The sequence below is a fragment of the Streptomyces sp. NPDC014882 genome (assembly GCF_043081325.1).
In the GTDB taxonomy this organism is placed as follows: domain Bacteria; phylum Actinomycetota; class Actinomycetes; order Streptomycetales; family Streptomycetaceae; genus Streptomyces.
On record NZ_JBIBWL010000005.1, the window covers coordinates 451,944 to 508,814 of the forward strand.

General features: G+C 73.7%; 50 protein-coding genes (1 of these 50 cut by a window edge). 26 read left to right on the forward strand and 24 right to left on the reverse strand.

Annotated features, from left to right (window positions below):
- Positions 1-44 precede the first annotated feature (44 nt).
- Positions 45-1,070, reverse strand: a complete 1,026-nt coding sequence (locus tag ACF09K_RS15695; RefSeq protein ID WP_392243831.1) for an SGNH/GDSL hydrolase family protein — start codon at positions 1,068-1,070, stop codon at positions 45-47.
- 149 nt (positions 1,071-1,219) lie between these two features.
- Between ACF09K_RS15695 and ACF09K_RS15700 the strand changes: the two genes are divergently transcribed.
- Positions 1,220-2,608: a cystathionine beta-synthase gene (locus tag ACF09K_RS15700; RefSeq protein ID WP_392243833.1), complete on the forward strand. Its 1,389-nt coding sequence runs from the start codon at positions 1,220-1,222 to the stop codon at positions 2,606-2,608.
- 561 nt (positions 2,609-3,169) lie between these two features.
- Here ACF09K_RS15700 and ACF09K_RS15705 read toward each other — a convergent pair.
- Positions 3,170-3,595 (reverse strand): hypothetical protein, encoded by a 426-nt coding sequence (locus ACF09K_RS15705; protein WP_392243950.1) that lies wholly within the window; start codon positions 3,593-3,595, stop codon positions 3,170-3,172.
- Between the two features lie 199 nt (positions 3,596-3,794).
- On the opposite strand from ACF09K_RS15705, the gene ACF09K_RS15710 reads away from it, so the two are divergent.
- Both ACF09K_RS15710 and ACF09K_RS15715 read left to right on the forward strand, forming a co-directional pair.
- Positions 3,795-4,778: a MurR/RpiR family transcriptional regulator gene (locus ACF09K_RS15710; RefSeq protein WP_392243835.1), complete on the forward strand. Its 984-nt coding sequence runs from the start codon at positions 3,795-3,797 to the stop codon at positions 4,776-4,778.
- A gap of 204 nt (positions 4,779-4,982) precedes the next feature.
- Complete coding sequence (locus ACF09K_RS15715) at positions 4,983-5,567, forward strand: hypothetical protein (protein WP_392243837.1); 585 nt, start codon at positions 4,983-4,985, stop codon at positions 5,565-5,567.
- A 186-nt stretch (positions 5,568-5,753) separates the two neighbouring features.
- Here the strand turns inward: ACF09K_RS15715 and ACF09K_RS15720 are convergent, their stop codons facing one another.
- The 4 genes from ACF09K_RS15720 to ACF09K_RS15735 are packed head-to-tail and all read right to left on the reverse strand — an operon-like array spanning position 5,754 to position 7,899.
- Entirely contained in the window at positions 5,754-6,128 is a 375-nt protein-coding gene (locus ACF09K_RS15720; RefSeq protein ID WP_392243839.1) for a hypothetical protein, read from the reverse strand.
- A gap of 19 nt (positions 6,129-6,147) precedes the next feature.
- Positions 6,148-6,651: a roadblock/LC7 domain-containing protein gene (locus tag ACF09K_RS15725; protein ID WP_392243841.1), complete on the reverse strand. Its 504-nt coding sequence runs from the start codon at positions 6,649-6,651 to the stop codon at positions 6,148-6,150.
- 34 nt (positions 6,652-6,685) lie between these two features.
- Positions 6,686-7,501 carry a transcriptional regulator gene (locus ACF09K_RS15730; protein WP_392243843.1) on the reverse strand — a complete coding sequence of 272 codons (816 nt, stop codon included), beginning with the start codon at positions 7,499-7,501 and terminating at the stop codon, positions 6,686-6,688.
- A 5-nt stretch (positions 7,502-7,506) separates the two neighbouring features.
- Positions 7,507-7,899, reverse strand: a complete 393-nt coding sequence (locus ACF09K_RS15735) for a hypothetical protein (protein WP_392243845.1) — start codon at positions 7,897-7,899, stop codon at positions 7,507-7,509.
- 635 nt (positions 7,900-8,534) lie between these two features.
- Between ACF09K_RS15735 and hutU the strand changes: the two genes are divergently transcribed.
- The 4 genes from hutU to hutI all read left to right on the forward strand — a co-directional run bounded on the left by hutU (position 8,535) and on the right by hutI (position 14,312).
- On the forward strand, positions 8,535-10,253 hold the full coding sequence (gene hutU / locus ACF09K_RS15740; RefSeq protein ID WP_392243847.1) for a urocanate hydratase: 1,719 nt from the start codon (positions 8,535-8,537) through the stop codon (positions 10,251-10,253).
- A 194-nt stretch (positions 10,254-10,447) separates the two neighbouring features.
- On the forward strand, positions 10,448-11,650 hold the full coding sequence (locus ACF09K_RS15745) for an allantoate amidohydrolase (RefSeq protein ID WP_392243952.1): 1,203 nt from the start codon (positions 10,448-10,450) through the stop codon (positions 11,648-11,650).
- Complete coding sequence (locus ACF09K_RS15750) at positions 11,647-13,020, forward strand: formimidoylglutamate deiminase (RefSeq protein ID WP_392243848.1); 1,374 nt, start codon at positions 11,647-11,649, stop codon at positions 13,018-13,020. The genes ACF09K_RS15745 and ACF09K_RS15750 overlap by 4 nt, the downstream gene beginning before the upstream one ends.
- Entirely contained in the window at positions 13,017-14,312 is a 1,296-nt protein-coding gene (gene hutI, locus ACF09K_RS15755) for an imidazolonepropionase (RefSeq protein ID WP_392243849.1), read from the forward strand. Before ACF09K_RS15750 ends, hutI begins: the two co-directional genes overlap by 4 nt.
- Here hutI and ACF09K_RS15760 read toward each other — a convergent pair.
- Together ACF09K_RS15760 and ACF09K_RS15765 are read right to left on the reverse strand one after the other, a co-directional pair.
- Entirely contained in the window at positions 14,252-15,271 is a 1,020-nt protein-coding gene (locus tag ACF09K_RS15760; RefSeq protein WP_392243851.1) for a DMT family transporter, read from the reverse strand. The two genes, hutI and ACF09K_RS15760, sit on opposite strands and share 61 nt — an antisense overlap.
- Positions 15,272-15,545: 274 nt before the next feature.
- Entirely contained in the window at positions 15,546-16,463 is a 918-nt protein-coding gene (locus tag ACF09K_RS15765) for an RNA polymerase sigma factor SigF (RefSeq protein WP_392243853.1), read from the reverse strand.
- 232 nt (positions 16,464-16,695) lie between these two features.
- Between ACF09K_RS15765 and ACF09K_RS15770 the strand changes: the two genes are divergently transcribed.
- From ACF09K_RS15770 to ACF09K_RS15780, 3 genes are all read left to right on the forward strand, one after another.
- Positions 16,696-17,073: an STAS domain-containing protein gene (locus ACF09K_RS15770; RefSeq protein ID WP_392243854.1), complete on the forward strand. Its 378-nt coding sequence runs from the start codon at positions 16,696-16,698 to the stop codon at positions 17,071-17,073.
- Positions 17,074-17,249: 176 nt separating this feature from the next.
- Positions 17,250-17,441, forward strand: coding sequence for a hypothetical protein (locus tag ACF09K_RS15775; RefSeq protein WP_392243856.1), 192 nt, complete (start codon positions 17,250-17,252; stop codon positions 17,439-17,441).
- 12 nt (positions 17,442-17,453) lie between these two features.
- On the forward strand, positions 17,454-17,936 hold the full coding sequence (locus tag ACF09K_RS15780; protein WP_392243858.1) for an ATP-binding protein: 483 nt from the start codon (positions 17,454-17,456) through the stop codon (positions 17,934-17,936).
- A 231-nt stretch (positions 17,937-18,167) separates the two neighbouring features.
- Here the strand turns inward: ACF09K_RS15780 and ACF09K_RS15785 are convergent, their stop codons facing one another.
- Positions 18,168-19,664, reverse strand: coding sequence for an oligopeptide:H+ symporter (locus ACF09K_RS15785; protein WP_392243860.1), 1,497 nt, complete (start codon positions 19,662-19,664; stop codon positions 18,168-18,170).
- A 533-nt stretch (positions 19,665-20,197) separates the two neighbouring features.
- Here ACF09K_RS15785 and ACF09K_RS15790 point away from each other — a divergent pair.
- Together ACF09K_RS15790 and ACF09K_RS15795 are read left to right on the forward strand one after the other, a co-directional pair.
- The gene (locus tag ACF09K_RS15790; protein ID WP_392243861.1) at positions 20,198-20,875 is read left to right on the forward strand and encodes a response regulator transcription factor; all 678 of its coding nucleotides are present in this window, start codon (positions 20,198-20,200) and stop codon (positions 20,873-20,875) included.
- Positions 20,876-21,260: 385 nt separating this feature from the next.
- Positions 21,261-22,535: an ATP-binding protein gene (locus ACF09K_RS15795; RefSeq protein WP_392243862.1), complete on the forward strand. Its 1,275-nt coding sequence runs from the start codon at positions 21,261-21,263 to the stop codon at positions 22,533-22,535.
- A gap of 69 nt (positions 22,536-22,604) precedes the next feature.
- Here the strand turns inward: ACF09K_RS15795 and ACF09K_RS15800 are convergent, their stop codons facing one another.
- The gene (locus tag ACF09K_RS15800) at positions 22,605-23,108 is read right to left on the reverse strand and encodes a GtrA family protein (RefSeq protein WP_392243864.1); all 504 of its coding nucleotides are present in this window, start codon (positions 23,106-23,108) and stop codon (positions 22,605-22,607) included.
- A 210-nt stretch (positions 23,109-23,318) separates the two neighbouring features.
- Here ACF09K_RS15800 and ACF09K_RS15805 point away from each other — a divergent pair, with 210 nt between their 5' ends.
- From ACF09K_RS15805 to ACF09K_RS15830, 6 genes are all read left to right on the forward strand, one after another.
- Positions 23,319-24,458, forward strand: coding sequence for a 5-(carboxyamino)imidazole ribonucleotide synthase (locus ACF09K_RS15805; protein ID WP_392243865.1), 1,140 nt, complete (start codon positions 23,319-23,321; stop codon positions 24,456-24,458).
- Positions 24,455-24,982 (forward strand): 5-(carboxyamino)imidazole ribonucleotide mutase, encoded by a 528-nt coding sequence (purE, locus tag ACF09K_RS15810; protein ID WP_392243866.1) that lies wholly within the window; start codon positions 24,455-24,457, stop codon positions 24,980-24,982. The genes ACF09K_RS15805 and purE overlap by 4 nt, the downstream gene beginning before the upstream one ends.
- A 5-nt stretch (positions 24,983-24,987) precedes the next feature.
- The gene (locus ACF09K_RS15815; protein ID WP_392243953.1) at positions 24,988-26,166 is read left to right on the forward strand and encodes a dipeptidase; all 1,179 of its coding nucleotides are present in this window, start codon (positions 24,988-24,990) and stop codon (positions 26,164-26,166) included.
- Between the two features lie 80 nt (positions 26,167-26,246).
- A complete protein-coding gene (locus ACF09K_RS15820; RefSeq protein WP_392243868.1) occupies positions 26,247-26,519 on the forward strand; it encodes a type II toxin-antitoxin system Phd/YefM family antitoxin in 273 nt (90 codons plus the stop codon).
- Positions 26,516-26,773: a Txe/YoeB family addiction module toxin gene (locus tag ACF09K_RS15825; protein WP_392243869.1), complete on the forward strand. Its 258-nt coding sequence runs from the start codon at positions 26,516-26,518 to the stop codon at positions 26,771-26,773. Before ACF09K_RS15820 ends, ACF09K_RS15825 begins: the two co-directional genes overlap by 4 nt.
- 165 nt (positions 26,774-26,938) lie before the next feature.
- Positions 26,939-28,078 (forward strand): dipeptidase, encoded by a 1,140-nt coding sequence (locus ACF09K_RS15830; RefSeq protein WP_392243870.1) that lies wholly within the window; start codon positions 26,939-26,941, stop codon positions 28,076-28,078.
- A gap of 32 nt (positions 28,079-28,110) precedes the next feature.
- On the opposite strand, the gene ACF09K_RS15835 is transcribed toward ACF09K_RS15830, so the two are convergent.
- A complete protein-coding gene (locus ACF09K_RS15835; protein ID WP_392243872.1) occupies positions 28,111-28,515 on the reverse strand; it encodes a VOC family protein in 405 nt (134 codons plus the stop codon).
- A gap of 253 nt (positions 28,516-28,768) precedes the next feature.
- A complete protein-coding gene (locus tag ACF09K_RS15840; RefSeq protein ID WP_392243873.1) occupies positions 28,769-30,112 on the reverse strand; it encodes a UDP-glucose dehydrogenase family protein in 1,344 nt (447 codons plus the stop codon).
- Positions 30,113-30,318: 206 nt separating this feature from the next.
- On the opposite strand from ACF09K_RS15840, the gene ACF09K_RS15845 reads away from it, so the two are divergent.
- Positions 30,319-31,476, forward strand: coding sequence for an acyl-CoA dehydrogenase family protein (locus ACF09K_RS15845; RefSeq protein ID WP_392243875.1), 1,158 nt, complete (start codon positions 30,319-30,321; stop codon positions 31,474-31,476).
- A 104-nt stretch (positions 31,477-31,580) separates the two neighbouring features.
- On the opposite strand, the gene ACF09K_RS15850 is transcribed toward ACF09K_RS15845, so the two are convergent.
- A complete protein-coding gene (locus ACF09K_RS15850) occupies positions 31,581-32,210 on the reverse strand; it encodes an HAD-IA family hydrolase (protein WP_392243876.1) in 630 nt (209 codons plus the stop codon).
- Entirely contained in the window at positions 32,203-33,486 is a 1,284-nt protein-coding gene (locus ACF09K_RS15855; RefSeq protein WP_392243877.1) for an LCP family protein, read from the reverse strand. Before ACF09K_RS15855 ends, ACF09K_RS15850 begins: the two co-directional genes overlap by 8 nt.
- 119 nt (positions 33,487-33,605) lie before the next feature.
- On the opposite strand from ACF09K_RS15855, the gene ACF09K_RS15860 reads away from it, so the two are divergent.
- On the forward strand, positions 33,606-34,181 hold the full coding sequence (locus ACF09K_RS15860) for an acyl-CoA thioesterase (protein WP_392243879.1): 576 nt from the start codon (positions 33,606-33,608) through the stop codon (positions 34,179-34,181).
- 204 nt (positions 34,182-34,385) lie between these two features.
- Here the strand turns inward: ACF09K_RS15860 and ACF09K_RS15865 are convergent, their stop codons facing one another.
- Positions 34,386-35,756, reverse strand: coding sequence for an LCP family protein (locus ACF09K_RS15865; protein ID WP_392243881.1), 1,371 nt, complete (start codon positions 35,754-35,756; stop codon positions 34,386-34,388).
- Between the two features lie 237 nt (positions 35,757-35,993).
- Between ACF09K_RS15865 and ACF09K_RS15870 the strand changes: the two genes are divergently transcribed.
- Positions 35,994-37,037: a glycosyltransferase family 2 protein gene (locus tag ACF09K_RS15870; protein WP_392243883.1), complete on the forward strand. Its 1,044-nt coding sequence runs from the start codon at positions 35,994-35,996 to the stop codon at positions 37,035-37,037.
- A 28-nt stretch (positions 37,038-37,065) separates the two neighbouring features.
- On the opposite strand, the gene ACF09K_RS15875 is transcribed toward ACF09K_RS15870, so the two are convergent.
- The 4 genes from ACF09K_RS15875 to ACF09K_RS15890 all read right to left on the reverse strand — a co-directional run bounded on the left by ACF09K_RS15875 (position 37,066) and on the right by ACF09K_RS15890 (position 43,035).
- Entirely contained in the window at positions 37,066-38,787 is a 1,722-nt protein-coding gene (locus ACF09K_RS15875) for an LCP family protein (protein WP_392243885.1), read from the reverse strand.
- Positions 38,788-38,840: 53 nt separating this feature from the next.
- Positions 38,841-40,607, reverse strand: coding sequence for an LCP family protein (locus tag ACF09K_RS15880; RefSeq protein WP_392243887.1), 1,767 nt, complete (start codon positions 40,605-40,607; stop codon positions 38,841-38,843).
- Between the two features lie 265 nt (positions 40,608-40,872).
- Positions 40,873-42,111, reverse strand: coding sequence for an LCP family protein (locus tag ACF09K_RS15885; RefSeq protein ID WP_392243889.1), 1,239 nt, complete (start codon positions 42,109-42,111; stop codon positions 40,873-40,875).
- A 165-nt stretch (positions 42,112-42,276) separates the two neighbouring features.
- A complete protein-coding gene (locus tag ACF09K_RS15890) occupies positions 42,277-43,035 on the reverse strand; it encodes a TIGR03089 family protein (protein WP_392243891.1) in 759 nt (252 codons plus the stop codon).
- Between the two features lie 129 nt (positions 43,036-43,164).
- On the opposite strand from ACF09K_RS15890, the gene ACF09K_RS15895 reads away from it, so the two are divergent.
- Both ACF09K_RS15895 and ACF09K_RS15900 read left to right on the forward strand, forming a co-directional pair.
- On the forward strand, positions 43,165-44,634 hold the full coding sequence (locus tag ACF09K_RS15895; RefSeq protein ID WP_392243892.1) for a peptidoglycan recognition protein: 1,470 nt from the start codon (positions 43,165-43,167) through the stop codon (positions 44,632-44,634).
- Positions 44,635-44,879: 245 nt separating this feature from the next.
- On the forward strand, positions 44,880-45,962 hold the full coding sequence (locus ACF09K_RS15900; protein ID WP_392243894.1) for a sugar phosphate nucleotidyltransferase: 1,083 nt from the start codon (positions 44,880-44,882) through the stop codon (positions 45,960-45,962).
- Positions 45,963-46,209: 247 nt separating this feature from the next.
- On the opposite strand, the gene ACF09K_RS15905 is transcribed toward ACF09K_RS15900, so the two are convergent.
- From ACF09K_RS15905 to ACF09K_RS15920, 4 genes are all read right to left on the reverse strand, one after another.
- Complete coding sequence (locus ACF09K_RS15905) at positions 46,210-47,253, reverse strand: DNA-3-methyladenine glycosylase family protein (protein ID WP_392243896.1); 1,044 nt, start codon at positions 47,251-47,253, stop codon at positions 46,210-46,212.
- Positions 47,254-47,355: 102 nt separating this feature from the next.
- Positions 47,356-48,660: a coenzyme F420-0:L-glutamate ligase gene (locus ACF09K_RS15910; RefSeq protein ID WP_392243898.1), complete on the reverse strand. Its 1,305-nt coding sequence runs from the start codon at positions 48,658-48,660 to the stop codon at positions 47,356-47,358.
- Positions 48,657-49,616, reverse strand: a complete 960-nt coding sequence (gene cofD, locus ACF09K_RS15915; RefSeq protein ID WP_392243900.1) for a 2-phospho-L-lactate transferase — start codon at positions 49,614-49,616, stop codon at positions 48,657-48,659. Before cofD ends, ACF09K_RS15910 begins: the two co-directional genes overlap by 4 nt.
- A 76-nt stretch (positions 49,617-49,692) precedes the next feature.
- A complete protein-coding gene (locus tag ACF09K_RS15920; protein WP_392243902.1) occupies positions 49,693-50,187 on the reverse strand; it encodes a cysteine dioxygenase in 495 nt (164 codons plus the stop codon).
- A gap of 715 nt (positions 50,188-50,902) precedes the next feature.
- Between ACF09K_RS15920 and ACF09K_RS15925 the strand changes: the two genes are divergently transcribed.
- The 3 genes from ACF09K_RS15925 (at position 50,903) to ACF09K_RS15935 (ending at position 56,601) form a co-directional block, all read left to right on the forward strand.
- Entirely contained in the window at positions 50,903-51,172 is a 270-nt protein-coding gene (locus ACF09K_RS15925; RefSeq protein ID WP_020128551.1) for a WhiB family transcriptional regulator, read from the forward strand.
- 168 nt (positions 51,173-51,340) lie between these two features.
- Positions 51,341-55,012 (forward strand): glycosyltransferase, encoded by a 3,672-nt coding sequence (locus tag ACF09K_RS15930; RefSeq protein ID WP_392243904.1) that lies wholly within the window; start codon positions 51,341-51,343, stop codon positions 55,010-55,012.
- On the forward strand, positions 55,009-56,601 hold the full coding sequence (locus tag ACF09K_RS15935; RefSeq protein WP_392243905.1) for a DUF5719 family protein: 1,593 nt from the start codon (positions 55,009-55,011) through the stop codon (positions 56,599-56,601). The genes ACF09K_RS15930 and ACF09K_RS15935 overlap by 4 nt, the downstream gene beginning before the upstream one ends.
- Positions 56,602-56,635: 34 nt before the next feature.
- Here the strand turns inward: ACF09K_RS15935 and ACF09K_RS15940 are convergent, their stop codons facing one another.
- Positions 56,636-56,871, reverse strand: partial view of a metallopeptidase family protein gene (locus tag ACF09K_RS15940; RefSeq protein WP_392243907.1) — the 3' portion only. Its footprint extends 214 nt past the window's final position; 236 of the gene's 450 nt are visible here — the last part of the coding sequence; the start codon falls outside the window, past its right edge; its stop codon occupies positions 56,636-56,638.

Genomic DNA, 56,871 nt, shown 5'->3' on the forward strand with positions numbered 1-56,871 from the left:
TCCGCGCCCCGGTCCCTCCGTGCCCTGGTCCCTCCGCGCCCCGGTCACGGCGACACCCCGGACGCCTCCGGCTCCGGGACCCGGCGGCGGCGCCGCCGCTTGAGCAGGGCCCACGGGCCCCTCGGGCCCGTCGGCATGGCCGCCGCGACCTCGGTGCCCGCCTCCGCGGCCGCCTCCGCCGCCGCCCGGGCCACCGGGAGGAAGCCTTCGCGGCGGGAGGCGTCGGGACGCTCCTCGTCCGCGGGCCACAGGCCCAGTGCCGCGCAGACCGTGGGCAGGATCGCCATCGCCGCCGTGGCGTAACCCTCCGCCGAGGGGTGGTAGTGGTCGGGGCCGAACAGCTCGCCCGGGTTCGCCGCGAACTCGGGGCCCAGCAGGTCGCCCAGCGACACCGTGCGGCCGCCCTGCTCGACGACGCCGATCGTCTGGGCGGCCGCGAGCTGGCGGGAGGCCCGTCTGGCGAGCCACCGCAGGGGCTGCCCGACCGGCTCGATGGTGCCCAGGTCGGGGCAGGTGCCGACGATCACCTCGGCGCCGGCCGTGCGCAGCCGCCGTACCGCCGCCGCGAGGTGGCGCACCGAGCGGGTCGGGGGCATGCGCGCGGTGACGTCGTTCGCGCCGATCATGATGACGCAGACGTCGGGCACCGGACCGGAGTCGCCCACGACGAGCGCCACCTGGCGGTCGAGGTCGTCGGAGCGGGCGCCGGGCAGCGCCACGTTCCGCAGTTCCACCGGCCGCTCGGCGACCGCCGCGAGCCCCGAGGCCAGCAGCGCCCCCGGTGTCTGCCCGGCCCGGTGCACGCCCTGCCCCGCCGCCGTGGAGTCGCCCAGCAGCGTCAGGTACAGCGGCTCCACGCCGGGGCCGGGGGAGTCGTAGGCGCGGCCGTAGCGGCCGTCCGCCCGGGGGACGTTCGGGTGTGTGCCGTTGCCGACCTGCCGCCGGGCCAGCCGCATCTCGGCCAGCACCAGTCCGACGGCCGCCGCGCCGGCCAGCCCGATCCCGCCGCCGCCGTAGGCCGCTCCGGCCGCGATGCGCCGGGCCACTCTTGCCCTGGACGTGCTCGTCATGCCTCGCCGCCACCTCCTCGTGTCCGTACATCCACTCCTTGCCCCGTACGGACCGTCGGCCAATCTCCACGGGGAGTGAACGTCGCGGGCGGGGTCGTAGGCTGGCGTGACCACTACGACCACTGTTTTGCAAGCAACCGGAGACAACGGTGCAATTCCACGACTCGATGATCAGCCTCGTCGGCAACACCCCGCTGGTGAAGCTCAACAGCGTGACCAAGGGCATCCGGGCGACCGTCCTGGCCAAGGTGGAGTACTTCAACCCGGGCGGTTCCGTGAAGGACCGCATCGCCCTGCGCATGATCGAGGCGGCGGAGGAGAGCGGCGCGCTCGAGCCCGGCGGCACGATCGTCGAGCCGACCAGCGGGAACACCGGTGTCGGCCTGGCCATCGTGGCGCAGCAGAAGGGGTACAAGTGCATCTTCGTGTGCCCCGACAAGGTGAGCACCGACAAGATCAACGTGCTGCGGGCGTACGGCGCCGAGGTCGTCGTCTGCCCGACCGCCGTGGACCCCGAGCACCCGGACTCCTACTACAACGTCTCCGACCGGCTGGTCCGCGAGACGCCCGGCGCGTGGAAGCCCGACCAGTACTCCAACCCCAACAACCCCCTCTCCCACTACCACTCGACCGGCCCCGAGCTGTGGGAGCAGACGGAGGGGCGGATCACCCACTTCGTCGCGGGCGTCGGCACGGGCGGCACCATCTCCGGGACCGGCCGCTACCTCAAGGACGCCAGCGACGGCCGCGTCCAGGTCGTCGGCGCCGACCCCGAGGGGTCCGTGTACTCGGGCGGCTCCGGGCGGCCGTACCTCGTCGAGGGCGTCGGTGAGGACTTCTGGCCGACCGCCTACGACCGGACCGTCGCCGACGAGATCGTCGCCGTGTCCGACAAGGACTCCTTCCAGATGACCCGGCGCCTCGCGAAGGAGGAGGGGCTGCTCGTCGGCGGCTCCTGCGGCATGGCCGTCGTGGCCGCCCTGCGGGTCGCCGAGCGGCTCGGGCCGGACGACGTCGTCGTCGTGCTGCTGCCCGACAGCGGCCGCGGCTACCTCAGCAAGATCTTCAACGACGAGTGGATGGCCGACTACGGCTTCCTGGAGGACGAGGGACCCAGCGCCCGCGTCGCCGACGTCCTCGACGACAAGCAGCACGGCGCCATGCCCTCCCTCGTCCACATGCACCCGGAGGAGACCGTCGGCCAGGCCATCGAGGTGCTGCGCGAGTACGGCGTCTCGCAGATGCCGGTCGTCAAGCCGGGCGCCGGTCACCCCGACGTGATGGCCGCCGAGGTGGTCGGCTCCGTCGTCGAGCGCGAGCTGCTGGACGCCCTCTTCAGCAAGCGGGCCTCGCTGGAGGACCCGCTGGAGAAGCACATGTCCGCCCCGCTGCCGCAGGTCGGCTCCGGTGAGCCGGTCGGCGACCTGATGTCCGTCCTGGGCACCGCGGACGCGGCGATCGTGCTCGTCGAGGGCAAGCCGACCGGTGTCGTCAGCCGGCAGGACCTGCTGACCTTCCTCGCCCGGGGCGGGAAGTAGTTTCCGGCGCGCGGGGGCGGAACACCGGGGAGACCTGCGGTGAACCGCCCCCGGCGCCGTCGGACTTCCGTTTCCCCACCGAAAAGGCGGACTTCGGAGCGGACTTCGCGGAAGTGGTACGCGGGCGTCACGTCCGCGCAGCACACGCTTAACACGCGTCCGGCATATTCATGGGTGTCGGCAGGGGTGGTGGGGGTACCTCCCAGGCGTTGAGCACTGGGGGAGGCTCCCCGCCCCACCGGCGACAGAACGGCGTCACGGACCTCCGGAGCGGCTCCCGGACCTCCACCGACGCCACGGACGCGTACGCCTGGCCTGACCCGGCCCGCGTCCCTCGCGGGGACCGCCGTCGTCCCGCCCCCCGTAAGGGGGTGCGGCGGTCCCCGCGCATACCCCTTCCCGGCGCCCCGCGCGCCGTGCGCCGTGAGGCGGCTCGCCGCCCTCGGATCTCCGCCGTCCCGCGGCCCCGGCCGCCCCGCGGTCCTCACTGCCCTGCGGTCCTCACTGCCCCGCCGGTCCTCACCGTCCCGCGGCCCCCGCCGTCCCGGGCGCCGTCGGACGTCAGCCCTCCCAGTCGCCGTCCTGCGAGGACCCGCGCCGCCGGCCGAACAGGCCCGGGTTGGTCCGGGCCGCCTGGACGACGTTGACGCCGACGATGCCGATCCAGGACACCATCAGGCCCGGCAGGCCGGCCGCGCCCGCGCCGATCCCGGAGAGCGGGATCGCCAGCACCAGCGAGACGATCCCGAAGCCGAAGCGCTCGCCCCAGGAATCGGTCGCCCCGGACGGGCGGCCGCCCCGCGCCGACACCATCTGCTGCTCCGCGAACTGCCGGCGCACCCGGCGCTCGACCGCGCCGTCGATGCGCTGGTCGACCTTCTCCAGGAACGAGTCCACCAGCGCGGACTCGTACTCCTCGCCCAGCTCCCTGCGGGCCTGCAGGGCGGCGTCGAGTTCCTTCTTCAGCTCGGTGTCCCGCGCGTCCATGGTGGTCTCCCGTCCTGTCATGGGATCCACGGTAGGCAGCGGGCCCGGCGCGGGCACTGGGGCTAACCCCCGTGTCGGTACGGGGGTCCGCCGACGGACACCGGCCCGCCCCGCCCGCCTTGCCCGGCTGTATGACGTCATGCAGAGTTACTGACCGGTGAATAGCTCGGCCGGCGGACGGCCGGAGGGGGAACGAGGCATGGGCGCGGACAGGGACACGGGAACGGACGGGAAGACGGGGAGGGACAGGGACACGGGAACGGACGGGAAGACGGGGAGGGACGGGGACGCGGGAACGGACGGGGGGACGTCCGGCGTGGATGCGGCGGGGAGTGCCGGCTCCGGGGTCGCCGACAGTCCCGCCAACCGGCTCCAGGCCCTCTTCGAGGGGCACCGGCTGACGCCCACCCAGCGGCGCATCGCGCACAGCATGGTGCGCCGCGCCGCCGACGTGCCGTTCCTGTCCAGTGTCGAACTGGCCGAACTGGCCGGGGTCAGCCAGCCCTCCGTCACCCGCTTCGCGGTCGCCCTCGGCTTCGACGGCTACCCGGCCCTGCGCCGGCACCTGCGGGAGGTCGCGCCCGCCGAACAGCCGCCGGACTCGGCGTCGTACAACGCGTACCAGCAGGCCGTCGAGGCCGAGATCGAGAACCTCCGGCACCTCGCCGAGGTGCTCGCCGACCCGCGGCCGGTGCGGAAGGCGGGACGGCTGCTCGCGGCCTCCCGGCCGCTGCCGGTGCTCGGACTGCGGGCCGCCGCCGCCCAGGCCTACGGCTTCGCCTACTTCGCCGCCAAGGTCCACCCCGACGTCCGGCTGCTGCACGAGGGCGGCACGATGATCCACGACCGTGTCGACGCGGCCGTGCGCGCGGGCGCCTCCGCGCTGCTGTGCTTCGCGCTGCCCCGTCATCCGCGCGAGGTCGTCGACACCCTCGCCTACGCCAGGGAGGCCGGGCTGACCGTGGTGACGGTCGCCGACTCGGCGTTCGCGCCGGTCGCCAAGGTCTCCGACCTGCTGCTGCCGGCCGCCGTCGGCACCGGCCTCGCCTTCGACACCGCGTGCGCCCCGATGCTGCTCGGACGCGTGCTGCTGGAAGCCATGTGCGACGACCTGCCGGACGCCCAGGCCCGGCTGGAGGAGTTCGACGCCAGGGCGGCGGCGCGGGGCCTGTTCGTGGAATGAGCCCGACGGCCCGCCCCGTCTCGCCCCGCCCCCTCTTGCCCTGCCCCGTCTCGCTTCGCCCCGTTTCGCTTCGCCTTGTCCCGCCGCGGGACTTCCCGCGCCTCCTCGAGTTCTCGCGCGCTTCTCATGGACGTCTCACGTTCGCTCGCTAATCTGCCCCATCGGAACGGGATGTGAGTCGTCCGGGCGATGAGGAGGCGGAACATGGCACGTGGAGGTCAGGGACTGGCTCGGGTGGCCGTCGTCGTACGGGCCGGGGCCGCGCCCCTGTGGTGGTGCGGAGTGCTCGCGGCCGGTGTCGGCGTACTGCCGCCCGGGATCACGGGACGGCGGATCGGGGTGCTGGCGGGGGCCGCGCTGTTCCTCGTGGCGGCGGCCGTGGTGCTGTCGGCCCGGCGCGGGCGGTACACCGCGCTCGCCCGCGCCGCCGTCCGGGCGGGCAAGCACGACGTGCTCCAGGACCGTGCGGTGACCGTGCGCGCCTGGCGCCGCGGTCACCGCTGGTGGCTGCTGCTCGCCCTCGTCGCCGCACTGGGCAGCGCGTTCGCCGTGCCGGCCGCGGGCGGCCTGCTGCTCGCCGGGTGCGGCACGGGGCTGCGGCTCAAGGCCGCCTGGCTCGGGAGGCTGGAACGGTCCGAGGACGCGCTGCTGTGGGTGCGCGTCGACCGGCTCGCCGCGGACGGCGGCCGGCCGGCCGGCGAGGCGGTCCGCTCCTACCGCAGCACGGGCATCGCGGCGGGCGACGCGGCTCCCGGTGGAGCGCGCCGCCGCACCGCGGCACTCGTGTAGCGCGTACGGCACATGCGTCACGTGCAGCGCGTGCGGCACGTACGGCCCGGGTGGCACGGGCGGGTTCCTGCGGCGCGGGCTGTACGTGCGGCGAGGGGGCGTGCGGCACGGCCGGCACGGGTCCCGCGGGATCCGCGGCCGGTGGGGTCCGGCGGCGTCCGGTGGGACCCGGTGGGACCCGGTGGGTCAGACCTCCAGGTCCTCCTCGATCCGCTTCAACTGGTGGCGGGCCATCGCCAGGTTGGCCCGCTTGCCGTCCAGGACCAGGTAGAGGAAGAGACCGTTGCCGCCGCGCCCGCTGATCAGGCGGATCAGGTGGTACTGGTCGGACAGCGTGATCAGGATGTCCTCGATCTGGGCCTTCAGCCCCAGGTGCTCCATCGTGCGCATCTTGGCGCGCACCACGTCGGTGTTGCCCGCCGCGGCGACGTTCAGGTCGAAGGTCTTGCTGCCGCCCAGCGTGCCCAGGGCCATGCCGCTGGTGTAGTCGACGAGCGCCACGCCGGTGGCGCCCTCGATGGTGGCGAGACATTCCTTGAGCGTGGTTTCGGTGTTGGCCATGACTGGTCCTCGGTTCCCTTCAACTTTCGGTGGTGGTGCGGGGCTCGGTGGTCGTGGGGCGGGGGGTGCGCGCGCTCCTGGTCCGGGCGGAGGCCGGAGTGGGCGGGACGGCCGGGGCGGGCGGGACGGCCGGGGCGGGGGCGCGAGCCCGCTCGGCGGCGTCGACGAGTTCGCCGACGCGGGCGCCGGACCGGCGGCTCTCCAGATGCAGCCGGCCGACGTTGACGCGGTCCTGCGCGAGCACCGTCAGCACGGCGTTCTCCCCGGCCGCGTACGTCCCCACGTAGCCGTACACGCCGCGCACGAGCAGTTCGCGGAAGTCGCCCTGGCCGGTGGTGTCCGCCAGCCGCACGGCGACGGCCAGGGCGGTCGCCGTGAGCGCGGCCACCCCCTCCGCCTCCACGCCGGGCGTGTCGTGGGCGAGGACGAGGCCGTCCGCACCGGCCACGAGCGCCCCGGTCAGCTGGGGCACCCGCGCCCGCAGCCGCCGCAGCTCGGCGAGCATCTCGGGTGCCGACGCCATCAGCTCGCTCCTCTCGGCACGGGGTCGCTGCCGTTCAAAGGGCCTCCAGCGCATCCCTGAGCCTCTTCAGCAAGGTGATGTCGGGGTCGTCGACACGGGGCAGGGAGAGGGCCGGCGCCGGCTGCGGGACGGGGGGCGGGAACCGGGCGGTCACCAGCCCCGCCGCCGCCAGCCGCCGGACGTCCACGAGCGTGGGGAACGCCCGCCGGCCCAGCTCCCTGGCGATGTCCGACGCCGTGCGCACGCCGTCCACCAGCGCCAGCACCGCGCGCTGCCGGGCGGAGGGCAGCGGGCCGACGGCCGGTTCGGCCCGCAGCAGCGGCGCGCTGTCCGGCAGCGGATCGGGCCACAGCCGGTGCAGCAGCTCGCGGCGGCGCAGCGTCTCCCGCTCCACCGCGTCGACCGGCACCGGCCGCAGCGCGCCGAACCAGTGACCGGCTCCGTACCGGAAGCGGCCCGGGGAACTGCTCGGCGCGAGCGCGAAGTACGCGGCGTCGTACAGCGCCCCCAGGTGGCACAGCTCCAGCGCGCTCCGCCCGATCCGGTCGGCGTCGAGCAGCAGCCGGGCGGCGCCGTGCTCCTCGCCGGCCCGCTCCACCGCCTCCCACCAGACGCGGGGCTCCAGCGTGCCGTGGGTCAGGAGGAGCACGTCGAGGCCCGGGGCGAAGGGGCTCTCGGCGTGCACCACCCGGCCCTCGGCCAGGTAGATCGCCCCGCGTTCGCGCTCCAGGACGCCGGTGGCCCGCTCGGCGGCCAGGCGGGTCAGCATCGGCGACACCGCGCCGCCCGCGTGCGGCGGGCCGGCCGTCCTGTCCCGCACCGGCAGCCGGGGCGGCGGGGTGGTCCCCATGACGATCACCCCAGCACCAGCCGTCCGGCCATCTCGCTCAGCCGGATCCGGGCCAGCGCGAGATTGCCGTCCGACCGGGCCAGCCACACGTGCAGGAACACGCTGCTGTCGAAGGACGTGGGCACGAACCGCAGTACGTGGTAGCTGTCCCGGTTGCTGATGATCAGGTCCTCGACCGGGGGGTCGGCGTGCTCCTCGCCGTCCTCGGGCGTGAACGCCCGCTGCTCCGCCGTGAGCCGCGCGACCTCCGCGGCCTCGGCGGCCGCGGCCTCGTGGTCGCCGCCCGGGAACTCCCCGACCGTGCCGAGGGCCAGACCGCTGGTCCAGTCGACCAGCGAGGCTCCCCGGGCTCCGGGCAGCCGCATGGCCTCCAGTAGACACTCGTCGATTCCGGGCACCGTTGGCTCCCCTCCTGCCTGCGGTTCGGCTGAGTGAGGAAGAAGCTACGCAACGTGTGCGACATGAGTGAGTCTTCTGGCATTTTCCAGCGGAACATGCTCGGCGATGACTAGGGTGGGTCGACTGTCCTCGTTTTCCGGGTCCTCCGGGTCCCTGAGTCCTCAGGCTCCTCCGGGTCCTCCGGGTCCTCCGGGTCCTCCGGGTCCTCCGGGTCCTCCGAACGGTTCAACACCGCGCCGTCGGGCGCGCGTCAAGGGCGCGCGGGCGGAGGGCGGGTGTCGCGACTGCTGGTGTGCGCGTTCCGGCCGCCGCCGACCGCCGACCGCCGACCGCCGACCGCTGGTCCCCGGTCTCCGATCGCGGCTTCGCCGCCGTGCCGGTGCCCACGGGCGGCGCGCCCGGGGCCTTCGCCGGAGCCGTCCCTCCACTCCGAGGCCCCGCGTTCTTTCGGTGCCCGCTTCAGGTCCTCTGTCTCGATCACCCGCGCTCCGGCCCCCGGCCCCGGCCCCTGTCCTGCCTCGTTCGCCGCCCCCGCCGCGCGCCCTCGTGTATTGACTAGTCTTATTCATCAAGCCAGGATGTGAATATCAGCTGCAACAATCCGCCGGGACCGCCCACCTCCAGGAGGCAGACCATGTCAGGACCCCGCCCGCCCGTCTCCCTCCACCACCCTCAAACGAGGCCCTACGGGCCGCCCCCTGGTGGTGTCCGAGCGCCGCGCGGTACGGAACTGAGTGCCCTGGGATGGCAGCAGGAGGCCGCGCTGCGGATGCTCCAGAACAACCTCGACCCCGAGGTCGCCGAGCACCCCGACAAGCTCGTCGTCTACGGCGGCACCGGCAAGGCGGCCCGCGACTGGCGCTCCTTCGACGCGATGGTGCGCACCCTGCGCACGCTGAAGCAGGACGAGACCATGCTCGTCCAGTCCGGCCGCCCGGTCGGCGTCATGCAGACCCACGAATGGGCCCCGCGCGTCCTCATCGCCAACTCCAACCTGGTCGGCGACTGGGCCAACTGGGAGGAGTTCCGCCGGCTCGAGCAGCTCGGGCTGACCATGTACGGCCAGATGACGGCCGGCTCCTGGATCTACATCGGCACCCAGGGCATCCTCCAGGGGACCTACGAGACCTTCGCCGCCGTCGCCGCGAAGAAGTTCGGCGGCACCCTCGCGGGAACGATCACGCTGACGGCCGGCCTCGGCGGCATGGGCGGCGCCCAGCCGCTCGCCGTCACCATGAACGACGGCGTCGCCCTCTGCATCGACTGCGACCCCCGGGCCATCGACCGCCGCATCGAGCACCGCTACCTGGACGTCAGGGCCGACAGCCTGGAGCACGCCCTCCAGCTGGCCGTCGAGGCCCGCGACCAGCGCAAGCCCCTGTCCATCGGCGTCCTCGGCAACGCCGCCGACCTGGTCCCGCGGCTCCTCCAGATGGGCGCCCCCGTCGACATCGTCACCGACCAGACCTCGGCCCACGACCCGCTGGCCTACCTGCCCACCGGCATCGCCTTCGAGGACATGGCCGACGCCGCCGCGAAGGACCCGGCCGGCTTCACCACCCGGGCCCGCGAGTCGATGGCCCGGCACGTCGAGGCGATGGTCGGCTTCCTCGACGCCGGAGCCGAGGTCTTCGACTACGGCAACTCCATCCGCGGCGAGGCGAAACTGGCCGGATACGACCGGGCGTTCGCCTTCCCCGGCTTCGTGCCCGCCTACATCCGCCCGCTGTTCTGCGAGGGCAAGGGCCCCTTCCGCTGGGCCGCCCTGTCCGGCGACCCCGCCGACATCGCCAAGACCGACAGGGCGATGCTGGACCTCTTCCCCGAGAACGCCTCCCTCGCCCGCTGGATCAAGCTGGCCGGCGAGCGCGTCCACTTCCAGGGCCTGCCCGCCCGCATCTGCTGGCTCGGCTACGGCGAGCGCGACAGGGCCGGCGAGCGGTTCAACGACATGGTCGCCGCCGGCGAGCTGGCCGCGCCGCTCGCCATCGGGCGGGACCACCTCGACTGCGGTTCCGTCGCCTCGCCCTACCGCGAGACGGAGGCCATGCTCGACGGCTCCGACGCGATCGCCGACTGGCCGCTGCTGAACGCGATGGTCAACGTGGCCTCGGGCGCCTCCTGGGTGTCGATCCACCACGGCGGCGGCGTCGGCATGGGCCGCTCCCTGCACGCCGGCCAGGTGACGGTGGCCGACGGCACGAAGCTGGGCGGCGAGAAGATCCGGCGCGTGCTGACCAACGACCCCGGCATGGGCGTCATCCGGCACGTCGACGCCGGATACGACATCGCCGAGTCGGTCGCCGACGAACGGGGCGTACGGGTGCCCATGCGCGAGGGTGACGACGCGTGACCCCCACGGGAGACGAAGCGGGCGGCAACCGCCCGGCCGGGGCCGAAGGCCCGTCGCCGGACGCGGGAGCAGGCGGAGGCGCGGGCGTCGCCGCGGGCCCGGGGCCGGGGCCAGGCCTGCGGCCGGCGGACGGGGTGCCGCCCGCCGGCCGCGGCGGGGCGCCGCACGGGGCGGTGGGCGACTCCTTCCACCGGATGTGGAGCGACCTGCGCCCGATCGGACGGCACCAGGAGTCCGGCGGCTACCGCCGCTACGCCTGGACGGCCGCCGACGCCGAGTGCCGCGCCTGGTTCCGGGAGCAGGCCGAGGCACGGGGGCTGACCCACGAGGTCGACCGCAACGGCAACCAGTGGGCCTGGCTCGGCGACCCCGCCGCCGGGGACGCCGTCGTCACCGGGTCCCACCTCGACTCGGTGCCCGACGGCGGCGCCTTCGACGGCCCCCTCGGCGTCGTCTCCGCCTTCGCCGCCCTCGACGAACTGCGCCGCAGGGGGGCGCGCCTCACCAAGCCCCTCGCCCTCGTCAACTTCGGCGACGAGGAGGGCGCCCGCTTCGGGCTCGCCTGCGTCGGCTCCCGGCTCACCGCCGGACACCTCACGGTCGAGCAGGCCCACCGGCTGACCGACGGCGACGGCACCACCCTCCCGCGCGCCATGGAGGCCGCCGGGTACGACCCCGACGCCATCGGCCCGGACCCCGAGCGGCTCGCCCGGATCGGCGCGTTCGTCGAACTCCACGTCGAGCAGGGCCGCGCCCTCGACCTCAGCGGCGACCGGGTCGGCATCGCCAGCGCCATCTGGCCGCACGGCCGCTGGCGGTTCGACTTCCGGGGCGAGGCCAACCACGCCGGCACCACCCGGCTGGCGGACCGCCGCGACCCGATGCTGCCGTACGCCGAGACCGTGCTCGCGGCCCGCCGCGAGGCCCGGCTCGCGGGTGCCGTCGCCACCTTCGGCAAGATCTCCGTCGAGCCGAACGGCGTCAACGCCGTCCCCTCCCTGGTGCGCGGCTGGCTCGACTCCCGCGCCGCCGACCAGGAGAGCCTCGACCGGGTGGTCGGCGGCGTCGAGGAGGCGGCCCGCGACCACGCGCGGGCGCACGGCGTCGACCTGGACGTCGTCCGCGAGTCCTTCACGCCCGTCGTCGAGTTCGACCACGCGCTGCGCGACGAACTCGCCCGCCTCCTCGGCAAGGACACCGGCCTCACGGTCCCCGTCCTCGGCACGGGCGCCGGACACGACGCGGGGGTCCTCTCCGGGAGCATCCCGACCGCCATGCTGTTCGTGCGCAACCCCACGGGCGTCTCGCACTCCCCGGCCGAGTCCGCGGCCGAGGACGACTGCGTGGCCGGGGTGCGCGCACTCGCCGACGCACTGGAAGGGCTGGCCTGCACGTGACCCCCACGCAGCGGACACGGACGTACTGGCTGGAGCACGCCTGGATCGGCGACCGCGTCGAGCCGGGCGTCGCCCTCACGGTGTCGACGGGCGGCTCCGCCGCGGGTGCGGACGGCCGCATCACCGCCGTCCGCACGGGCGTCACCGGCCCGCCCCCCGGCGCCGAGATCCTGCGCGGCCTCACCCTCCCCGGGCTGGCGAACGCCCACAGCCACGCCTTCCACCGCGCCCTGCGCGGCACCGTCCAGGTCGGTTCCGGGACCTTCTGGACCTGGCGCGAGACCATGTACTCCGTCGCCGACCGGCTGACCCCGGAGACCTACCACCAGCTGGCCCGCGCGGTCTACGCGGAGATGGCGCTCGCCGGCATCACGGCCGTCGGCGAGTTCCACTACGTGCACCACGCGCCCGGCGGCACCCCCTACGCCGACCCCAACGCGATGGGCGAGGCCCTGATCGAGGCCGCCGCCGACGCCGGCATCCGCATCACCCTCCTCGACACCGCCTACCTCTCCGCCGGCTTCGGACAGCCCCCCACCGCCCACCAGCTCCGCTTCTCCGACGGCGACGCGGAGGCCTGGGCCGAACGCTGCTCCCTCCTCGGGGAACGGGACCACGCGCGGATCGGGGCCGCGATCCACTCCGTGCGGGCCGTGCCCGCCGGGCAGCTGACGACCGTGGCCCGCTGGGCGCGGGAGCGCGGGGCGCCGCTGCACGTCCACCTGTCCGAGCAGACCGCCGAGAACGACGCCTGCCGCGAGGCCCACGGCCGCACCCCCACACAGCTCCTCGCCGAGCACGGCGTCCTGGGCCGGGGCACCACCGGCGTCCACAACACGCACCTCACCGAGGAGGACATCGCCCTCCTCGGCCGCTCCGGCACCGGCACCTGCATGTGCCCGACGACGGAACGGGACCTCGCCGACGGCATCGGCCCGGCCGTCGCCCTCCAGCGGGCGGGCTCCCCGCTCTCCCTCGGCTCCGACAGCCACGCCGTGATCGACCTGCTCGAAGAGGCCCGCGCGATGGAGCTGAACGAACGGCTGCGCACCCGCACCCGCGGGCACTGGACGGCCGCCGCCCTCCTGCGGGCTGCCTCCGCCGACGGCCACGCGGCCCTCGGCCGGGACGACGCGGGCGTTCTGGAGACCGGCGCGGCCGCCGACTTCACGACGATCGCGCTCGACTCGGTCAGGACGGCAGGGCCGCCTCCGCGGCTCGGGGCCGAGACGGCCGTATTCGCCGCGTCGGCAGCGGACGTGTCGCACACGGTCGTGGCCGGTCGGCACGTCGTGCGGGACGGGGTCCACCGTCTCGTACCGGACGTGCCGAAAGCCCTCGCGGACGCCGTCGCAGTCCTGCGCGGATGACCGCGGGCCGCCCCTTCGCGCGGCCCGCCTCCGCCCCCGAACCCGACCCCACCGCCGACCAGGCCAGCAAGGACGCCATGAGCAGCGCGACGACCGACAGCCCCGCCCACTCCGCGAGCACCGCGAGCACGCTCGTCACCAACATCGCCGCCCTGGTCACCAACGACCCCTCCTCCGGTGACTGTTCCCCGCTCGGACTGATCCAGGACGCGGCCGTCGTCATCGACGGCGACCGCATCGCGTGGACCGGTGAACGAAGCAAAGCACCCGCCACTGACAACCGGGTCGACGCCGGCGGCCGGGCGGCCGTCCCCGGCTTCGTCGACTCCCACTCCCACCTCGTCTTCGCGGGCGACCGGACCCAGGAGTTCAACGCCCGGATGTCGGGGCGGCCGTACGGCGCGGGCGGCATCCGCACGACCGTCGCGGCCACGCGGGCGGCGAGCGACGCCGACCTCGAACGCAACCTCACCCGCTACCTCGCCGAGGCCCTGCGCCAGGGCACGACGACCTTCGAGACGAAGTCCGGCTACGGCCTGACCGTCGCCGACGAGGCCCGCGCCCTGCGCCTCGCCGCCGCCCACACCGACGAGGTCACCTACCTGGGCGCCCACATCGTCCCCCCGGACTTCGCCGACGACCCGGCCGCCTACGTCGCCCTCGTCACCGGCGAGATGCTCGACGCCTGCGCCCCGCACGCCCGCTGGATCGACGTCTTCTGCGAGGAGGGCGCCTTCGACGGCGACCAGGCCCGCGCGATCCTCACCGCCGGCCGGGCCAGGGGCCTGCACCCCCGCATCCACGCCAACCAGCTCTCCCACGGCCCCGGCGTGCGACTGGCGGTCGAACTGGACGCGGCCAGCGCGGACCACTGCACCCACCTCACCGACGCCGACGTGGACGCCCTCGCGAACAGCGCGACGGTCGCCACGCTGCTGCCCGGCGCCGAGTTCTCCACCCGGGCCGCGTGGCCGGACGCCCGCCGCCTGCTGGACGCCGGCGTCACCGTGGCCCTGTCCACGGACTGCAACCCGGGCTCGTCCTTCACGTCCTCGGTCCCGTTCTGCGTCGCGCTCGCCGTACGCGACATGCGGATGACCCCCGACGAGGCCCTCTGGTCGGCCACGGCGGGCGGCGCCGCGGCCCTGCGCCGCACGGACGTGGGCCGCCTGACCCCCGGCGCGTACGCCGACCTGGTCCTCCTGGACGCCCCCAGCCACGTCCACCTGGCCTACCGCCCCGGCGTGCCGCTCGTCTCGCAGGTGTGGCGACGGGGCGTACGGGTGGTCTGAGGGGGCTCGCCCGCGGTCGCGCGCCCCTCGCCCGCCACCGTCCGTCCCCGGTCCGCCACCGACCGCCCCCACGCCGTACCGGCGAGGACGAACGCCGCCCCGACGAACCCCGGCCACCCCGGCCGGTCACCGGCGAGCGCGATGCCCACGACCGCCGCCCACACCGGCTCGGTCCCCAGCAGCAGGCTGACCCGGGACGGCGACGTACGGCGGACGGCCCACATCTGCACGAAGAACGCGAACAGCGTGCAGAACACGGAGAGGTAGAGCAGGCCGGCCCAGTCCCCGGCGCCGAAGCCGGCGGCGGCGGCCCACGGCGACGCGCCCGTCCCCGGCACCGCCACCAGCACCGCGAACACGGCGACCGCGCCGCCGAGCTGGACGGTGGTCAGGGACAGCGCGTCCGCGCCCCGCACGGACTCCATCCGCGCCATCGCCAGCACGTGCACGGTACGGGCGACGGCCGCCCCCAGCATCAGCAGATCGCCCCCGGACGGAGCGGTGAACCCGGCACCCTGCGTCAGCAGCGCCACCCCCGCCACCGACACGCCCGCCGCCGCCAGGAACGCCCCCGGCAGCCGCACCCCGCGCACCCGGCTCTCCGCGAGCGGCGTGAACACCATGGTCAGGCTGATGATCAGTCCCGCGTTCGTGGCCGAGGTGTGCACCACCCCGTACGTCTCCAGCAGGAAGATCCCCGCGAGGACCAGCCCGAGCAGCCCGGCCCCCCGCCACTGCGCGCCGCTCAGCGCCCGCAGCCGCCGCAGGCCGACGGCCACCAGCACCGGGAGCACCACGGCGAACCGCAGCACCAGCACGGCCACCACGGTGTCGGCGGTGGTGACGCCCTTCGCGGCGAGGTAACTGGACCCCCACACGGCGGCGACCAGCAGCACGGGCACATCGGCGAGCCGGCCGAACCGGCCGGGGCGGGCCGGGACGGCGGGGGAGTCGGGCATGGGTTCCTCACGAGCGGACGACGCGGCCGACACAGCAGCTCCGCTGGTCGTGGGGCTGGGCCAGCGTAGTCATCGGGGGGAGCCCGGCCAGTGGGTTTCCACGATGAGGACACCCGACGCGACGCCCGCGCGTGCCGTACGACTCCCCACGGCTCCGTACGACTCCCTACGGCTCCCCGGGGCAAGGCCGCGCCCGGGCGGCGGTGTCCGACCGCTCACCCGGGCGCGGACCGCACTGGTCTCCGGCCGGCCCCGGTCCCCCGGGGAGGCGCGCTCACTCCTCCAGCGTCAGGCCCTTGCGCAGCCGCACCAGCGTGCGCGACAGCAGCCGCGAGACGTGCATCTGCGAGATGCCGAGTTCCTCGCCGATCTCCGACTGGGTCATCCCGGCGACGAAGCGCAGCGAGAGGATCTGCCGGTCGCGGGGCGCGAGTCCGGCGATCAGCGGCTTCAGCGACTCGACGTACTCGATGCCCTCGAGCCCGTGGTCCTCGTAGCCGATGCGGTCGGCGAGGGCGCTCTCCGCGTCGTCCTCCTCCGGCTGGGCGTCCAGCGAGGCGGCGGTGTACGCGTTCGAGGCCGCCATGCCCTCGACGACCTCCTCGCCGGTGATGCCGAGGCGCTCCGCCAGCTCCGCCACGGTGGGGGCGCGGTCGAGCTGCTGGGCGAGCTCGTCGCCGGCCTTGGCCAGGTCGAGCCGCAGCTCCTGGAGCCGGCGCGGGACGCGCACGGACCAGGACGTGTCACGGAAGAACCGCTTGATCTCGCCCATGATGGTCGGCAGCGCGAAGGTGGGGAACTCCACACCACGGCTCAGCTCGAAGCGGTCGATCGCCTTGATCAGACCGATCGTGCCGACCTGGACGATGTCCTCCATGGGCTCGCTGCGGGAGCGGAAGCGGGAGGCCGCGAACCTGACCAGCGCGAGGTTCAGTTCGACGAGGGTGTTGCGCACGTACGAGTAGTCGTAGGTGCCTTCCTCCAGCGACTCCAGCCGCTCGAAGAGGGTCTTGGACAGGGCCCGCGCGTCGACGGGTCCGACCTCGTCGTACGGCGGGATCTCCGGGAGTCCGGCGAGGGCGTCACGGGGACCGCCGCTCCGCTCGGCGGGAGCCGGTTGTTCCGGAGGGAGTGTCGACGTCGCCCCGTGGGTATGCGGAGCGTCGAGCCGGGATGACATGATGTCCTCCATCGTTCTCGGCATATGGCTGCCGAAGCCAGTGCGTGCACTACGGTGTGCGGCGCCTCCAAGCCGGCCGTATCGGATGTGTTCCTCTAGCCCTACCCGCTTTACTCAGCCGATCGCAAGTTCGGTTTGTTGGGTTATGTCCGTTTGCGGGCGATTGTTCGGCTGTTGGAGTGCGGATCGAAGGCGTAGTGTTCGAGGGCGTCAGCAGCAGTCACGACCTCGGGAGAGACACGGCATGGACCGCGGGACGGTCGGCAGCGCACAGTCTGGCCGGCTCATGGTGGAAGTGCGGGAAGAGGGCACCAGTGCCGTCGTCACCCCCGCCGGTGAGCTGGATCACCACACGGCCGATCTGTTGCGCGAGCCGCTCGAAGAGTGCCTCGCCAAGGGGCTGAGCCGACTGGTCGTGGATTGCTCCCGGCTGGAGTTCTGCGACTCCACGGGACTCAACGTCCTGCTCGGCGCCCGCCTGAAGGCGGAGGCCGCGGGAGGCGCGGTACATCTGGCGGGCATGCTGCCCGTGGTGGCCCGGGTGTTCGAGATCACCGGCGCGGACGCCGTCTTCACCGTGCACGACACGGTCGAGGCGGCCCTCGCGGACGGGGACGGCTGACCCCGGGACCCGCCGTGGGCCCCTGCGGCGGCCGGGCGCGGCCGGGACTCCGGCGCGCCACGGACCACCGGGGCGGACGGGCCGGTCACCTGTGGGCGAACGAAGGGTGTTCCGCCGGTCGTGTCGGGCAGGAGACACCTGAACATGTCGGTGGCACAGCACGAGGAGAGGGCGGGATGCGCAGACCGACCGTGTGGCGGCCGCCGAACACGTGCGGGAACCCCGGCACCGTCGAGGTGTCGCGCACCCCGGACACTCCCCGTCGCGCGAACGACACCCCCCAGCACGACCAGCACGGCCAGTACGACCAGCACGAACCCACGCACGGACAGAACGCTGAAGTGAACCCTGAACTGGTGAATCGGTGAGGTGAAGCGCTGATGAGCACCACCCGGCCTTACTCGCCGGGCGACCGCGGCCCGGAGCCCAGCGGCGCTTCCGGAGCGTCGGCGGGTCGTCAGGTCCGCACGCTGAGCTTCGACGGCGAGAGCGGTGTCGTCCCGCTCGCCCGCGACTTCGCCCGTCAGGCGTTGTACGCGTGGGGCTGGCTGCCCGCCGGAGGCGCCGACCAGCGGGCCACCGCCGAGGACGTGCTGCTCGTCGTCTCCGAGCTGGTGACCAACGCCTGCCTGCACGCCGAGGGCCCCGACCGGCTCCAGATCGGCTGCGACAACAAGGTGATCCGCGTCGAGGTCTCCGACCGCGGCACCGGCCAGCCCGCCCCCCGCAACCCCCACCGCGCCGGCCGCCCCGGCGGCCACGGCATGTTCATCGTGCAGCGCCTCTGCCTGGACTGGGGGGTCGTACGGACCCCGGGCGTCGCGGGCAAGACGGTCTGGGCGGAACTGGGCGCCCCGGCCTGAGCCGCGGCGCCCCTCGCGGCGCCGCCGCCACGCCTTGCGCTCCCGGCCCTCCCGCGCCGGACCGTCGTCACTCCGGCGCGCCCCTCCTTCCTTCCCTCCTCCCCCTGCCCCCCGTCCCCGGGCGCGCCTCGACGGCGGTACGCCGTCCGGGGGCGGCCCCGCCGGACGCGGCGCAGGGCCGTCGCGACCGGAGTCGCGACGGCCCTGCGGGAACCGTGGGGGGAGGGGACGTCAGCGGACGTCGCCCATGAGTTCCTTGACGCGCTTGCGGTACATCCACACCGCGACACCGGCGACCACCGCGAGCGTGGCCTCCATCGCGACGACGCCCGTCCTGTTCAGGTCGACGCCGGCGATGGAGAGCAGACCGGTCGTGGCGTCACCGGCGGTGACGGCCAGGAACCAGACGCCCATCATCTGCGAGGCGTACTTCGCCGGCGCCATCTTCGTGGTGACCGACAGGCCGACGGGGGAGAGCAGCAGCTCACCGACGGTCTGCACGAAGTAGATCGCCACCAGCCACATCGCGGCCGCCTTGTGACCGCCCTCGGCGATCGACAGCGGGGCGAGGAAGAGGAAGAAGGACGCGCCGACCAGGACCAGGCCCGAGGCGAACTTCACGATCGTGCTCGGCTCCTTGCCCCGCTTGTTCAGCGCGAGCCAGAACCAGGCGAAGACCGGGGCCAGGGCCATGATCAGGACCGGGTTGACCGACTGGTACCAGGAGACCGGGAACTCCCAGCCGAGGACGGTGTTGTCGGCGGAGGAGTCCGCGAAGATCGACAGGGTCGAGCCGCCCTGGTCGTAGATCATCCAGAACACGGCGGCGGCCACGAAGAACCAGACGTACGCGGACATCTTCGACTGCTCGGAGCGGTCGAGTTCCCTGTCCCGCTTGATGTTGACCAGCACCATCACCGGGATGATCACACCGAGCAGGGTCAGCGGGACCAGGATCCAGTTGAGCGTGTAGTGGCCGGAGAAGCCGACGACCGCGTACGCCACGACGGCGACGCCGGCCCAGATCGCGGCCTTGCGCAGCGTGGCGGACTTCTCCTCGGCGGACAGCGGCTTCGGCACGACGCTGGAGCGGTCGGCCAGGTGGCGGCTGCCGAGCAGGAACTGCCCCAGGCCCAGCGCCATGCCGAGCGCGGCGAGGGCGAAGCCGAAGTGCCAGTTCACGTTCTCGCCGATGGTGCCGATGATCAGCGGGGCGGCGAAGGCACCGAGGTTGATGCCCATGTAGAAGACGGTGAAGCCGCCGTCGCGGCGCGGGTCGTCCGGGCCGTCGTAGAGGTGGCCGACCATCGTGGAGATGTTGGCCTTCAGCAGGCCGGAGCCGATCGCGACCAGACCCAGACCGGCGTAGAAGGTCCCGGAGGACGGCAGGGCCAGGGTGAGGTGGCCGAGCATGATCACCGCACCGGCGACGGCGACGGTCCTGCGCGGACCCCAGACGCGGTCGCCGAACCAGCCGCCGGGCATGGCGAGCAGGTACACCAGCGACACGTACACGGAGTAGATCGCGGTCGCGGTGCCCGCGTTCAGGTGCAGGCCGCCCGGCGCGACCAGGTACAGCGGGAGGAGGGCCCTCATGCCGTAGTAGGAGAACCTCTCCCACATCTCGGTCATGAAGAGAGTGGCCAGTCCGCGGGGGTGGCCGAAGAAGGTCTTCCCGGTCCCGGGGGTTCCCGGGCTGACCGAGTCCTTCGTCAGGCTGGACGCCATGGTCGTTCCTTGCTGGTCGGGACGCGCGGTGGAGCGTGCGCGCCCGGTCGGGGGCGGCCGGCACCGGCTTGATCGGCCCGTCCACCCACGCCCACGGGGGAGGCCGCTCCGGGTCACGGAACGGCGGACGGCGACCACCGGGATCCACGCCCCGCGAGTGGGGGCCCGGCCACAGGTCGTTCCTTTCCAAGGCCGGCGGAGAGCCGGCCCGCACGCAAAAGAGACCCTCAGCGTCAAGTCGAGCGCCAAAGGTCCCCGTGGTGCTACAGGCGTCCTTTCACCATACGGCAGGACAGAACCGGATATGGAAGGACTTGAGTCGCAGATCACAGGCCGGAAAGGAACCAGGGCGAGGTTTCCAAGGTCCATGCCAGGATGACATCCCGCGACCCCAGGTCCGTACCAGCTCCGCGCCGGGGCCGTACCGGGGGCGGCGGGACCGTCGCGGGTGGGTTGTCCGGCATGTCCGCGAGTAAGAGCCGGGGTCGGGCATCACACCCTTGGCCCAGTCCCACGCGGACTACCATCGCCTCATGACCCGTGTACTGCTCGCCGAGGACGACGCGTCCATTTCGGAGCCGCTGGCCCGCGCCCTGCGCCGGGAAGGGTACGAGGTCGAGGTGCGGGAGGACGGACCCTCCGCGCTCGACGCCGGAATGCAGGGCGGCATCGACCTGGTCGTGCTGGACCTCGGGCTCCCCGGCATGGACGGCCTGGAGGTGGCCCGCCGGCTGCGCGCCGACGGCCACGCCATCCCCATCCTGATCCTCACCGCGCGCGCCGACGAGGTCGACACCGTCGTCGGACTGGACGCGGGCGCCGACGACTACGTCACCAAGCCCTTCCGGCTCGCCGAACTCCTCGCCCGCGTCCGGGCCCTGCTCCGGCGCGGCTCCGCCGAACCCCAGCAGCCGCCCGCCACGCACGGGGTCCGCATCGACGTCGAGTCGCACCGCGCCTGGATGGGCGAGGAGGAACTCCAGCTCACCGCGAAGGAGTTCGACCTCCTGCGGGTCCTCGTGCGCGACGCCGGCCGGGTGGTCACCCGCGACCAGCTGATGCGGGAGGTCTGGGACACCACCTGGTGGTCCTCGACCAAGACCCTCGACATGCACATCTCGTGGCTGCGGAAGAAGCTGGGGGACGACGCGGCGAACCCCCGCTACATCGCCACGGTGCGGGGCGTGGGATTCCGCTTCGAGAAGAGCTAGCACTCCCGGAAGAGCCGGGCGCTCCGGGAGGAGCCGGCCGAAGGCCGAAGAGCCGGTGAGCGGCCGACCGGCGGCCGACCGGCCGGTGAAGGGCGCGACCGGCCGCGGCCCGGTCGGCCGGGACGGAGGCGGCGAGGGGTCGCCGGCCGTCGGCAGCCACGGGGCACCGCCGCCGGGGCCGCCGCACCCCGCCCCACCGCCGCGCCCAGCACCGCCGCCCCGCTCCGCCGACGGCCGCACCAGCACCCCGTCCCGCCGACGGCCGCGCCCAGCACCGCCGTCCCGCCGACGGCCGCACCCCGCGGCGCAACCGCGTGGCGGACGCGGCCCCACCCCGGGCGAGCCGTCCCCACCCGTCCCGTGAAGCCACCGTCCGGAGGGCCCTGTGCGTCGCCGTCTGATCCAGTCCACGCTGGCCGTCGTGCTCGTCGTGATCGCCGTGTTCGGGGTCTCCCTCGTCCTCGTCGAGACGCGCACGATCAGCAACAGCGCGCAGGAACGCGTCGAGCTGGAGGCGGCCCGCCTGGCCAGCATCGTGGACAGCCGCCTCGCCGGCGCCGCGACCGTGGACGCCGAGGTGCTGCGCAGCCAGCTCACCCACGAGCGGTACGCGGTGGTCCGGATGCCCGGCAGGCCGGTCATCGCGGTCGGCAGCCGCCCCGAGGGCGACGTCATCCGGGGCGAGGCCCGCGGGGAGGAGGGGGAGACCGTCGTCGTCGAGGAGCCCCGCTCCTCCGTGACCCGCGAGGTCGGCCGCACCCTGCTGATCATCGGCCTGGTGGCGCTGCTCGCGGTGGTCGCCGCGGTCCTCCTGGCCATCCGCCAGGCCAACCGGCTCGCCTCCCCGCTCACCGACCTCGCCGAGACCGCCGAGCGCCTCGGCTCCGGCGACCCCCGGCCCCGCCACAAGCGCTACGGCGTCCCCGAGCTGGACCGGGTCGCCGACGTGCTCGACTCCTCCGCCGAGCGCATCGCCCGCATGCTGACGGCGGAACGCCGGCTCGCCGCCGACGCCTCCCACCAGCTGCGCACCCCGCTCACCGCCCTGTCCATGCGCCTGGAGGAGATCACCCTCACCGACGACCCGGACACGGTGAAGGAGGAGGCCACGATCGCGCTGACCCAGGTGGAACGCCTCACCGACGTCGTGCAGCGCCTGCTGACGAACTCCCGCGACCCCCGCACCGGCTCCGCCGTCACCTTCGACCTCGACGAGGTCATCCAGCAGCAGCTCGCCGAGTGGCGCCCGGCCTACCGCGGGGTGGGCCGCGCGATCGTCAGCTCCGGCAAGCGGCACCTCGAGGCGGTGGGCACCCCGGGCGCGGTGGCCCAGGTGCTGGCGGCCCTCATCGAGAACTCGCTCATGCACGGCGGCGGCACGGTCGCCCTGCGCACGCGGGTCACCGGCAACCAGGCGGTCATCGAGGTCACCGACGAGGGCCCCGGCGTCCCCGCGGACCTCGGCGCCCGCATCTTCGAGCGCACCATCAGCGGCCGCAACTCCACGGGAATCGGCCTCGCGGTGGCCCGGGACCTCGCCGAGGCCGACGGCGGACGCCTGGAGATGCTCCAGACCAAGCCGCCGGTCTTCGGCCTGTTCCTGTCACGGACGGCGCCGGAGAAGAAGCCGCCGCAGGACACGGAACCCACGGTGAGGTGACCGGCCCGGCCCGGCCAGCCAGCCAGCCGGTCGGCCGGCAGGCCCGGCCGGGCCGCGGCCCCGGGCCCCTCAGCCCACCCGCTGCTCCGTCGTGGTCCCGGCCGCCGTCACCCGCGACTTCCCCACCACGGTCCCGTGTCCCGGCAGCGCCTTGAACACCCACGTCCGGTACGACCAGAACCGGAACAGCGTGGCGATCCCGATGCCGAGGAACTTGAACACGTTGCTCTGCAACGGGCTGTCCCACCCGAAGCCGTACGTCGCCAGGAACAGCAGCCCGTTCTCGATGACCAGCCCCACCGCGCTGAACAGCAGGAACAGCGACATCTCCCTCGTGCGCCCGCCCTTGTCCCGGTCCCGGTAGGCGAAGTACCGGAACCCGACGTAGTTGAAGGCGATGGCGACCACCGTGGCGATGACGCTCGCGCGCACCACGGGGAGGTCGGTGACGTGCCGCACGAAGTTGAAGACGCCGAGGTTGACCAGCAGGCCCGCCCCGCCCACCGCGCCGAACTTGGCCAGCTCGCGGGTGAGTCTCCGCAGCCGTCCTTCCCCCGAGGAACCATGTGCCATGGTCGTGCAGGCCCCCGTCCGGGTGTCGGTTTCGTCAACCAAACCATGCTAACCATCCCTCTCGCGGGTTTCCCGTGCCGCCGCCCCACCGCCGCCCCACCGCCGCGGAACGGGCCGCCGGGACGCCGGGAAACCGCCGGTGCCGGGCCGGAAAGGGCCCGGTGGGAGGCGCGGAACCAGCCGGTGCGGCGTGGCCGATACCCTAGGGGCGTGACGTTCCCGGTAGTCGGCATGGTCGGCGGTGGCCAGCTCGCTCGTATGACACACGAGGCGGGCATCCCGTTGGGCATCAGGTTCAAGCTCCTCAGTGACACTCCTCAGGATTCCGCGGCCCAGGTGGTCAGCGACGTCGTCGTCGGCGACTATCGCGACCTGGACACGCTGCGCGAGTTCGCGCGGGGCTGTGACGTGATCACCTTCGATCACGAGCACGTCCCCACCGAGCACCTCCGGGCCCTGGAGGCGGACGGCATCCCCGTCCGCCCGGGCCCCGAGGCGCTCGTGCACGCCCAGGACAAGGGCGTGATGCGCGCGAAGCTCGACGCGATCGGCATCCCCTGCCCACGGCACCGCATCGTGGCCGACCCGGCCGACGTGGCCGCGTTCGCGGCGGAGGGGGAGGGCTTCCCCGTCGTCCTCAAGACCGTCCGCGGCGGCTACGACGGCAAGGGCGTGTGGGTCGTGGACTCCGCAGAGGAGGCCGAGGAGCCCTTCCGCGCGGGCGTCCCCGTCCTCGCCGAGGAGAAGGTCGACTACGTCCGCGAGCTGGCCGCGAACGTCGTGCGCTCCCCGCACGGCCAGGCGGTCGCCTACCCGGTCGTCGAGTCGCGCCAGGTCGACGGCGTCTGCGACACCGTGATCGCCCCCGCTCCCGCCCTCGACGAGACCCTGGCCCTCGCGGCCGAGGAGATGGCCCTGACCATCGCCAAGGAACTCGGCGTCGTCGGCCACCTCGCCGTCGAGCTGTTCCAGACCCGCGACGGCCGCATCCTCGTCAACGAACTGGCGATGCGCCCGCACAACTCGGGCCACTGGAGCATGGACGGCGCGATCACGTCGCAGTTCGCCAACCACGTCCGCGCGGTCCTCGACCTCCCGCTCGGCGACCCGCGCCCGCGCGCGAAGTGGACGGTCATGGTCAACGTCCTCGGTGGCGACTACCCGGACATGTACTCCGCGTACCTGCACTGCATGGCCCGCGACCCCCAGCTGAAGATCCACATGTACGGAAAGGACGTGAAGCCCGGCCGCAAGGTCGGTCACGTCAACACCTACGGCGACGACCTCGACGACGTGCTGGAACGCGCCCGTCACGCTGCCGGCTACCTGAGAGGCACGATCACCGAATGAGTCCTGTCGTAGGCATCGTCATGGGGTCGGACTCCGACTGGCCCGTCATGGAGGCGGCGGCCAAGGCCCTCGACGAGTTCGAGATCGACTACGAGGTCGACGTCGTCTCCGCGCACCGCATGCCGCGCGAGATGGTCGCCTACGGGGAGCGGGCCGCCGACCGCGGGCTCAAGGTGATCGTCGCCGGCGCGGGCGGCGCCGCCCACCTGCCCGGCATGCTCGCCTCCGTCACCCCGCTGCCCGTCATCGGCGTGCCCGTGCCGCTGAAGTACCTCGACGGCATGGACAGCCTGCTGTCGATCGTGCAGATGCCGGCCGGCGTCCCCGTCGCGACCGTCTCGGTCGGCGGCGCCCGCAACGCCGGTCTGCTCGCCGCCCGCATCCTCGCCACGCACGACGAGGACCTCCTCGCACGGATGCGCGACTTCCAGCAGGACCTCAACGACCAGGCCACCGAGAAGGGCAAGCGCCTGCGCGCCAAGGTCGAGGGCGGGGCACACGGCGGCTTCGGCTTCGGGAAGTGACGACGATGACCTTCCTGGACCAGGCCCGGGAACTGCTGCGCGAACACCCGGTCGTCGACGGCCACAACGACTTGCCGTGGGCGCTGCGCGAACAGGTCCGCTACGACCTCGACGCCCGGGACATCGCCACCGACCAGCACGCCCACCTGCACACCGACATCCCCCGCCTGCGCGCGGGCGGCGTCGGCGCGCAGTACTGGTCGGTGTACGTCCGCTCGGACCTGCCGGGCGCGGTCCCGGCGACGCTGGAGCAGATCGACTGCGTGCGGCAGCTCATCGACCGCCACCCCGACGCGCTCCGGGCCGCCCTGACCGCCGCCGACATGGAGGCGGCGCGCGCGGAGGGCCGTATCGCCTCGCTCATGGGCGCCGAGGGCGGCCACTCCATAGCCAACTCGCTGGGCACCCTGCGCGGCCTGTACGCGCTCGGCGTGCGGTACATGACGCTCACCCACAACGACAACGTGGACTGGGCGGACTCCGCGACCGACGTGCCGAAGGCCGGCGGGCTGACGGCGTTCGGCCGCGAGGTCGTCCGGGAGATGAACCGCGAGGGCATGCTCGTCGACCTCTCGCACGTGGCGGCGACGACGATGCGGGACGCGCTCGACGTCTCCGCCGCGCCGGTGATCTTCTCGCACTCCTCCGCGCGGGCGGTGTGCGACCACCCGCGCAACATCCCCGACGACGTGCTGGAGCGGCTGCCCGCCAACGGCGGCGTCGCCATGGTGACGTTCGTGCCGAAGTTCGTGCTCCAGGCGGCCGTGGACTGGACGGCCGCCGCGGACGACAACATGCGCGCGCACGGCTTCCACCACCTCGACACCACCGCCGAGGCGATGGCGGTCCACCGTGCCTTCGAGACGGCGAACCCCCGCCCGGTCGCCACCGTGGCGACGGTCGCCGACCACCTCGACCACATGCGCGAGGTCGCGGGCGTCGACCACCTCGGCATCGGCGGCGACTACGACGGCACCGCCTTCACCCCCGAGGGCCTCGGCGACGTCTCCGGCTACCCGAGGCTCCTCGCCGAACTGCTGGAGCGCGGCTGGTCGACGTCCGACCTCGCCAAGCTGACCTGGCAAAACGCGGTGCGGGTGCTGGGCGCCGCGGAGGACGTGGCCCGCGACCTGAGGGCCACCCGGGCGCCGTCCCACGCGACGATCGAGTCGCTCGACGGCTGAGGCCGACCGGGAGCGGTACCGAAACATCGTACAAGTGCGGTACGGTTTTCCGGTACCGCATTCGGAAGGGGCGGCCGTCCATGACCATAAGCGCCAGCGAAGCCCGCCGGGACCTGTTCCCCCTCATCAAGCGGGTCAACGACGACCACACGCCGGTCCGCATCAGCTCGAGGAACGGCGACGCGGTGATCATGTCGGCGGACGACTACGAGGCGTGGCAGGAGACGATCTACCTTCTCCGGTCACCGGCGAACGCGCGACGCCTGATGGAAGCCGTCGCCCGGGACAGGGCGGGAGCGTCGGCCGTCGCCAGGACCGTCGAGGAACTGCGGGAGCTGGCGGGGGACGAGTGAGGAGCGTCCACTTCGACCCGGACGCCTGGGAGGACTTCCTCTTCTGGCTCGGTTCGGACCGCAGGACGGCCCGTAGGATCGCCCGCCTGATCGGGGAGGTCCAGAGGGACCCCTTCACCGGCATCGGCAAGCCCGAGCCCTTCAAGGGCGACCTCTCCGGCTACTGGTCCCGCAGGATCGACGACGAGCACCGCCTCGTGTACCGGGCCGACGAGAAGGAAGTGAAGATCCTCAAGGCGCGCTACCACTACTGAGCCCGGCGACCCCACGCGAGGCCCACCCGGCCGGTGCCCCGCGGGACCCCCGCGCGGTGGTCCGGCGGGCGCGGCGGGGCGTACCCCGAACGCGCCTTCCACCAGGAAGCGGCCCGCCCGCCGTGCGACGGTGACCGTACTGCCGAGCGACGTACGGAGACCGTCATGGCCGACCTCCAGCACGAACTGCACACCATGCCGGAGGTCGGCGAACTGCCGGAACCGTTCCCCCCGATCGCGGGCACCCCCGACGCCGCGGGACGCGCCGCGCCGGCCGGCCCGGAGGCCGGGCCCCTCGACCGGGCCCGCGCCCTCCTCGCCGCCCATCCCGTCGTCGACGGCCACAACGCCCTGCCCCGTGCCCTGCGCCGACTGCCGTTCCACGACCTCGAGCTGGGGGAGAGCGCCGTCGGCACCGACCTGCCCCGGCTGCGCGAGGGCCACGTCGGCGCCCTCTTCTGGTCGCTGCGGCCGCCGTCGGGCCCCGCAGGCCGGCCCGCCGCCGCCACCCTGGAACAGATCGACCTCGCCCGGTCGGTGATCCGCGCATACCCCCAGGGCCTGCGTCCCGCGCTCGGCGCCGGCCAGATCATCGACGCCCGCAACTGGGGCCGCGTCGCCGTCGTCCTCGGCCCGGCCCCCGCCGCGGCCCTCGAGGACTCCCTCGGCGTCCTGCGCGTCCTGCACTCCCTCGGCCTGCGCGTCCTCACCCTCGCGGGCACCTCCTGGGCGAGCGAGGCGGGACTCACCCGGTTCGGCGAGGAGGTCGTGCGCGAGATGAACCGGCTCGGGGTGCTCGCCGACCTGGCCGGCGCCTCCGACGCCACGATCACCCGGACCCTCGCCCTCTCCAGGGCCCCGTCCCTGTGCACCCGCTCCGCCGCCCGCGCCCTGCGCCCGCACCCCGACAACCTGCCCGACGACCTCCTCGCCGCCCTCGGCGCGGCCGGCGGCCTGTGCATGGTGCCGCTGGCCGCCGAACAGACCGGACCCACCCTCGCCGACGTCGCCGACCACCTCGACCACGTCCGCGAGGTCGCCGGACCCGACTGCGTCGGCCTGTCCGGCACCCACGACTCCGGCGCCGCCCACCCCCAGGACCTCGCCGACGTCGCCGGCTACCCGCACCTGATCGCCGAACTCCTCCACCGCGGCTGGCCGGAGTCCGACATCGCCCGGCTGACCTGGGGGAACGCTCAGCGCGTCCTGCGCGCCGCGGACGCCGCCGCCCGCACGGCACAGCACCGCAGGGAGCCGTCCACGGCGACGATCACGGACCTGGACGGCCGGGGCCCGTCGTCCTGAGGACGTACCCGCTCACCCGCGCGGGCCGGCGCTCACGACGAGGCGCGCCCGATGCGGCACAGGCAGAACGGGTGCCCCGCCGGGTCGGCGTACACCTGGAAGTCCTTCTCCTCCCGGTCCTCCAGGTCCAGCGGCCGCGCGCCCAGCTCCAGCACGCGCGCGTGGGCCGCGTCCACCTCCTCCCAGGTGGCGCCGGCGTCGAGGTCGAGGTGGAACTGCTGGGCGTTGCGGTCGGCGCGCGGCCACTCGGGCGGGGTCAGCCCCTCCGCCCGCTGGAAGGCCAGCCGGGGCCCGCCGGGAACCCGGAGCACGTACCAGTCCTCGTCCCCCTCCTCCGCCTCCGGGGTGCCGCCGAGCAGAGCGGCGTAGAACCCGGCGAGGGCGCGCGGGTCGGGGCAGTCGAGCACGACGGAACGCAGACGTACGGCGGATGCCATGGGGTCTCCTCGGTCGGTGTGCGGCGGATGCCGGGGCGGACGGGTGCCCGGACGGGCCGCGGCCCTAACGCACCGCGGCCCGACGCACGGGGGGTTCACCCGTCACGCACCGCGGCCCGACGCACGGGGGGTTCACCCGTCACGCACCGCGTCCGTGCGGCACAATGCAGACGGACGCCGGTTCGGCCGACTGAGCCTCGGCCGAACCGGCGTCCCCCGCGTGCCGGGCGCCCCTGCCGCGGGCGCCCCCGTGTCAGGCGGTCGGGCGGCCCATCGCCCGGTACGTCCAGCCGGCCTTGCGCCACAGCACCGGGTCGAGCGCGTTGCGCCCGTCCAGGATCAGCCGCGCCGCCGCGACCTCGCCGAGCGCCGCCGGGTCCAGCTCCCGGAACTCCCGCCACTCGGTCAGGTGCAGGACGACGTCGGCGCCCCGGACGGCCTCCAGGGCCGAGTCGGCGTAACCGAGCGTCGGGAAGACGCGGCGGGCGTTGTCCATGCCCTTGGGGTCGTAGACGGTCACCTGGCCGCCCTGCAGGTGGATCTGCCCGGCGACGTTCAGCGCCGGCGAGTCCCGCACGTCGTCGGAGTCCGGCTTGAAGGTGGCGCCGAGCACGGCGACCCGCCTGCCGAGGAACGGCCCCCCGCCCAGCGACTGCCGGGCCAGCTCCACCATCTGCCCGCGCTGGCGCATGTTGATCGAGTCGATCTCGCGCAGGAAGGTCAGCGCCTGGTCGGCGCCCAGCTCGCCCGCGCGGGCCATGAACGCCCGGATGTCCTTCGGCAGACAGCCGCCGCCGAAGCCGATGCCGGCCCGCAGGAACTTGCTGCCGATCCGGTCGTCGTACCCGATGGCCTCCGCCAGCTTGGCCACGTCACCGCCGGCCGCCTCGCAGACCTCCGCCATCGCGTTGATGAAGGAGATCTTGGTGGCGAGGAAGGAGTTCGCGGAGGTCTTCACCAGCTCGGCCGTCGGGAAGTCCGTGACGACGAACGGCGAGCCCTCCCCGACCGGTCCCGCGTACACCTCCCGCAGCGTCCGCTCGGCACGCTCGCTGCGCACCCCGACCACGATCCGGTCCGGGTGCAGGGTGTCCTGCACGGCGAAGCCCTCCCGCAGGAACTCCGGGTTCCACGCCAGCTCCGCGTCCTCGCCGGCCGGCGCCAGCTCCGCGATCGTGCGGGCCAGCCGGTCCGCGGAGCCCACCGGCACGGTCGACTTGCCCACCACCAGCGCGGGCCGCTCCAGGTGCGGGGCGAGCGAGGCGATCGCGGACTCGACGTACGACATGTCACAGGCGTACTCGCCGTGCTTCTGCGGGGTGTTCACGCACACGAAGTGGACGTCGCCGAACGCGCCGACCTCCGCCCAGTCCTGGGTGAAGCGCAGCCGCCCGCTGGAGCCCTCGAAGCCGGCGACGTGCCGCCGCAGCAGCTCCTCCAGGCCCGGCTCGTACATCGGGGTCTCGCCCCGCTCCAGCATCTCGATCTTCTCGCGCACGACGTCGAGCGCCAGCACCTCGAAGCCCAGCTCGGCCATGGCCGCGGCGTGCGTGGCACCGAGATAACCGGTGCCGATCACGGTGATCCTGAGGGCCATGGGTGCTCCTGGGCTGGGTCGGGCGGGGCCGGATGCGCGCCACGAGCATAGTCGGGGCGTACGGGCGCCCCTCACCGGGCAGTTCACCGGTGCGGGAACCCTGTCGCCAAGCTCACGTATCACTGGCGTGGGCGGACCTCTAAAATTTGAGTTACTTAACGGTAATTAGCGAGATCACCCCCAGCGTTCTTGGAGCGTGAGAGACCTTGGCCGGATCGGCTGACTTCGACCTGTACCGCCCGTCCGAGGAGCACGACATGCTCCGGGACGCCATCCGTTCGCTGGCCGAGGCGAAGATCGCGCCGTACGCCGCGGCGGTCGACGAGGAGGCCCGCTTCCCCCAGGAGGCCCTCGACGCGCTGGTCGCCAGCGACCTGCACGCGGTGCACGTGCCCGAGGAGTACGGCGGCGCCGGCGCCGACGCGCTCGCCACGGTCATCGTGATCGAGGAGGTGGCCCGCGCCTGCGTGTCCTCCTCGCTGATCCCGGCCGTGAACAAGCTCGGCTCGCTCCCGGTCATCCTGTCGGGCTCCGAGGACCTGAAGAAGAAGTACCTGGCACCACTGGCCAAGGGCGACGCGATGTTCTCGTACTGCCTCTCCGAGCCCGACGCCGGCTCGGACGCGGCCGGCATGAAGACCCGCGCCGTGCGCGACGGCGACCACTGGATCCTCAACGGCGTCAAGCGCTGGATCACCAACGCGGGCGTCTCGGAGTACTACACGGTGATGGCCGTCACCGACCCCGCCCAGCGCTCCCGGGGCATCTCGGCGTTCGTCGTGGAGAAGTCCGACCCGGGCGTCTCCTTCGGCGCCCCGGAGAAGAAGCTCGGCATCAAGGGCTCCCCGACCCGCGAGGTCTACTTCGACAACGTCCGCATCCCCGCCGACCGCATGATCGGCGAGGAGGGCACCGGCTTCGCCACCGCGATGAAGACCCTCGACCACACCCGCATCACCATCGCCGCCCAGGCCCTCGGCGTCGCCCAGGGCGCCTTCGACTACGCCAAGGGCTACGTCCAGGAGCGCAAGCAGTTCGGCAAGGCCATCGCCGACTTCCAGGGCATCCAGTTCATGCTCGCCGACATGGCCATGAAGATCGAGGCCGCCCGCCAGCTCACCTACGCCGCGGCCGCGAAGTCCGAGCGCTTGGACGCCGACCTGACCTTCCAGGGCGCCGCCGCCAAGTGCTTCGCCTCCGACGTCGCGATGGAGGTCACCACCGACGCCGTCCAGCTCCTCGGCGGCTACGGCTACACCCGCGACTACCCGGTCGAGCGCATGATGCGCGACGCCAAGATCACCCAGATTTATGAAGGCACGAATCAAGTCCAGCGGATCGTGATGGCGCGCAACCTGCCGTAACGCCCTCCCGCCGTACGGCTGTCGCCCCCGCCCGTCCCCCGGGCGGGGCGACAGCCGTACGCGCACCGCCCGGGAGCCGGGCGGACGGGACTCTCGAAAGCGCCTCAGGCGAACAGCGGCTCCAGCGCCCTCTCCAGGTCGGCCGCCGCCCGGAAGTGGACGGCCGTCATGCCGAGGGCGGCGGCCGCCTCGACGTTCTCCTCGGTGTCGTCGACGAACAGGCAGCGCTCGGGGCGTACGCCCGCCCGTGCCGCGCCCAGTTCGAGGATGCGGCGGTCGGGCTTGGCGAGGCCGACGCGGGCGCTGCTGACGACCTCGTCGGCCAGCTCGGTGAGGCCCATGGCCTCCAGGTCGCGCTCCAGCCCGAGCGTGGCGTTGGTGACGAGGACCAGCGGCACCCGCACCCGCGCCCGGCGCAGCAGCTCCAGCACCGTCACGTCGGCCCGGAAGGGCGACTCCAGCAGGGCGGTGCCCAGCGCCCAGCCCGTCTCCTCGTCCACCAGCCCGGCCAGCCCGGCCGCGATGGACGCCACCCACTCCTGCTCGGTGATCCGCCCCAGCAGCAGCGGTCCGTCGACCTCGGGCGAGAACGCCACCTTCTTGGTGGTGCCCTCCGCGATCCCCGCGATCCGTTCCAGCGCCTCCAGGTGGGCGGAGTCGAAGGTCCGGATCACGTTGTCGACGTCGCACAGGACCGCGTCGAAGGGCCGTACGGCGGTGGACCGGTCAGCCACCCGACACCGTGACCTTCTCGTCGTTCTTCAGCTGGCTCACCAGCTGCTTCACCTTCGCCTTGTCCCAGACGAGGTTGCCGCCGGTGGACCCCGAGATCGGCATGTTCATCGACGTGCCATCGCCGCCGTTGACGCCCTTCATCGCGAAGAACATCGACCCCAGGTCGTACAGGCCCATGTCCTTGTCGACGATCAGGGTGTCCAGGCCGGCGCTCATGGTCGGGTACAGCTTGAACGGGTTGAGGACCGTGCCGGGCGTGGCCACCTGGTTCGCGAGGGCCGCGAGGAACTTCTGCTGGTTCTTCGTGCGGTCCAGGTCGGAACCGGCGAGCGCGTACCGGGTGCGGACGAAGGCGAGGGACTCCTCGCCGTCCAGGGTCTGCTTGCCCTTCTTGAGGTCCGCGCCGGACTTGGTGTCCTTGATGTCCTGCGGGATGTCGATCTCGACGCCGCCGACCGCGTCCACGATGTTCGCGAAGCCCGCGAAGCCGATCTCCACGTAGTGGTCGATGTGCAGCCCGGTGTTGAACTCGATCGTGCGGACGAGCAGCTCCGGGCCGTCCATCGCGTACGCCGCGTTCAGCTTGGTGTGCCGGCCCGTGCCCGCGTAGCGCTTGCCGGACTCCGAGCCGACGAACGACGGGATCTCCACGTCGGAGTCGCGGGGCAGCGAGATCAGGGTGTCGCCGTTGGACCCGGTGTGCAGGATCATCATCGAGTCGGTGCGCTTGCCCTCGGCGGAGCCGGTGTGCAGCGCCTTCTTCTCCTCGGCGGACATGCCCTCACGGCTGTCGGAGCCGACGATGAGGAAGTTGGTGCCCTCGCCGCCCTCGGGCCGCTCGATGACCTTCGACAGGTCGACCTCGCGGTTCAGCTTGGAGTCGGCCCAGAAGTACGTCCCGACGGTCGTCACGACCAGCACGGTCGCGACGCTGATCGCGGTCCACTTGATCCGGCGGCGCCAGTCGGGCGCGGGGCGCGCGGCGCCGGTGCCGCCCGGCCCGTCGGATCCGCCGCCGCCGTAGACCTGGCCCGTGCTGTAACCGCTGTCGTACCCGGTGTTGCGGGCGTTGGTGTAGTCGCCGCCGCCGTCGCCGTATCCCTGGCCGTCGACGTACGACGGCTGCTGCGGGACACCGGCGCCCTGCGGCGGGGCGGCCGGACCGCGGCGGACCTGTCGCATCACGCGCGCGCTCTCGGGCCGTGCGCTCGCGCCGCCACGTCCGTACCCGGAGCCGCGGTTGTTGTCGGACCATCCCTCGGGCCAGTCATTCATGGGCCCCAGTGTGCCGGGAAGCCCTGTGTGCCTCACAGGGGCGTCGGAGAATCAGCGCCCCGCTGTTGCCAACCTGACACAAAGTCCCGGCTTGTCCGCCTCGGCATAAGGTGGAGGACATGACAGACCAGGTCACCCCCGTGCACTCGGACACCTCGGGCGCCTCGGACACCGAGGGCATCCCGGGCAAGCCCACGTCCGCGTCGCGCACCACGCTCAGCCACATCATGAGCCACCACGACACCAACCTCCTGGGCACGGTGCACGGTGGCGTGATCATGAAGCTCGTCGACGACGCGGCGGGCGCGGTGGCCGGCCGGCACTCCGGCGGACCCGCCGTCACCGCGTCCATGGACGAGATGGCGTTCCTCGAGCCGGTCCGCGTGGGAGACCTCGTCCATGTGAAGGCCCAGGTCAACTGGACCGGCCGGACCTCCATGGAGGTCGGCGTCCGGGTCCTGGCCGAACGCTGGAACGAGTCCACGCCGCCCACCCAGGTCGGCTCCGCCTACCTCGTCTTCGCCGCCGTCGACGCCGACGGCAGGCCCCGCCCCGTCCCCCCGGTCCTGCCCGAGACCGACCGCGACCGCCGCCGCTACCAGGAGGCCCAGATCCGCCGCACCCACCGCCTGTCCCGCCGCCGGGCCATCATGGAACTCCGCGAGCGCCGGGCGGCAGAGGGCTTCGACGACTGAGACGACCGAGACGACCGAGACGACCGAGGCGAATGATGCGGCTGAGGCGCTCGATGCGGCTGAGGCGCGACTGAGGCGACCGGGACGGCTCGGATGCCCGAGGACGCCCGAGGACGCCCGAGGACGCCCGAGGAGCCCCGGCCCGCCCGGCCGGTGGCGGCCCGCACACCCCGGCGCCCCCCTCGGCCCCGCGGAGCCGGCCCCTCAGGAGCAGCCCACCTCGTCGCCGCGGACCACCGCGGACCCGGTCCGGTCCGGGACGGCCGTCCCGACCTCGCGGACGCTGTGGGCCTCCGTGCCGGCGGTGACCTTCAGGACGGGGCCGAGGCCCGGGACCGGGCGCAGCACGCTGCCGGGCAGGGCGGCGGCCAGGGACCTCGCGGAGCGGTCCCAGCGGGGGTCGTAGGAGACGACCGTGCGGCGCACCGAGGTGTCGCGGGCCGTGGCCGGCCGTCCGGTCGTACGGAAGCCGGTGACGCGCAGGGCCGCGTCGACCCGCTTGGCCAGGCCGGGCGTGCGGGTGCCGTTCTCCACCCGGACGCGGATCCGCTGCGGGGCCACCTCCACGGGCACGGCCCGCGTCCGCGCGCGCGGACGCGGCGTCGTGGCGAGGGGCTTGTCGTCGCGCAGGGCCCGGAAGAGGCGCTCGGCGCGGACCGGGTCCCACTTCACGGTCGAGCCGATGCCCTTCACGGCGTACCCCATCCGCCCGATGGGGACGGTCGCGAACTCCGAGGAGGAGGGGGAGAAGGTGCGCATCGCCCGCCCGAGGTCCAGCAGCTCGTCCGTGCCGAAGCCGCGGTCGGCCCGCACCGAGCCCAGCACCGCCCGCGTCACGTCGCGGAACTTCAGCGGGTTCAGCAGGATCCCGGAGGAGGTCGCCCGGTCCACCAGCCCCGCCAGGAACTGCTGCTGGCGTTTCATCCGGCCGAGGTCGGAGGAGGCGTCGGAGTGCCGGGAGCGGACGTACCGGAGGGCCTCCCCGCCGCGCAGGGTGTGGTTGCCGGGCGCGAGGTCGAGGCCGGTGTAGGGGTCGGTCAGCCGCCGGTCCGTGCAGATCCGCACGCCGCCCAGGACGTCGACGGTCCTCATGAAGCTGGTGAAGTCGACCTCCAGGTAGTGGTCGATCTTCACGCGGGTCATGTGCTCGACGGTCCGCACGGTCAGCTGCGGTCCGCCCTCCGCGTACGCCGCGTTGATCTTGATCGGGTGGCCGTGGTGCTCCTCGCCGGTGGTCCGGTCAGTGTGCGGCGGCGTCTCGGCGTAGGAGTCGCGCGGCAGGCTGACCACGCTCGCCCGGTCCCGGTCTTCCGAGATGTGCACGATCATCAGCGTGTCGGTGCAGTGGCAGGGCGCGCCGCCGAGCCGGTACCGCTGCCGCTCGGCCTCGGTGATCCGGTCGCGGCCGTCGGTGCCGACCATCAGCACGTTCATGCCGTGGCCGGCGCGCGGGCGGTTCTTCATGTCCTTGAAGGGATCGACGCGGGCGATCCCGGAGTCGAGGCCGCTGACCAGGAAGTGCCCGATCCCGGCGGAGGCCAGCACGACGACCGAGAGCGTCATGGTCGCCCGCACGGCCCAGCGGGGACGCTTCCCCGGTGCGGGGCGGTCCGCCCGGCGCCGCGGGCGACGCGCCGGCCGGGAGGCGGGGGTCCGGGGCGGGGTGGGGGACAAGCGGGTCACCTCCGGGCGACGGCCGTACGAGGCGTACGAGGGGGCCGTGAGCACCGTAGGCCGACGCGGTCCGCCGCCCGTCACAGGCACCGGGCGGCGCGCACCGGTGTCCCCCGTTCGCGGTAACGTGATGCTCCTATGAACGCGAAGTCCGACGTGCAGCTCCCCGCCGTGTCCGTCATCATGCCCGTCCTCAACGAGGAGCGGCATCTGCGCGGAGCGGTCCAAGCGATCCTCGCGCAGGAGTACGCAGGCGAGATGGAGGTCGTGATCGCCCTCGGTCCGTCCACGGACCGCACGGACGAGATCGCCGCCGAACTCGTCGCCGACACTGCGTCCGACCAGAACAAGCGCGTCCACACCGTCCCGAACCCGACGGGCCGTACGCCCGCCGCCCTGAACGCCGCGATCAAGGCCTCGCGCCATCCGGTCGTCGTCCGCGTCGACGGGCACGGCATGCTCTCGCCGAACTACATCGCCACCGCCGTACGGCTCCTGGAGGAGACCGGCGCGCAGAACGTCGGCGGCATCATGCACGCCGAGGGCGAGAACGACTGGGAGCACGCGGTCGCCGCCGCGATGACCTCGAAGATCGGGGTCGGCAACGCCGCCTTCCACACCGGGGGACAGGCCGGCCCGGCCGAGACCGTCTACCTCGGCGTCTTCCGGCGCGAGGCGCTGGAGCGGCAGGGCGGCTACAACGAGGAGTTCATCCGCGCCCAGGACTGGGAGCTGAACTTCCGCATCCGCGAGGCCGGCGGACTGATCTGGTTCTCGCCCGAGCTGAAGGTGTCCTACCGCCCGCGGCCCAGCGTCAGGGCGCTCGCCAAGCAGTACAAGGACTACGGCCGTTGGCGGCACGTCGTCGCCCGCTACCACCAGGGCTCCATCAACCTGCGCTACCTCGCCCCGCCGACCGCGGTGTGCGCGATCGCGGCCGGGACCGTGGTCGGCGCCGCCCTCACCCCGCTCGGCTTCCTGGTCCCCGGCGGCTACCTGGCGGCGATCGCCCTCGGCTCGCTGCCGGCCGGCAAGGGGCTGCCGCTCAGGGCGCGCCTGCAGATCCCGGTGGCCCTCGCCACCATGCACATGTCGTGGGGGTTCGGCTTCCTGACCAGCCCGAAGTCGCTGGCGAAGAAGGTCATCGCCTCCCGCCGCCCCGCGGTCCTCAGCACGAACTGAGCACCGCGCGGCGGCCGGTGGGCCCGGTCTACCAGGTGTAGGCCGGGTCCACGTGCATGCACTGGCTGGTGTCGGCGGCGTTCATCGTCTCCGCCGAGGTGGGCGTCCTGTCGTCCTCCACCGGCGCCTTGTACGCCGTGCCCGAACGCCAGTCCGCGCCCACGAGGAGGGTGACCCCGGAGACCTCGGTGGACCGCTTCACCTGGCCCGCCGGGATCCCGAGGACCTTCGCCACCCGCAGGGCGTCGGCCTGGAGGTCGGCGCTCGGGTAGCGGACCACCGTCGTCTTCTCGGGGGTGGCCGGCGAGGTGTCGGCCGTGGCCCCGGTGAAGCCCTTGCCGACCAGCAGCTGCGTCACCGCGGCCGCCCGCCCGCGGGCCGCGCCCGACGCGTCGGTGTACGTGCCGTTGTGGACCCGCACGGCGATCTCGGCGTCCGCGGCGGCGGCGTCCGTGACCGACGGGGACGGCGACGGGCTCGCGGTGGCCTTCGCGGCGTCCTTGCCGTCCAGGGCGATGTCCTCGCGCACCAGGCGGAACAGCTTCCCGGCGTCCTCGGTGGGCACCACCCGGCCGGGCTGCGCGGTGTCGTACCGGTTGGGCATCGTCGTCATGGTGATGCGCTCGGTGGGCACCTTCTGCAGCTCGGTCGCCAGGTCGTACATCTTCTTGATGCTGTCCAGGCCCTCGTCGACGGTGATCGCCCGCGTGGCCGCCTCGGCGAGCTTGCGCAGTCCGTTGGGGTTGGTCAGCTTCGCCTCCGAGCGCAGCTGACGGACCATCGAGTTCATGTACATGTGCTGCGCCTTGGCGCGCGCCAGGTCGGTGTCGTCCTCGAAGCCGTAACGGGTGCGCAGCCACTGGAGGGCCTGCTCGCCCTTGATGTCGTGGGTGCCCTCCGCCAGTTTCAGGCCGGAGCCCTTGCCGGTGCTGGTGTGCGAGTGGACGTTGGCGTCCACGCACACCGGGACGCCGCCGATCGCGTCCGCCATCGAGACCACGCCGGCGAAGTCGATCATCATGAAGTGGTCGATGTGGATGTCGGTGAGCTTCTCCCAGGTGGCCACCGTGCACCCCGGACCGCCGCGCCCCAGCGAGGAGTTGGTGATCTCCCGGGTGAGCGCCCGGTACACCTCGCCGGTGTCCGGGTCGGTGCACCTGGGGATGTCGAGCAGGGTGTCGCGCGGCATGCTCACCACCGACATGTTGCTGCGGTCCGCGGACACGTGCAGCAGCATCTGGACGTCGGCGAGAGGCGTGCCGTTGAAGGTCTCCCTGGCCCCGCCGAGCTTCTGGTTCTCCGCGGTGTCCCGCGCGTCGGAACCGATCAGCAGGATGTTCAGCGCCTTCTGACCGGCCTCGTTGACCTTGGTCTCCGCCGCCCGGTCCTTGGCGTCGCCCAGGTTCAGCCGGTCGCTCTTGATGTTGGCGTTGAGATGCTCGTAGTAGAGGTATCCGGCCCCCGCGCCGCCCAGTATCACCAGCGTGAGCACGGTCGCCGACCAGCGCAGCGCGCGCCGTCCGCGCCCTCTGCGGCCGGTGCCGCCGGCTCCGCGCCCGCCGTCACCGGGCCCGCCCGCGCTGTCGCCCGCGCCTCCGTCCCCGGCCGCGTCCCGGGCGCCGCCGTCCCCGGCCGCGGTCCCGTCCCCGTCGTCCGCCGCAGCGGACGTGGTGTCCCCGCTCCCGGGAACCGTCCCCCGTACAGTGCTCCGCCCCACTGGCCCTGCCCCTCCCCGCCGTGCGCCTGACATGACACGGGCCCGTCCCGCGTCAAGTCAGACGCTTGACGGGCCCGCAGGGTTACCTACTTGGCGCACTGGACCTTGTCCGCCGTGGACTTGTCGACCGTGTCCGGCACGGTCGTCGGGGCCGTGAGCGAGACGCCCGCGCCCTTGAAGTCCTTGCCCAGCGTCAGCGTCATCGTCGGCAGACCCTGGGCGTTGGTGACGCTCTCGCCCGGCTTCAGCGCGGTCCCCGGCAGCCCCATGACGGCGGCGAGCTTGCGCGCCTGGGCGGCCTGTTCCGGCCCGTACTCGAGCGTCGTCCTGCTGAGTTCCGCCGGCGCGTTGCCCGCGTTCTCGGACTTCGTCACGCCCTGCTCGTTCTGCAGCCAGCTGAGGGTGGCCTGTGCGCTGCCGCCCTTGGCGCCGCCGTTCATGATCCGCACCCGCACCTCGGAGGCCGCGGACTGAGTGCCCTTGAGCCGGGCCGCCGCGGCCGCGGCCGCCGCGTCCTTCGACGCCTTCGCCTGCTGCTTCACCTCGGTGAAGGACACGTCGTCCTGGATCATCCGGAAGACGGTGGGCGCGGTCGACTGGTTCAGGACGACCGTGGCCTTGACCTTCTCGGCCGGGTTGTCGACGACCGGCACGGTGGTGAAGGTCAGGTTCTTGGTGTTGAGCTTGCCCAGCTCCAGGCCGAGGTCCTTCAGCTTGGAGATGCTGTCCAGCTGGGAGTCGACGGTGAGCGCCTCCGTGCCCGCCTCTGCCAGCTTGATCATCTTGGTGGGGCTGGTGAGCGTGTCGTTCGACTTCAGCTTGCGCATCAGCGAGCCGAGGAACTGCTGCTGGATCGCGATCCGGCTCAGGTCGCCGCCGTAGCCCACCGAGTGCCGGGTGCGCAGGAACGCCAGCGCCTGCTCGCCCTGGATGGTGTGCGTGCCCTCCGACAGCTTCAGGTGCGAGTCCGGGTCGTCGATGTCCTTGGCCAGGCACACCTCGACCCCGTCGACCGCCGTCGTCAGCGTCTTGACCGCGTTGAAGTCGGCCACCATGAAGTTGTCCGGCGTGACCCCGGTCAGCTCCGTCACCGTACGCATGGTGCAGCTGGGCGTACGGCCGCCCTGGCCGAGGCTCGTGTTGAAGCGGGCGCCCGGCGTGCCCGCGATGACCTTGCTGCTGCCGTCCTCCTGCTCGGTCGGGCAGTCCGGGATGTCCACGATCAGGTCGCGCGGGATGCTCAGCGCGGTCGCGTTCGTCCGGTCCTTGGAGACGTGCAGCAGGATCGTCGTGTCGGCGTGGCCCGGGCTGCCGGCGTCGCCGTAGCCGGCGTTGCCCGCGCCGGTGCGCTTGTCGGTGCCGATCAGCAGGATGTTGATCGCCTTGTCCTTGCTGAAACCACCGGTGCTCGCGCCGTCGTCGGAGACGGAGGTGATGTTGTCGTTGAGGTGCTCGAGGTAGAGGTAGGCCGCACCGGCGGTGCCCACCAGCACGAAGGCCATGACCCCGCCGGTCCACAGCAGGACCTTCTTCGTCTTCGCCTTCTTCTTCACCGGCCGGCGCCCGCGCCTGCTCGGTGACGGCTCCTCCGGCGCGCTCCGCCGGCGGCGCGGCTCCGGAACCTCCGAGGACTCCCGCGCCGGAGCCTCCGCCGACTTCGTACGGCTGCCGGAGGCGGGCCCGGAGCCCGGTCCGCCGCCCGCCGCACGGGCGGAGCGCCTGCGGGGCCCGGGCACCGCCGACTGCGGAGCGGAAGGGGCCAGTCGCAGTTCGTATTCGCCGGTGTCCGGATTGAGCACCCACTGGTCTGCGGGGTCGATGTTGTCCGCCCGCCCACGGCCTTGCGCGTCCACGGTTGTCCGAATCCTCCGTCGGGGCCACGCGGCGCCTTTCCCCCTTCTAAGGCGCTCGGGTCTCGGTCACACAGTGCTCGACCCCAGAACGGTCCTCAGGCCGGGTCACCGGAGCGCTCACACTATCCGCCAAGTTCGGCGTACAGCGACGGCGGTGACAAATTCCACGTCCCTACAACCGGGCAATACGGTCCAATTCCTTGAACTGGAGTTCGCCGTGACCGGTCGGCTTGGGAAGCGTTTTACCCGTGGCCGCGCACGCGGCTCACGTGCAGGTGTGATCACCGGCCGTGTTTCCCCGGAAAGTCGGTCCGGCGGGACTCGGTGACGCGTACACATCGTGATCGGGCGACTCCGAAGAGGTGGAATTCCCCGGCGCTTTCCTCTCGGTGACGGAAACGGGCGCGTCCGTCCTCAGCCGCTCGAAGAGCTTCTTCGCCGCGGGCTCCACGAGCTGGTCGCGATTGGCGTCGTGGACGTACGACTCCCGCGGCACGGTCAGGAAGCGCACCTGTTCGGTGGGAATGTCGCGCAGGCCGCGCACGAGGTCGTACAGGCCCCGCAGGCTCGCCAGGGCCGGGTCGGTGGTGAGCGAGGACGTGGCGGCGTCCAGCACCGGGTACAGCTTCACCGGGTTCAGCAGGACGTCGTTGCCCTGCGCCTTGTCGACGAGCGCGCCGAGGAACCGCTGCTGCCGGTCCATCCGGTCGGTGTCGCTGCCGTTGCCGAGGGACTTGCGGGCGCGGACGTAGCCGAGGGCCTGCTCGCCGTCGAGCGTCACCCGCCCCGCGGGCAGCCGCAGCTTGGCCGCCTCGTCGCGGATCGGCTCCTTCAGGCACACCTCCACGCCGTCGAGGGCGTCGACCATCTTCTTGAAGCCGTGGAAGTCGACGACCACGTGATGGTCGATCCGGACACCCGTCAGCCTCTCGACCGTCCGGATCGTGCAGGCCGAACCGCCCGTCTGGAAGGAGTGGTTGAACATCGCGAACACCGGCGCCGACCGGGAGCCGTCCGGCCGCCGGCAGGCCGGCACGTCCACCATGAGATCGCGGGGTATCGACACGGCGGTCGCGCTGCGCCGCCCGGCGGACAGGTGCAGCAGGATCGTCGTGTCCGACCGCTCGGTCCCCGAGTCCCGCCCGTACGCGCTGTTGCCGTCCCCCGCACGCGAGTCCGAGCCGATCAGCAGCACGTTCTGCGCGTCCTTCACCAGGGCGGTCGGCCGCTCCTTCGCGTAGCGCGCGAGCTCCGCCGCGGCCGCCTCGTCCGGCGTGATGTTCCCGTCGAGCTTGGCGTAGAGCACCCACCCGGCCACCCCGGTACCCGCCACGAGCAGCGCCACCGCCCCCAGCCCGGCCCCCGCCCACCGCCGCCGGCGCCGCCGCGCGAGCCCCGCACCGAGAGCGGACGCCCCGCTCCCCGTCCCGGCCGGCCGCTCCGCCCCGCCGCCCGCCCCGCCGCCCGTCCCGAGGGGGCCTGCCGCGTCCTCGCTCTCCCTCACGCCGGCACCCGCCCCTCCCGCTCACCGTACGAAAACGCCGTGCAGTCCCTACGACGATGCCGCGGGCGGAGGCGGGGCGCGGTCGGGAAGAGGCCGAACGGGTGACGGGAGGGGTGACGGGACGGGGGCGGGCGGGGCGGGCGGCCGCCGGCGAGGGAGCCGCGGCTACCGCGCCGTGGCCGTCACCCGTTCGCTGTCGATCCGCCTGGTCAGGGTCTCCTCCGACGCCTCGGCCAGGTTCCGGCACAGGACGACCGACCCGCCGGTGGCCAGGGGGGCGTACAGGCCGGCGCTGAGACCCTCCCAGGTGTCGTACGGCAGGCCCGACAGGAGGCGGGAGCCGGGGCCCGTGAGGCCGAGCGCCGGCGCGTCGGCGCGGGCGCGCTCCACCAGCTCCGCGCCCGTGTACTCCGCGCCGGCCACGATCAGCGCGGGCGCCTCGGGGTCGACGGGCGCGTACGGCGCGAAACGGTCGCCGTGGGTCGGGACGTCCACCGCGTAGTCGGCGTACCCCTCCGGCGGTGCCGGGACGAACCGGCGGCCCAGCGGCGCGAGCGACAGCGCGTACCGTTCGCCCCGGCACGCCAGCCCCGCCTCGAACCGGCCGGGCCCGGCCACGACGAAGTCCGCGCGGGCCGGGTCCCCGGCCACGTCCGCGACGACCCCGACCGAGGAACACGCCACCAGCCACACCGCCGTCTGCCAGTGCGCGGGCAGCAGCAGCGCGACGCGGTCACCGGGTTCGGCGGACAGCCCGTCCTGGAGGAGGTTGGCGGTCTTGGCCACCCAATTGGCGAAGGTGGCCACGGACAATTCGACCCGTTCGCCCGTGGTGTCGTCGTAGAAGGTCACCAGGGGGCGGGCGGGATCCGCGGCGAGCGCGGAACGCAGCAGGTCGGCGGGGGTGCGGTCAGTGGCGTTCACCCGCGTCAGCGTACGCGCAGCCCCGGGGCGAACGCCCGCCGCCGGGCCACCGGTTCGGCCGAACACCCTCCGACGCCCCGTCAAGACCCCGATGGACAGAAATGTATTGCTATGTCCAGGATCGGTGGCATGCGTGGACTGCTTGCTTCCCCGATCGGCGTCACCTGTGCGGCCGCGCTGGCCCTCCCGCTGACGCCCCCCGCCTCCGCGGTGACGGCGCGTCCGGCGTCGACCGCGCAGGCGGCGCCCGCCGCGGCCCGGCCCGCCGGCCCCGCCGCCCCGCTCCCCGGCAGCACCCAGTCGCTGCCCCTGACCCCCCTCGCCCGCGACCGTGCCGCCGGCGCCGAACAGGGCCTGCCGCCCCGCGACGTACGGTCCTTCTCCCTCCTCGGCGTCGTCTGGGACGACCCGGACGCCGAACTGCACGGCCGCGTCCAGGTCCGTACGCGCGCCGCGGGCACCGGCACCTGGTCCGGCTGGCAGGACGTCGAGACGCACAACGCCGACCACGGCGCCGACCCCGACACGCCCGAACGCGCCTCGGGCCGCGTCCGCGGCGCCACCGCCCCGCTCTGGGTGGGGGAGTCGGACGGCGTCGAGGTCCGCGTCAGCCCGGCCGCCGAGCGGCGCACGGAGGACACCGCGGGCGGCTCCCGCACCATGTCCTCGCCCCTCGGACTCCCCGCGGGAATGCGCCTGGAACTCGTCGACCCCGGCACCACCGCCCCCGCCCACGCCCCCGCGGGCCCCCTCCGCGGCCGGGCCGACACCCCTGCGGACGCGGCGGCGGACGCGGTGACGGGCGCGGCGGCGGACGCGGCGGCGGAGCGGGCCGCCGGCACGACGGCCGAGTCGGTGGCGGCCTCCGCCGCCAACGCGGCCCTCGCGCCCCTCGGCGCCACCGAGATCCCCGCCCTCGACCGCGCGGACACCGAGAGCGAACTCCCCATCCTCCGCTCCGGCCGACTGACGGCGGCTCAGCGCGCGAAGCCGTACATCGGCCCCCGCCCCGGCATCGTCACGCGCCGCGGCTGGGGCGCCGACGAGAAGCTGCGGGCGAAGAAGTTCGTGTACACGACGAAGGTCAAGGCCGCCTTCGTGCACCACACGGCCTCGGGCAACACGTACACGTGCTCGCAGGTCCCGTCCCTCATCCGCGGTATCTACCGCTACCACGTCAAGAGCATGGGCTGGCGGGACATCGGCTACAACTTCCTCGTCGACAAGTGCGGCACCATCTACGAGGGCCGCGCGGGGGGCGTGGCGAAGCCGGTCCTGGGCGCCCACACCCTCGGCTTCAACAGCAACAGCATGGGAATCGCCGTCCTCGGCACGTTCACCTCCACCAAACCCTCCGCCGCGGCGGTCGAGGGCGTCGCCCGCCTCACGGCGTGGAAGCTGGGCCTGTTCGGCGCCGATCCGAGGGGAAAGACATACCTGAAGTCCGGCGGTGGCAATCTCTACCGAAAAGGTAAGAACGTACGACTGAACGTGATCTCCGGACACCGGGACGGCTTCGCCACGGAATGCCCAGGACGGCAGCTCTACGGCAAGCTCGGCTCGGCCCGTACGACCGCGGCCGGCTACCAGGGCCGCTGACACCGCCGACACCGCCGACACCCGGATCCCGGGGCCCGCCGGGGACGCCCCCCCCCGGCGGCCCCGCCGGGCTGCGGCGGGCTCCGGCGGGACGGGGACACGTCCAGCGGGGGGCACATTCCATAGCCGTCGGGGGGACTGCGCGTGGGACACCGCACGGCCATCGAAGTTGCCGCACCACGGTCTGCATACACTGGCCGGCCGAAAGACAGTTCGGCCGGTCCCGGCAGGAAGCAGAGACGAAGGTGACAGAAGCGATCCTCCTGGTCGGCGGCAAGGGAACCCGGCTGCGCCCGCTCACGGTGCACACGCCCAAGCCCATGGTCAGGGCGGCGGGGGTGCCCTTCCTCACGCACCAGCTGGCGCGGGCGAGAGCGGCGGGCGTGGACCACATCGTCCTCGCGACGAGCTACCTGGCCGAGGTCTTCGAGCCGTACTTCGGCGACGGCTCGTCGCTGGGCCTCCACATCGAGTACGTCACGGAGGAGGAGCCCCTCGGCACCGGCGGAGCCATCCGCAACGTCGCGTCCCGGCTCCGCTCGGGCCCCGACGACTCGGTGCTGGTCTTCAACGGCGACATCCTCACCGGCCTGGACATCGAACGGCTGGTGGCCATCCACGAGGAGACGGCGGCGGACGTCTCGCTGCACCTGACGAGGGTGACGGACCCGAGGGCGTACGGCCTGGTCCCGACGGACGGCACGGGCCGGGTCCTGGCCTTCCTGGAGAAGCCCCAGAGCCCCGAGGAGATCGTCACCGACCAGATCAACGCGGGCGCCTACGTCTTCCGCCGCTCGGTCATCGACACGATCCCGGCCGGCCGCCCGGTCTCGGTGGAACGCGAGACGTTCCCCGGCCTCCTGTCCGCCGGCGCCCACCTGCAGGGGATGGTCGACTCGACGTACTGGCTGGACCTCGGCACCCCGGCGGCCTTCGTCCGGGGCTCGGCGGACCTGGTCCTCGGCCGTGCCCCGTCCCCCGCGGTCCCCGGCCGCTGCGGCGACCGCCTGATCCTGCCGACGGCCACGGTCGCGCCCGACGCCAAGCTGACCGGCGGCACGGTGGTCGGCGAGGGCGCGTTCGTGGCGGAGGGCGCGCGCGTCTCCGGCTCCACGATCCTGCCCGGCGCGGTGATCGAACCCGGCGCGGTCATCACCGACTCCCTCATCGGCACCCGGGCCCGCGTGGGCGAACGCTCGGTCCTCACCGGCACGGTCATCGGCGACGGCGCGGTGGTCGGCGCCGACAACGAACTCCGTGACGGAGCGCGCGTGTGGTGCGACGCGAGGATCCCGGCGGCGGCCCTGAGGTTCTCCTCGGACCGGTAGCCGCCCCGTCGTTCGAGCCGCCGGGGATTCCCGCCCGTCCGGCGCTCGAGGACGAGGCCCGTTCAGGGCCGCCAGGGGCCGGGGGAAGGGGGCCGGGGTTCTGGGGAACCGGGAACTGGGGGACCCGGGGGCTGCGGGTCCGGGGGACTGGGGGATCGGGACTGGGGGATCGGGGCTGGGGGCGCGGCCCCCGGGGGCCGGGGCGGGAAGGGCCGGCCGGGCGCCACCCCGGGCGGACCCCGCCGCCTCAGAGCCCCCCGATGTCCCCCACCGGCATCCGGGGCCCCCGCCGCTCGGGCGTCCTCCCGCTCAGCAGGATCAACCGCGCGGCCCGGTGCCGCTGCCCCGCGTACGGCTCCAGCAACGCCAGCATCCCCGCGTCGTCCGCGTACCGGTCCCGCGCCAGCGCCCACCCCACGATCCCCGGCAGGTGCAGGTCCCCCACGGTCACGGCGTCCGCCGCCCCGTGACTGCGCTGCACGACCTCCGCGGACGTCCACGGTCCGATGCCCGGCACGGCCTCCAGCCGGGCCCGCGCCCGGTCCGGCGGCATCCGGACCGTCTCCTCCAGCCGCCCGGCGACCCGCACGGCCCGCAGGACCGTCGACGCCCGCTTGTCGTCGACCCCGGCCCGGTGCCAGTCCCACGAAGGGATCAGCGCCCAGGTCCGCGGCGCCGGCATCACCCACAGCCGCCCACCCGCCGCGGGCCCGGGCGCCGGCTCCCCGAACCCGCGCACCAGCGTCCGCCACGCCCGGTACGCCTCGACCGTCGTGACCTTCTGCTCCAGGACCGACGGGATCAGCGACTCCAGCACCAGCCCGGTGCGCAGCAACCGCAGTCCCGGCCGCCGGTGCCGGGTCATCGCCACCAGCCGGTGCCGCGGCACGAAGGCCTCGGGATCGTCCGCGGCCCCGAGCAGTTCGGGCAGCCGCTCCAGCAGCCACTCGGCCCCCGGCCCCCAGGCCTCCCCGCGCACCGTGCCCTCGCCGGGCACCACCGAGACCCGCAGCGTCCCCGGCCCGCCGGGCGTCAGACTGGCCCGCCACACCGATCCGTCGGGCATCGTCCGGAACGTCGGGTCCGCGGGCCCGCGCCGGAGCGGACCCAGCACCAGTCCGATATCGAGCGGCCCGTCCGGCGCCCAGGTCCGCACCCGCCCGGCAGCGGACGCCCGCCGGGGCGTCCCGGCGCCCACGCCGGCGTGCCCGCCGCGCGCGGGCACGGGGGCCCGCCCCACGCCCTTCGGGCCGTGGGGGAGCGGGGGCCGGGGAGCGAAGCGTCCTGCCACGAGTGAGGTCCTAGCCGGGCGGGGTCGGGCGGGCGGACCGGGAGGGGCCGCGCCGCGGGGCGACCGGAGCCCTACGAGGGTAGGCGCGGAACCGCCCGGAGGTCACCGCACCTCCACGAAGCCCGCCACCTCGCGCACGGGCCGGGCCCTCGGCTCCTCCGCGGGATGCCCGACCGCCACCGCCCCCATCGGGTCCCAGTCCCCGGGCAGCTCCAGCACCTCCCGCACCACGTCCCGGCAGAACATGGTCGACGACACCCACGCGGACCCCAGCCGCTCCCCGGCCAGCGCGACGAGGAAGTTCTGCACCCCGGCCCCGGCCGCGACGACGAACATCTCCCGCTCGGCCGCGTCCCGCCGCGCGTCGCCGTAGGTGTGCGAGCCGTCCGTCACCAGGCACGGCACGACCAGACAGGGCGCGTTGCGCAGGACGTCCCCGCGCCGCACCCGCTTGGCGATCGACTCCTCCGGCCTGCCGTCCCGCCGCAGGTCCTCGATCCACGCGTCCCGCATGGCGTCCAGCAGCCGGACCCTGGACCGTGCCGACTCCAGGAGCACGAACCGCCACGGCGTCGTGTGGTGCGGCGCCGGCGCCGTCAGGGCGGCGGCCACGGCCCGCCGCAGCGCGCCGGGATCGACCGGCTCGTCGGTGAAGGAACGCACGGTCCGCCGCTGGGTGACCGCCAGCCGTACGGCCTCGGACGTCCCGAGGCGGAACATGTCGTCGCGCGCGCCGCGCACCAGGGCACGGGCGCCCTCCCCGCCGTCGTCGGCCACGACCCGGGACAGCCCCCGCACCACGGCCACGGGCAGCCCCGCGGCCTTCCCCTTCACCAGGTCGCCCGCGGCAGCCAGTTCGTCCGCCGTGGCGACGACGGTGGCGCCGAGCGGGTTGCCGTACGCGTCCGTGCCGCCCCGCAGGTCGTCCAGCACGCGGACGCCCGCGGCGCCGATCGCCACGTCGGTCAGTCCCGCGCGCCAGGGCCGCCCGAAGGTGTCGGTGACGACGACCCCGACGTCGACGCCGAGCGCGTCGCGCAGCCCGTCGCGGATCGCGCGCGCGGAGGCGTCCGGATCCTCGGGCAGCAACAGCACGGTCCCCGCGGGGGTGTTGGAGGCGTCGACGCCGGCGGCCGCCATGACCAGGCCCTGCCGGTTCTCGACGATCCGCAGCGCCCCGCGGCGGGCCACGACCCGCACGGTCTCCGCGTCGATCGCGGCCTCCCGGTCGTCCGCCCGGACGACGCGCCCCTCCGCCTTGGACACGATCTTCGAGGTCACCAGCAGGACGTCCCCGTCGGCGAGCCCCGGCTCGGCGGCGGCGACCAGCTTGGCGAGGTCGTCCCCGGCCCGCACCTCGGGCAGCCCGCCGACGGCCCAGACCCGGTACCCGGTCTCCGCGCTCACGCGCCCCGCACCTCCTCGGCCAGCGCCAGCGCCTCCGCGGCCATCCGCGCGCTCGCGTCGACGTCCGTCATCATCAGCGGGACGGCCCGGCAGCGGATCCCGGCGGCCTCGATCCGCGCCACGGAACCCGCGTCGACGGTGTCCACGAGCCAGCCGTCCAGCAGCCCCGAGCCGTAGTGCTCGGCGACCGCGGCGGCCGTCGACTCGACGCCGACCGCCGCCAGCACCTTGTCGGCCATCCCCCGCACGGGCGCGTCCCCGACGATGGGGGAGAGGCCCACCACCGGCACCCCGGCCTCGGCGATCGCCTCGCGGATGCCGGGCACGGCGAGGATCGTGCCGATGGACACGACCGGGTTCGACGGCGGGAAGACGATGACGTCCGCCTCGGCGACGGCCTCCAGCACACCGGGCGCGGGCTTCGCCTGCTCGGCGCCGACCGGCACGATCGCCTCGGCCGGCACCGACGCCCGCAGCCGCACCCAGTACTCCTGGAAGTGGACGGCCCTGCGCTCGCCGTCCACCTCGACGGCGACGTGCGTCTCGACGCGGTCGTCGCTCATCGGGATCAGCCGGACGCCCGGCTTCCACCGGTCGCAGAGCGCCTCGGTGACCGCGCTGAGCGGGTACCCGGCGCCGATCATCTGCGTGCGCACGATGTGCGTCGCGAAGTCCCGGTCGCCCAGCCCGAACCACCCGGGCCCCACGCCGTACGCCGCGAGCTCCTCCTTGACGCGGAACGTCTCGTCGGCCCGCCCCCAGCCCTGCTCCTCGTCGATGCCGCCGCCGAGCGTGTACATCACCGTGTCGAGGTCCGGGCAGACCTTCAGCCCGAAGAGGTGGATGTCGTCCCCGGTGTTGCCGATGACCGTGATGTCCGCGTCCGGCGCGGCCCGCTTCAGACCGCGCAGGAACCGGGCACCACCGATGCCGCCTGCCAGAACCACAATGCGCATGCGCCAAGTCTTGCAGGCGGGTACGACAACCCGTCACACGGTCGCCGCCCGCCGCCCCGGGCCGGCGGGCGGCGGCTCACGCGGTGACGGCACGTCCCTCGCAGTACGGCGCCGTGTGCATCGGCATCTCGGTCAGGCCGGGGAAGTACACGTGCAGGCTCACGGCCGGCTCCAGCGTGTCGTTGACCACCTCGTGGACGTACCCCGGAGCGAAAACGCGCTGCGCGCCGCCCGTCAACGCGCGCGTGGCGCGCTCCGTGCGCTCGGTCAGCGTGCCCTCCAGGACGGTCAGCACGCCGGAGGAACGGCCGTGGCCGTGCGGTCCGGTGCCCTGTCCGGGCACCCAGGACAGCAGCCACACTTCGTAGCCGGGGCCGGTGCGCAGCCGGTGGTACCAGCGGCTGGTCGCGTCGTACCGGACGAGGTGCTCCCACCCGGAGCGGTCGGCGGCGATCGACCGGGCCAGGCCGGCGAACTCGGCGACGGTGGCCGGGTGTTCGCGGGGGGCCTGGAGGAGGTGGGGGACTTCGAGGATGTCGCCGGCGATCTGGAGGTCGCTGTCGCTGTTCATGGGATGCGGTGGTCCTCGGCGGGAGAAGAGGTGGGGGCTGGGTGTCACGTGCCGTCCGCCCGGATCACGGGCGAGAGGGGTGCCCTGGTGCGGGCGGGAGCAGGCAGCCGAGTCGGGGTTCGACTCAGGAGCAGCCGGAGCGCGGGGAGGGGCTCAACAGCTGGAACGGCGACAACAGCTACAGCGCGCCCGGGCAGCACCGTGGGACCCGGCGGTGCGGGTCGAGGTGGGGGCCGAGTTCGCGAGCATGCCCACAAGGACAGCGGTTCACACCCCCGGTGTCAACTCGGCAGCCGTGGGGCGGGACCGGTTCACCTCATCAGGTCCATCTGTGAAGTGAAAGGTTTGTGCATGCCCTCACCGGGACACATGGCGCACAAGCCGGGCGCCAGGACCCGTCGCGATGCCGTGGTCCGACTGTGATCCGGTTCGCTTCCGGGCGCGCGTCGGAACGAGATCGCTCCGCCGGGCGTCCTTCCCCGCACAGGGACCGTGCGGGGCGGAGGTCCTCCGGGGCCTCGTCTGCGTGTCAAGGTTTATGCCGATTTGAACACTTACCGCATGGCCTTGGTTCCGCAGAGTGAATAAGAGGCCCAATAGCAGATCTCGGCTTGACTCGCCCGGAGCAGCACACTTGTAATTTCACTCGTGTCGTTCAGCCGCCATCGGTGACGGCCACGTCACGGGGACGCGAAAGACAGAGCGAGGGGCGCACATGACCGAGCTGGTGCAGCAACTGCTGGTCGACGTCGACGACGCGGACGAGGAACTCGGCTGGCAGGAGCGCGCACTGTGCGCCCAGACCGACCCCGAGTCCTTCTTTCCCGAGAAGGGCGGCTCCACCCGCGAGGCCAAGAAGGTCTGCCTCGCCTGTGAGGTCCGCTCCGAATGCCTCGAGTACGCCCTGGCCAACGACGAGAGATTCGGCATCTGGGGCGGACTGTCCGAGCGGGAGCGCCGCCGGCTGAAGAAGGCGGCCGTCTGAGCGCGGCCCGGCCCGAGGCCTTCAACGGCCCGTCGCAGGTGGCTTGTCCACAGGCGGCGGGCCGCCGTCGTGCCCAGCCGATAGTGTGGGCGCTCGTCCGAGACACCCCGCCGCCCCCGTGCGGTGCGGGCGTCCACCGCAGTCCACCGAACCGGGGCCCGTACCTCGATGTCCGTGCACAGCCAAACGGCAGGTCGACACGACGCTGCCACTCCTGAGTACCCGCGCCACGTGGTGACCGCGGTCCTCGTCTCCCACGACGGCGCCCGCTGGCTGCCCGACGCGCTCGCCGGCCTGCTCGGCCAGGAGCGTCCCGTCCAAGCCGTCGTGGCCGCCGACACCGGCAGCGCGGACGACTCGGCCCAGCTGGTCACCGACGCCCTCGGCGCCGACCGCGTCCTGCACCTCGCCCGGCGCACCGGCTTCGGCCAGGCCGTCGAGGAGGCGAGCCGGACCGTCCCGGTCCTCACCCCCGACGAACTGCCGTACCTCAAGCGCCCGAGCGGCTGGGACCCCGTCACGCGCGCCTGGCGCGACGACGCCTACGACCTGCCCGACCTTCCGCACGGCGAACCCGTCCAGTGGCTGTGGCTGCTGCACGACGACTGCGCGCCCGAACCCGACGCCCTGGCCGAACTGCTGCGCGTCGTGGAGAACGAACACGAACTGGGCCGTGACGACGTCGCCGTCGTCGGTCCCAAGCTCCGCGGCTGGTACGACCGCCGCCAGCTCCTCGAGGTCGGCGTCACCATCGCCCACTCCGGGCGCCGCTGGACCGGCCTGGACCGCCGCGAACAGGACCAGGGCCAGCACGACCACGTGCGCCCCGTGCTGGCCGTCTCCACCGCCGGCATGCTCGTCCGCCGCGACGTCTTCGAGGAGCTCGGCGGATTCGACCGCCGCCTGCCCCTCATGCGTGACGACGTCGACCTGTGCTGGCGGGCGCACGCCGCCGGCCACCGCGTCCTCGTCGCCCCCGACGCCGTCGTCCGGCACGCCGAGGCCGCCTCCCGCGAGCGACGCGCCGTCGACTGCGCGGGCCGCACCACGGCCTCCCCCCACAAGGTCGACAAGGCCGGTGCCGTCCACACCCTCCTCGTCAACAGCCGTACGACCCTGCTGCCCTGGATCCTGTTCCGCCTGGTCGTCGGCACCCTCCTGCGGACCGTCGCCAACCTCGTCGGCAAGGTCCCCGGACAGGCCCTCGACGAGATCCGCGGTCTGCTGGGCGTCCTGCTGCGACCCGAGCGGATCGTCGCCGGACGACGCCGACGCGGCGCCTCCCGGATCGACAAGGACGAACTGCGCCCGCTGTTCCCGCCGCCCGGCGCGACCGTGCGGGCCACCGTCGAACAGGTGGCGGGCAACCTCTTCGGCGCCACCGACACCGAGACCACGACCGGAGCCGGCCGGCACGGCGGCGCCGTCGAGTCGGGTCCCGGCGGCGACGACGCCGACTTCCTCGAGATCGAACAGTTCGCCCGCCTCAAGCGCATCGCCCGCAAACCGGGCCCGGTGCTCTTCCTGGTGCTGCTGATGGTCTCCCTGATCGCCTGCCGCAACCTCCTGGGCGGCGGCGCCCTCGCCGGAGGGGCCATGCTGCCCGCCCCGGCCGACGCCTCCGCACTGTGGTCGCGCTACCTCGACGCCTGGCACCCGGTCGGCGCCGGCGGCACCCCGTCCGCCCCGCCGTACCTCGCGGTCGTCGCCCTGCTGGCCTCCCTGCTGTTCGGCTCGACCGGCCTCGCCGTCACCGTGCTGCTGGTCTGCTCGGTTCCGCTGGCCGGCCTCACCGCCTACTTCGCCTCCCGCCCGCTCATCGGGTCGAGCCTGCTGCGCGCGTGGGGCGCCGTCGTCTACGCCTTCCTGCCCGCCGCCACCGGCGCCCTCGCGGGCGGCCGCATCGGCACCGCCGTCCTGGCCGTCCTGCTGCCGCTCATCGCCCGCGCGGGCATCGCCGCGAGCGGCCTCGCCCACCCCTCCGGCGCGCGCGGCAGCTGGCGCGCCACCTGGGCGTACGCCCTGCTGCTGACGCTCACCACCGCCTTCACGCCGATCGTCTGGCCCATCGCGCTGGTCCTCGGCCTCGCCGTCCTCGCCGTGCGCCGCACCGACGTCCCCGCCTACGGCCTGCGCTTCCTCGTCCAGCTCGGCACCCCCCTGCTGGTCCTCGCGCCCTGGTCGCTCTCGCTGCTCCCGCTCGGCTTCTTCACCGAAGCCGGCCTGGAGTACGGCCCCTCGGCGGCCTCCGCGACCGACCTGCTCGGCATCAGCCCCGGCGGCCCCGGCACGGTCAGCGGCCTGATGCTCATCGGCGTCGTCCTGGCCGCACTGGCCGCCCTGCTGCGCACGGAGCGCCGCCTCGGCATCCGGACGGCCTGGGCGGTCGCCCTGACCGGCCTCGTCTTCGCGGTCCTGTCCAACGCCTCCGCCTGGGCCGGCCCCGCCACCCTCGTCTACGGCATCGCCCTGGTCGCCGCCGCCCTCATGGGCGCCGACGGCGCACGCACGCGGGTCGCCGAGCAGAGCTTCGGCTGGCGCCAGCCGGTCGCCGCCCTCATCGCCTTCGCCTCGGCCGCGGGCCCGCTGCTCGTCGCCGCGGGCTGGATGCTCGGCGGAGCCGACGGCCCCCTGGAGCGCCGCGACCCGGTCCAGGTGCCCGCCTTCGTCGCCGAGGAGAGCAACACCCGCGACCAGGCCCGCACCCTCGTCCTGGACAGCGACTCCACCGCCCGCGTCGGCTACATGCTGGTCCGCGGCTCCGGCGCCCGCATGGGCGACGCCGAACTCGCCGCGGCCGCCGGGCAGAACGCCGCCCTCGGCAAGGTCGTCGCCAACCTCGTCGCCGGCTCCGGCGCCGACCAGGCCGACCAGCTCGGCAAGTTCGCCGTCCGCTACGTCCTCGTCCACAAGGGCGCGCCCCGCGAGGTCACCCGCGTCCTGGACGCCACCCCCGGCCTGTCCCGGCTCAGCCAGCAGGACGGCGGCGCCCTGTGGCGGGTCGACCAGGAGGTCTCCCGCGCGGCGATCGTCGCCGCCTCCGGCAAGGGCGCCCCGACGGCGGTCGCCGCGGGCCCGGTCGACCTCCACACCACGATCCCCGAGGGCGCCGACGGCCGGATCCTGCGCCTGGCCGACGCCGCCGCCGACGGCTGGACCGCCACCCTCGACGGCGAGCCGCTCACCCGCACCACCGTCGACGGCTGGGCCCAGGGCTTCGAACTCCCCGCCTCCGGCGGCCGCCTGGACGTCACCTACGACGACCCGTTCGGCCACACCGCCTGGCTGTGGGCGCAGGGCCTCCTCGCCCTCGTCCTGGTCGTCCTCGCCCTGCCCGGCCGCCGCCGCGACGTCGACGACGACCTCCCCGAGGAGCAGCCCGTCCCGGCCCGGGGCGTCGAGGGCGAGGGCCGCCGCGCCCGCCGCCTGCGCGCCCAGGCCGAGTCCGAGGACCCCGGCCGGGACGAGGACGTCACGTCCCCCGCGCCCGAGGCGACCCCGGCCGCGGTGCCGCACCAGCAGTCCTACGACGACTGGGAGGCGCCGGCCGACCCGCCCGCCCGCTACGACGAGCACCACCAGGGCATCCCCCGGCAGCAGACAGCCGGAACCCACGACCAGCCCTCCTACGACCAGGTTGCCTACGACCCGTACCAGGCGGGCCGGTACGACCCGTACGCCTACGAGGCCCACCCCGAGGCCACCGCCGCGTACGACCAGGCCTACCGGCAGAGCTACGACCCGTCGGGGTACCGGCAGGACGGCTACGACCCCGCCTACGACCCGGCGCAGCACCCCCACGGCACCGGCAGCGAGCGCCCCGACGGGAGCCAGCAGTGAACCGCACCACCCTGTCCCTGATCGCCGGCACGGCCGCCCTGGCCGCCGTCACCGGTTTCGCCGCGCTCAGCGAGCCGGACGCGCCCGGCACGGAGACCGCCGAGGCGGCCGCGGTCCTGCCCGTGGAGCGCACCGGCCTGCTCTGCCCGGCACCCAGCGCCTCCGACCTCGCCGAGACGACGTACACGTCGTTCACCCCCGTCACCAAGGGCACCGGAAGCGACGGCTCGGCCGAGCTCCTGGCCGCTTCGGTCGAGTCGACGGACACCTCTGCCGACGAGGACACCGGGAAGCCGACCGGGGACGACGGGACCACGGACGACAAGGCGGACAGCGACAAGGCGGGCACCGACAAGGCAGCCGACGGCGGGAAGACCGACGGCGGGAAGACCGCGGCCAAGCCGGTCCTGACCTCCAAGGCGCCCGGCACCCCCGTCACCGCCGAGACCTCCGGCGCCGACGATCCCGCGCTCGTGGGCACCGCCGAAGGCAGACTCGCGCCCGGCTGGACGGTCCAGCAGACCACCCAGGTCACCGCCGGCAACGGCCGCGGCCTGCTCGGCGTCACCTGCGCCGCCCCGGACACGGAGTTCTGGTTCCCGGGCGTCAGCACCGCGGCCGACCGCACGGACTACGTCCACCTCACCAATCCCGACGACTCCGCGGCCGTCGCCGACATCGAGCTGTTCGGCAAGGACGGCGGCGTCACGACCACGGTCGGCGAGGGCCTGACGGTCCCGGCGCACTCCAGCAAGCCCATCCTGCTGTCCACCCTCACCGGCGAGAAGCAGGACGACCTGACCGTCCACGTGAACGTCCGCAGCGGCCGCGTCGGCGCCGCCGTACAGGCCCTGGACGACAAGCTCGGCGGCGACTGGCTGGCCCCGTCCACCGACCCCGCGGGCACCCTGGTCGTCCCCGGCATCCCCAAGGACGCCACGGCGGTCCGCCTGGTCGCCTTCGCGCCGGGCGGCGCCGACGCCGACCTCAAGGTGCAACTCGCCTCCCCCACCGGCCTGATCACCCCCGCCGGCCAGGAGACGCTGCACGTCAAGGCAGGCATGACGACCGCCCTCGACCTGGGCGACGTCACGCGCGGGGAGCCCGGCTCGCTGGTCCTGACACCCACCGACGGATCGGCACCGGTCGTCGCGGCCGTCCGGGTCGTGCGCGGCAAGGGCGACCGGCAGGAGTCCGCGTTCATCCCCGCCACCGGCCCCATCGGCACGCGCGCGTCCGTCGTCGGCAACGGGGCCAAGGACGCCACGCTCTCCCTGACCGCGCCCACGGCCACCGCCAAGGTCAAGGTCACCGCGTCGGCGGGCACCGGCGCGGGCACCGCGGCCACCAAGACGTACACGATCAGGCAGGGCACCACCCAGGACGTCGAACTCCCGGTCCCCGCGGGCCTCAAGGGCACCTACGCCCTGACCGTGGAGAACCTCACCGACGCCCCCGTCCACGCCGCACGCACCCTGACGGCGACGGAGGGCGGCATCCCCGGCTTCACCGTCCAGACGCTGCCGGACGACCGGGGGACGGTGGCGGTACCGGAGGCCGACGAGGACCTGACGGTGCTGCAGAAGTGAGGAGGGCGAGGGGAGCGCGCGGCCGCCCGCGCGCTCAGTCCTCGCCGTAGCGGGGATCCACCGTCTCCGGGGTCAGCCCCAGCAGCTCCGCCACCTGTTCCACGACGACCTCGTGCACCAGCGCGGCCCGCTCGTCCCGCCCCTTGGTGCGGATCTCGACGGGCCGCCGGTAGACGACCACCCGCGCGCGGTGGCCGTCCCGGGCGGAGACCGTGCCGCCCAGCGGAACCGCCTCGTCGTTCCACGGCCCCCCGGAACCGTCCGGCCGCG

Bases quoted from the DNA above. Each gene is read 5' to 3' on its own strand.
- ACF09K_RS15695 (WP_392243831.1), bottom strand. From the start codon at position 1,070: ATGACGAGCACGTCCAGGGCAAGAGTGGCCCGGCGCATCGCGGCCGGA.
- ACF09K_RS15705 (WP_392243950.1), bottom strand. From the start codon at position 3,595: ATGGACGCGCGGGACACCGAGCTGAAGAAGGAACTCGACGCCGCCCTG.
- ACF09K_RS15710 (WP_392243835.1), top strand. From the start codon at position 3,795: ATGGGCGCGGACAGGGACACGGGAACGGACGGGAAGACGGGGAGGGAC.
- ACF09K_RS15715 (WP_392243837.1), top strand. From the start codon at position 4,983: ATGGCACGTGGAGGTCAGGGACTGGCTCGGGTGGCCGTCGTCGTACGG.
- ACF09K_RS15720 (WP_392243839.1), bottom strand. From the start codon at position 6,128: ATGGCCAACACCGAAACCACGCTCAAGGAATGTCTCGCCACCATCGAG.
- ACF09K_RS15725 (WP_392243841.1), bottom strand. From the start codon at position 6,651: ATGGCGTCGGCACCCGAGATGCTCGCCGAGCTGCGGCGGCTGCGGGCG.
- ACF09K_RS15730 (WP_392243843.1), bottom strand. From the start codon at position 7,501: ATGGGGACCACCCCGCCGCCCCGGCTGCCGGTGCGGGACAGGACGGCC.
- hutU (WP_392243847.1), top strand. From the start codon at position 8,535: ATGTCAGGACCCCGCCCGCCCGTCTCCCTCCACCACCCTCAAACGAGG.
- ACF09K_RS15745 (WP_392243952.1), top strand. From the start codon at position 10,448: ATGTGGAGCGACCTGCGCCCGATCGGACGGCACCAGGAGTCCGGCGGC.
- hutI (WP_392243849.1), top strand. From the start codon at position 13,017: ATGACCGCGGGCCGCCCCTTCGCGCGGCCCGCCTCCGCCCCCGAACCC.
- ACF09K_RS15760 (WP_392243851.1), bottom strand. From the start codon at position 15,271: ATGCCCGACTCCCCCGCCGTCCCGGCCCGCCCCGGCCGGTTCGGCCGG.
- ACF09K_RS15765 (WP_392243853.1), bottom strand. From the start codon at position 16,463: ATGGAGGACATCATGTCATCCCGGCTCGACGCTCCGCATACCCACGGG.
- ACF09K_RS15770 (WP_392243854.1), top strand. From the start codon at position 16,696: ATGGACCGCGGGACGGTCGGCAGCGCACAGTCTGGCCGGCTCATGGTG.
- ACF09K_RS15775 (WP_392243856.1), top strand. From the start codon at position 17,250: ATGCGCAGACCGACCGTGTGGCGGCCGCCGAACACGTGCGGGAACCCC.
- ACF09K_RS15780 (WP_392243858.1), top strand. From the start codon at position 17,454: ATGAGCACCACCCGGCCTTACTCGCCGGGCGACCGCGGCCCGGAGCCC.
- ACF09K_RS15785 (WP_392243860.1), bottom strand. From the start codon at position 19,664: ATGGCGTCCAGCCTGACGAAGGACTCGGTCAGCCCGGGAACCCCCGGG.
- ACF09K_RS15790 (WP_392243861.1), top strand. From the start codon at position 20,198: ATGACCCGTGTACTGCTCGCCGAGGACGACGCGTCCATTTCGGAGCCG.
- ACF09K_RS15800 (WP_392243864.1), bottom strand. From the start codon at position 23,108: ATGGCACATGGTTCCTCGGGGGAAGGACGGCTGCGGAGACTCACCCGC.
- purE (WP_392243866.1), top strand. From the start codon at position 24,455: ATGAGTCCTGTCGTAGGCATCGTCATGGGGTCGGACTCCGACTGGCCC.
- ACF09K_RS15815 (WP_392243953.1), top strand. From the start codon at position 24,988: ATGACCTTCCTGGACCAGGCCCGGGAACTGCTGCGCGAACACCCGGTC.
- ACF09K_RS15820 (WP_392243868.1), top strand. From the start codon at position 26,247: ATGACCATAAGCGCCAGCGAAGCCCGCCGGGACCTGTTCCCCCTCATC.
- ACF09K_RS15830 (WP_392243870.1), top strand. From the start codon at position 26,939: ATGGCCGACCTCCAGCACGAACTGCACACCATGCCGGAGGTCGGCGAA.
- ACF09K_RS15835 (WP_392243872.1), bottom strand. From the start codon at position 28,515: ATGGCATCCGCCGTACGTCTGCGTTCCGTCGTGCTCGACTGCCCCGAC.
- ACF09K_RS15840 (WP_392243873.1), bottom strand. From the start codon at position 30,112: ATGGCCCTCAGGATCACCGTGATCGGCACCGGTTATCTCGGTGCCACG.
- ACF09K_RS15855 (WP_392243877.1), bottom strand. From the start codon at position 33,486: ATGAATGACTGGCCCGAGGGATGGTCCGACAACAACCGCGGCTCCGGG.
- ACF09K_RS15860 (WP_392243879.1), top strand. From the start codon at position 33,606: ATGACAGACCAGGTCACCCCCGTGCACTCGGACACCTCGGGCGCCTCG.
- ACF09K_RS15870 (WP_392243883.1), top strand. From the start codon at position 35,994: ATGAACGCGAAGTCCGACGTGCAGCTCCCCGCCGTGTCCGTCATCATG.
- ACF09K_RS15875 (WP_392243885.1), bottom strand. From the start codon at position 38,787: ATGTCAGGCGCACGGCGGGGAGGGGCAGGGCCAGTGGGGCGGAGCACT.
- ACF09K_RS15895 (WP_392243892.1), top strand. From the start codon at position 43,165: ATGCGTGGACTGCTTGCTTCCCCGATCGGCGTCACCTGTGCGGCCGCG.
- cofD (WP_392243900.1), bottom strand. From the start codon at position 49,616: ATGCGCATTGTGGTTCTGGCAGGCGGCATCGGTGGTGCCCGGTTCCTG.
- ACF09K_RS15920 (WP_392243902.1), bottom strand. From the start codon at position 50,187: ATGAACAGCGACAGCGACCTCCAGATCGCCGGCGACATCCTCGAAGTC.
- ACF09K_RS15925 (WP_020128551.1), top strand. From the start codon at position 50,903: ATGACCGAGCTGGTGCAGCAACTGCTGGTCGACGTCGACGACGCGGAC.
- ACF09K_RS15930 (WP_392243904.1), top strand. From the start codon at position 51,341: ATGTCCGTGCACAGCCAAACGGCAGGTCGACACGACGCTGCCACTCCT.